This is a genomic window from Myxococcus sp. MH1, assembly GCF_059738865.1.
Window position 1 is genome coordinate 407,144 of sequence record NZ_AP026947.1, and the last position, 55,953, is coordinate 463,096.

Below are 55,953 nucleotides of genomic sequence, written 5' to 3' on the forward strand. Positions count from 1 at the left end.
GGCAGGCGGCGGGTGTCGCCGGGGAAGCCGAGGAACTCCATGGCGCCGCCGCCGCGCTGGGCGTTGCGACCCTGGAAGGTGGACTCGGTGTCGCCGCCGAAGGTGATGCGCGGCTTGAACTCGAACTGGCTGGGGTAGGTGTTGGTCTCGATGAGCAGCGTGCCGCCGCCGAAGGAGCCGGGCAGGTCGGCGGTGTAGCTCTTGACCACGTTGAGGTTGGCGAGCAGGGACGTGGGGAAGAGGTCCAGCGGGACGCTGGGCTCGTCGGGCTCGGGGCTGGGCAGGAGCGCGCCGTTGAGCAGGGTGGTGGTATAGCGGCCGCCCAGGCCGCGCAGGAGGACGTAGCGGCCATCGACGACGGTGGCGCTGACCACGCGCTTGACGGCGTCGGAGGCGCTGGAGTCGGGGGTGCGGGAGATCTCCTGGGCGCTGATGGCGTCGGAGACGGCGGCGGCCTTCTTGCGCTCCTGGAGCAGGGCGCCCTCGGCGCGGCGGTCCGCGCGGGCCTCGACGACGACCTCCTGCACGGCGCCCACGTCGGCGCTGAGCGCGACGTCCAGCTTGGTCGCCTTGCCCTGGGTGACGATGACGCCCGTGATTCGGCGGCCCTGGTACACGTCGTAGAAGACGCGCAGGTCGTACTTGCCGGGGGGGAGCGCGAGCCGGTAGTTGCCGTCCAGGTCCGTGAGCGCCTGCTTCTGCGCGCCCGTGACGACCTTCACGGTGGCCTCGATGAGGCCCTCCTGGTTCGTCTCGTCGACGACCTTGCCGTAGACGCCCGTGAAGCCCGCGGGAGGCTCGGAGGCTTCGGCCATCATCGCCTCGTCCTCGGCCGTCACGGCTTCGTCGGTCGCGATGCCCTCGGTCGGGACTTCCTCGGCGCCCGGCGTCTGCACGGTGGCGGGAGGCTGCGAGCCGTCCGGCTGCGCGGCGCTCGGAGTCTGCGCGCCATCGGGCTGCGTGGCACCCGGCGTCTGCACGGTGGCGGGAGCCTGCGCGCCATCAGGCTGCACGGTGGCGGGAGCCTGCGTGGCGCCCGGCTGCGAGCCATTCGGCCTCACCGTGCCGGGAGCTTGCATGGCGCCCGGCTGCGAGCCGTCCGGCTGTGCGGTGGAGCCCTGCTGCGAGCCATTCGGCTGCACGGCGGCGGGAGCCTGTGTGGCGCCCGGCTGCGCGGTGGCGGGAGCCTGCGTGGCACCAGACTGCGGCGTGTTCGGCGCGGGTGAGGGCGGAGGTGTCTGTGATTGCTTCGTTCCGTCGGGCGCGAGCGCCATGCCGGGCGCCGAGGGGCGCAGCTCCTCCGACGGGGGCGCGTTGGGGTCCGTCACGGGCGGGACGACCTGCGTCTCCGTCCCGGACGGCGTGCTTTCCCCGCCGGGGGTGGAAGGGGTTTGACCGAGGGCCGCCACGGCGGGAGCGACGGGCTCCTGGCCGTTCATCCGCGAGAACGCGGGGGTGGTGATGAGGGTGAGCGCCGCCACGAGGGCGCGCGAAAAGCTTGCGGGAGACAACACGACTCTCCTTGCCAACGGTCGCGCCGTAAACAACGCGATACGGATGGCATTGGAATGGATGGCTTGTGACGATTCAGGCGGCGGATCGCAAACTCGAGGTCACGACCCGCCGCCGCGCGGAAGACTCAGTCCGCGAGCTTGTCAGGCAGCACGCCCACGGTGAGATTGCCTCCCCGGGCGAGGTCCAGCACTTCCATGGCGGCGCCGTAGGGCACGTCGTCGCCCGCGTCGAAGAACACGATTTTGTCCGGGCGCGCGTTGAGCATGCGCTGGAGCCGGGTGACCACCTGGTCCCTCGGCACCTCTTCCCGGTTGATGCGCAGCACGCCCGCGCGGTCCACCGTGAGCACCACCGGCGGCAGCGCGTCCGGAGGCGGAGGCGTGGTGTCCTCCTTGTCCGGCTTGGCCGGCACCGTCATCCACATCTGCTTGGTCATCAGCGGCGTGACGACCATGAAGATGATGAGGAGGACGAGCACCACGTCCACCAGCGGCGTCACGTTCATCGAGGGGCGAAGGCCGCCCTTGGCTCCACCGAGGTCGAATGCCATGGCGTGCTCCTACGGGCCCTTCTTCTCGACGACCTGGAGGTTGATGCCCGGAAAGCCCATCTCCTGCATGCTCTTGAAGAGCCCGCGCACCTCGGAGTAGCGCACGCCGCGGTCCGCCTTGAGCACCACGGGCGAGTCCGGCTTCTCTTCGCGCAGCGCCTTGAGCTCCACCATGAGCGCGTCCTTCTTGAGCTCCTTGCGGTCCAGGTAGAAGAACCCGTTGGTGGCCAGGCTCACCGTGGTGGGCTCCAGCTCCTTGTTCTCCTTGTCCGGGTTCGTGGCGGCGGGCAGCTCCACGGACGCGCCCGACTCGATCTGCGGCGTCACCACCATGAAGATGATGAGGAGGACGAGCACCACGTCGACCAGCGGCGTGACGTTCATCTCCGGGGTGAGGCTGCTACGCCGGGCGGACATCGAGCCCCTCCCGGCGCGCCACCGTCTCCGGGCCCGTGGCCACGGCGCCGTTGTTGGCGCCCGGGCGCTTGTCCGTGGACATGTCCTCCAGGTGGTCCATCAGCTCGCTGCGCGCCGCATCCAGCGACAGCTGGAGCGAGTCCGCGCGCGTCGACAGGAAGTTGAACATCAGCACCGCGGGGATGGCGACGAGCAGGCCCAGCGCCGTGACGACGAGCGCCTCGGCGATACCCGCGGACACCGCGCCCAGGCCGCCGGAGCCCTCCTTGGCGATGCCGGAGAAGGCCTCGATGATGCCGACCACCGTGCCGAGCAGCCCGACGAACGGCGCCACCGAGCCCACCGTGGCGAGCACGGACATCCCGCGCCGCACGTCCGCGCTGACGCGCTCGTTGATGCGCACCAGCTCGCGGCGGGTGAGCTCCACCGGGCCCAGCTTGCCCGCGGGCAGCTTGGACTTGGCGAGGAAGGTCTTCATGCCACCGCCGAGCAGCATGGCCAGGTGGCTGCCCTTGGTGCCCTCCGCCTCCTTCACCAGCGCCTCGTGCTGCTGCTGCAGGAGGAGCTGGCCGGCGCGGGCGGCGAAGACGCGCGACCTGCTGCGCGAGCGGAAGAACACGAACAGACGCTCGAAGAACACCGCCAGGGACGCGACGGCGAAGAGCATCAGCGTCCAGGCGATGCCCAGGGCGAACACGCCCATGTGGTTGTAGATGTCCCGAAGATTGAAGTTCATGACGAGGTGCTCCTGGGGGGCAGGTGCGGGGTGAGACAGACGACCTACGACTTGAGACGGAAAGGAACCTTGAAGATGCGGAAGACCGCCGTGGGGCGGCCCTCGACGACGGCGGGCTTGAAGCGCCACGTGCGCACCGCGGACATCGCCGCGCTGGCGAACGGCTCGTCACCGCGCATGACCTTGAGCTGGGTGACGCGGCCATCCACCTCGACGACGCCCTTGAGGATGACCATGCCCTCCTGACCGCGTGAGCGCGCGTCGGAGGGGTATTCGGGGATGAGGTTGGACTCGAGCGGCTCGGGCGGCGTGGCCGACTCGGGCAGGTTGATGGGGGCCGCGCGGCCGCCACCTCCCGCGAGTCCCGTGCCCGTGCCCGTGCCACCCACCACGCCGCCGGGCACCAGCGCGCCCGTGCCTCCGACGGCGATGGGCGCGGCGGCCACGGTCTCCGTGGCGGCCTCGGGCGGCTTCTCGAGCGGCACCGCCTGCGGCGCGACGATGGCGGCGGGCGCGACGAGCGGGGCGGCGGGAGGGGGCGCCTTGGCCACGGCGGGCGGCGCGGCCTTGGGCGGCAGCTTGGCCTTGGGCGGCGGCGCGGGAGGCGGGGGCGGAGGCGGCTTCACCTCGACGACGGGAGGCGGGGGCGGACGGAAGACGACGTCCGTGCCCTTCTTCTCCTGGATGACCTCACGGACCTTGTCGGCGGCGGAGACCACCACGACGCCGATGAGCACGAAGACGGCGACGGACGCCGAAGTGGAGAGCGCGAACCTTCGCGCCGAGGCGACATCGGAGGCGCTGTCGAACGTTTCGAACATGGCTGACGCGCATATAGCGACGCCATGTTTCAGGGGTGTCCGGACCCCGTGACACTTTCAGGCCAGGAAGATGACGGAAGCGTCACGACGCCCGCATGCCACGCAGGGTGCGCGGCAGACGGGCGAGAGTGTCACCGGGCGTCATGGCCGACAGCGAGCCCTGCTTGCGCACCTGCCACAGCGTGGCGATCAGCAACGCGGTGTAGATGAGGGCGAAGGGGCGCATCAGCATCACATGATGCGACCAGTCGAACCCCAGGCCCTTGTCGGAGAACACGGTGCCGATGAAGGCGATCACCGCGACCAGGGTGAGGTTGCCGCGCGCGCGCCCCTCGGTGGCCGCGCGCACCAGGGGCCACGCGAGCACGTAGTTGGCCCGCCACGCCAAAGGTGACAGGAGCGTCACGCCCAGGCAGCACAGGGCCAACAGGTCCGCGGGACCGGGCCGGGCCCACGCCACGCCCACCAGGAACACGGTGAGGGCGACCAGCTGCGCCAGGGTGATGGTGGCGCCGGGGGGCGTCTCGAGCGAGCCCGGGTAGAACAGGGAGATGAACAGCGTGGGCAGGCCCTGCGCGTTGGTGCTGAGCACCCAGGGCGGCGTGGTGCGCGCGAGCGTCTCGCTCCACAGCTGGAACTGGGCGAGCGTGCCGTCCCAGCCATAGCGCGCCAGGGTGGGCAGGCAGAGGAGCGCGCCGAACACGGCGGTGGCGCCGATGACCTTCCAGTGCCGGCGCCACAGGAAGAACAGGCCGATGAGGGCCGCGGGGGGCTTGAGCAGGAAGGCCACGGCGAAGGCCGCGCCGGGGCGCCACACCTGTCCGCGCTCGGCGCCCAGGGCCGAGACGACGACGAGCAGGAGCATGACGACGTCGACCTGGCCGTAGAACAGCTCGAAGGTGAAGGCGGGGAGCAGGGCGATGGTGGCGAGCGGGGGCCCCCAGGACCAGGGGGGCGCTTCGCCTGCGCCATGGGGGGCGCGGCGGGTGAGCCGGGCCACGGCGATGAGCGCGAGGATGGAGCCCACGTTCCACAGCGCCACGGCCATGCGCGAGGGCAGCAGGGAGAAGGGGATGAAGAGGGGCGCGGTGATGGGCGCGTACTTGAACGGCATGGTGCCGTCGGAGACGCGGTAGAGGTCAGTGCCCTCGATGAAGCGCTCGGCCGCGGTGAGGTAGACGCGGAAGTCCACGCCCCGGCGGGGGTGCTGGCCCACGGCGACGGCGGCGACGAGGAGCACGGCGAGCACCAGCCACCACAGCCAGCGGGCCCACCGGGTGGTGGTGTAGGTCGTCTGGCTGGAGGGCTCGCTGAGCGCACTCGCGGACTGGGACGAGGTCGTCACGGGGCCAGGCTCCGGGTCGGGTGGACGGGCCCATTCACGCGAGGTGAGGGCCATGGGCGGGGAAGGCCGTGGTGTCGGCACGGCCCCAGGGCATCGACGTTCATCGCGGGAATGAAGGGCGGGGGAGGTGTTCACCATTTCACGCCGGGGCCCTGCCCGGCAACGGCCTGTGCGTGGAGGAGGGGGCGGGCTCCACGGGCAGGGGGCCATCTCCGGCACGCGGTGTCCGGCGGTGTGGGCCTGGCGTGGAGGGAGGTGTTTCACTGACCTGGCGGCACATGAGCCTGGCCAGGGAGCGTGCGGGCGCTCGACGTCATGTCTCACGGGCGATGACGGCCCGCCCGCGCGGAGGGCGCGCGGGGGTGTTGTCTGGGATGGGTCGCCCGGACGCAAAGTCAGACATGCGTGCGGGCGACGACCGCCGTCGACACGCTACAGCCCGTACTCCTCGAGCAGCCGCAGCCACACCTCGCTCATGGTGGGGAACGACGGCACCGCGTGCCAGAGCGTGTCGAGCGACACCTCACCCGCGACGGCGATGGTGGCCGCGTGCAGCATCTCGCCCACCTCCGGGCCGGTGAAGGTCGCGCCCAGGACGACGCGCCGCTTCTCGTCCACCACCAGCTTCGCGGTGCCGCCCAGCTTCTCGCCGAGCAGCGACGTGCCCGACACCTTGCCCAAATCGTACTGCACCGTGCGCACGGGCAGCCCCTTCTCGCGGGCCTTCACCTCGGTGAGCCCCACGCTGGCCACCTGCGGGTGCGTGAAGATGACCTGCGGCGTGGCCTTCGTGTCGGCCCACGCGCTCGCCTTCTTCCCCGCGATGACGTCGCCCACCAGGCGCGCCTGGTACTTGCCCATGTGTGTCAGCAGATTTCGCCCGTTCACGTCTCCGCAGGCATAGAGCCACCCTCCCTCCACGCCCTTCGCGCGAAGCTGGTCGTCCACCTGCACCGTCTCGCCGGGCTTCAGCCCCACCGTCTCCAGCCCCAGCTCGTCCGTGCGGGGCACGCGGCCCATGCCCACCAGGAGCGCGTCCGCGCGGAGCTCCTCGCCCGTCGACAGCTTCACCGTCACCTCGCCCTGTCCCCCAGGCCGGCTCACGTTCGTGACGGTGGCCCCCTTCACCACCTTCACGCCGTCCTCGCGCAGCGCATGCTCCACCTGCTCGCCCACGAAGGGCTCGAAGCGGGACAGGAGCGCCTTGCCACGCTCCACCAGCGTCACCTCCGCGCCGAGCGAGCGCCATGCCTGCGCCAGCTCCGCCGCGACCACGCCGCCGCCCAGCACCAACAGTCGCTGGGGCACCTGCTTCGCCGCCGTGCCCTCGCGGTTGTCCCAGGGCCGCGCCTCCTTCAGCCCCGGGATGTCCGGGATGCGAGGCCGGCTGCCGGTGGCCAGCACCACCGCGCGCTTCGCCTCCAGCTCGCGCACGCCGCCGTCCTTCGCTTCCACGCGCACCTTGCGTGGGCCCGCGAGCTTGCCGTGGCCACGCACCACCTTCAGCTTCGCGCCCTCCGCCCACTTCACCTGCGAGTCGTCCTTGTAGTAGCCGACCATCGCGTCGCGGTGCTCGAGCACCGCGCTGGCCACCAGCGGACCCTTGAGGGTCTCCCGCACGCCGGGCACCTGCTTCGCCAGCCACAGCGCGTCTGCCGGACGCAGCAGCGCCTTGCTCGGGATGCAGGCCCAGTACGAGCACTCACCGCCGAGCAGCTCGTGCTCCACCAGGGCCACCGACAACCCGGCCGCGGCGGCTCGCGCTCCCGCGTTCTCGCCCGTGGGCCCACCACCAATCACCACCACATCGAAGACTTCCGCCATGTGTTCGCCCTCGCGCTCCTGCTGCGTAGGCAGCAAGGTGCGGGTGGGCCAATCCCACCGGGGGCTCCTCGTCGGATGGTGGAAAGAGGCGATGGCCACCACCGGACATCCGCGCGGCGCCCTTGGGAGTCCCGCGCCGTGCGCTGTCCGCCAGGAGACGACGGCCCCGCCCCGCGAGGATGTCGAGCACCGCTGTCAGGACGGCGGCCACGTCCTCGTCCGCGTCCGCCGTGGAACGCGGGCCGGCGATGAGCGCCTCCTCGCGTGAGACGTGAACCCAGTCAGGTCCGTGGCGGATGCGTCCGTGCGCGGCGGGAGGTGTGCCATGGGGACTGCGCTCAACGGTGTCTCGGGTCGCTTCGCGTCGTGCGCCTCCCTCGGAGACTGAGCCCCGCTTCCTCGTCGGCCCTCGCGGCCAGGTGGGACGAAGCAGGCCGGTTCCCGGACGGGACGGCAGGGCGTGAAGCCATTGTCACCGTGCAATCCGGCGACGTGACACGGGTGTGCTCGGGAGCGTGAGCCCCGACACCTCGTCGCGCGTGGCCCGGCTGGGAATCCTTTCGTCCACTCATGTCTTCTTCCAGGAACCGTCGTTCCCGCGCGCCGCGTCGGCGTGAGGGTGCTTCATCGTCGTCCTCCGAAATCCTCTCCGCGCATCACCTGCGCGTGCAGTCCTCGCTGTCCCATGAGGTGGCGCACCTCTTCCGCTCGGAGCTGTCGGACCCTTGCTTCGAGGGACTCCAGCTCGCGTCGTTCGAGCTGACACCGGACGGTCGCCTCATCCACATCGGCTACACCCTCACGCCCGAATCCGAGGCCAGTCCTCGTGAAGTGCAGGACGCGCTGGCCAGGACCCACGGCTATCTGCGCTCGCTGCTCGCCGAGCACCTGAATCTCAAGCGCATCCCACGGCTGCGCTTCACGTTCATCGGTGTCACGGAGCAGGGAGGTGCGCGATGAGCCCGCGCGTCCTCCCCGCCGAGCCCGGGGGCGTGCCCATCCTCGCGTGGACGCGCCGTCTGCCACCGGGCGCGGAGGAGCAGCTGCGCCTCATCGCGTCCCAGCCCTATGTCGTCGAGCACGTGGCCGCGATGCCGGACCTCCACGTCGCGCGGCGCATCGCGGTGGGCTCCGTGTTCGCCACCGGGCATCACATCGTGCCCGGCGCGCTCGGAGGAGACCTGGGCTGCGGCGTGCGCGCGTACCGCTTCGCGTATCCCGCCGCGCTGCTCGGTCGAGACCTGCTGGAGTCGCTGCTCACGCGTCTGTCCCGGGTCATCCCGGTGGGAGACGCCACGCACCGGGGCAGGGGGCTCGCGCTGCCCGTCGAGCTGGAGTCACCCCCGCTCTCCACCCAGCGACTGGGCCGCGAGTGGGCGCGACTGGCGCCCCGGCACCTGGGCACGCTCGGCGGAGGCAACCACTTCGTCGAGCTGGACCGGGACGCGGGCGGCGACCTGTGGTTGCTCCTGCACTCCGGCTCGCGGGGCGTGGGCGCCACCATCGCCGACCACCACCTCCGCGTCGCCACGGCGCTCGGGGAGGGCACGCTGCCGGGCCTGAGCCTGCACACCCCCGAGGGCGCCGCGTGCCTCGCGGACACCCAATGGGCGTGCCGCTTCGCCCGTGCCAACCGCGACGTGCTCGCCGCCCGCGCGCTGGAGGTGCTGTCCGACGTGCTCGGCATCACCCCCGACGCCGACGCCACCGTGGACGTCCACCACAACCACGTGGCCCCGGAGGAGCACTTCGGCCGCACGCTCTGGGTCCACCGCAAGGGCGCGGTGGGCCTGGAGGCCGGACAGCGAGGCCTCATCCCCGGCTCCATGGGCACCGCCTCCTATGTGGTGGAGGGCCTGGGCGAGCCCCGCTCGTTCCGCTCCTGCTCCCACGGCGCCGGACGTGTCCTCTCCCGGACGGAGGCGCGGGCCCGAATCCGTCCCGCCGCCCTGGAGCACGCCCTGCGCCGCGTGGTGCATGACGCCGGGAAGGCCGACTCCCTGGTGGAGGAGGCCCCCGCCGCCTACCGGGACATCGCCGAGGTGCTCGAGGACGAGGCCGACCTCGTCACCCCCGTGCGCCGGCTGACGCCCATCGCCGTCCTCAAGGGCTGAAACACCCCGGAACGGGGCCCGGTGGCAGGCCAGCGCCGGGCTCCGCCGATACACCCGGAGCGATGTATTCACTCCAGGTGGAATTCGGCGTCCGAGGACGGCTCTTTCCGGGGTTGATCCACCTCCGCGTCGAACCTGACGTCAGAGTGGGTTCCCGAGGCCGTCCAGATGCCGTAGAATCGGCCGCCAGAAGTACACGTGCGAACCTGCTGGGGCGTCGTCTAATGGCAGGACATCAGACTTTGACTCTGAGTATCAAGGTTCGAATCCTTGCGCCCCAGTCAATCCGCTCCGGGGGGACGCGGTAGCCAGCGCGTCCGTCCGCGTGCATGAAGGACGGTGGCCCGATGCCGCAGAAGACACTCCTGCTGGTCTCCGTGGGAAGCCAGACCGCTTCCCTGTTGAAAGACCTCCAGGACCCGTTGGCGACCCAGATGGGGACCGCCTCGGTGGTGTCGAAGGTCGTCCTGACCACGCCCGCCTACGCCTTCAACAAGGACCGGTCGCAGTACCACTGCAACGCCATCATGAAGCGGCTCACGCCGATGATGGAGCCGGGGCAGCAGCTGGTGCTGGGGGTGACGGACGTGGACCTGTTCGTGCCGGACTCGCCGTTCGTCTTCGGTGAGGCGGACCGGGAGTCGCGCACGGCGGTGGTGAGCGTGTTCCGGCTGCGCCAGGGCGCGGACGGGGAGCACCTGCGACGGCGCATCCAGGTGGAGGCCATCCACCAGGCTGGTCACCTGCTCGGGCTGTCCTACTGTGAGGACCCCCGGTGCGTGATGTTCTTCGCGCAGACGCCGCAGGACTGCGACCGCAAGCAGCTGTCGCTCTGCAACCAGTGTCGCAACGAGCTCAACAAGCTCAACCGGTGAGAGCGCGGCGCCCTGCGCCCGCCTGCCCGTGAATGCCGTCGGATGCGTTGACGTCCGACCCCGTGCGCCCTGTAGTGCGGGGCTGCGGGACCGGGCCGGCTGACGTGGAGCGACGACTGTGATGACGGGCATGCGGGTTTTCGTCGGGGGCGTGTTGGCGGTGGGGTTGTTGGGCGGGTGCGAGGCGCTCGACGACGCGGGTGGCGGTGGTGGCATCGGCGACGTCGACTTCCGCCGGGGCTTCGCCTTCGTGCGGGAGGACGACCGCAACGTCTACGTGGTGGATGACGCGGGGGACCCCAACAGTCCGCAGCGGCTGACGAGCGCGGGCGGGGCGTACTGGCCCTCCGTGTCGCGGGATGGCCGCAGCGTCGTCTTCGTGACGCGCGCCACCAACGGCGCCACCGCCCTGCAGACGGTGCCCACCACGGGCGGCACGGTGGCCACGCTGTTCGGCGCCAACGACCCGGCGTGCGCGCGCGGCTGCTCCAACTTCCGCACGCCCACCTTCAGCCCGGACGGCCGCAGCGTCGTCTTCGTCTTCTCCCCGGGCAACAGCTCGCTGACGTCGCTGGGCCGGGTGAACACCGACGGCAGCGGCTTCCAGGAGCTCACCCCCAACACCACCATCGCCTACGGGGCGCCGTCGTTCGTGCCCAACGGCAGTGCGCTGGTGGCGCCCGCGGGCAGCGGCCTGCAGCAGCTCAACCAGGTGGCGTACGTGCCGCTGACGGGCGGCTCCATCATCTACACCTCGTCCCTGGGGGACGTCGTCGCGGTGGCCAACCGCGTCGTGGTGTCGCCGGACGGCACGCAGGTGGCGCTGGATGGACGCGGGGGCTCGGGCAGCGTGCGCACCTACGTGACGTCGCTGTCGAACGGGCGGCTGGGCGCGCTGCGGCGCGTGACGAGCTACGGCGGCGCGAGCGCCCAGGAGACGTGGCCCATGTGGACGGGCGTAAGCCAGGTGGGCTTCCTCTTCGCCGACTCGGCGGGCAGCGACCCGGGCATCTACCGCGCCACGGTGGCCGCGGCGCCGTCCAACTCCGTCACGCTCGCGGTGCCCAGCGCCGCCGAGCCCTCGTACGGCCCCCTGTAGTCCCCAGGGCGGGTGGCATCCGCGCCCCCAAAGGCGCGATGCTCGCGAGCACGGAGGCTTCCAGATGTCCCTCTTCGACGCCGTGCTCGCCAACGACAGCAGGTCCCTGAGCGCCCAGCTCGCCGCGGGCGCCGACCCCAACCCCTTCGATGACGAGGGGCTCACGCCGCTGATGGTCGCGGCGCGCGAGGGCCACTCGGAGCTGGTGGCGCTGCTGCTGGAGGCGGGCGGGGACCCCATCCTCACCAACGCCCTGGGCGAGACGGCCCTCGTGCTGGCCGCCACCTACGGCAACACGGACAGCGTCCGCCTGCTGTGGGACTCCGGCTCCCAGGCCGACCAGGACATGGCCCGCGCGCACCTGGCCACCGGGCGGACGGGCACCACGGCGCCCACCCAACCCGAGGGGTTTCGTCACAAGCTCGCGTCGGCCAGCGCGTACGTGGCCGGCAAGCTGGGCGATGACGGCCCCACCGCGCGGCTGGAGCGGGCGCTGCGTTCGCAAAAGCAACGCAAGCCCTGAGCGCGCGTCGGCGCGGCGACAGTCGCGCCGTTCACCAGAGGCCACGCGCGCCCGGACGCTGTCACCGACCCCGCCCGCGGGACATACGGTGGTCTGGAAGTGTGAAGCGAGACCCCGCGCGTCGGGTCCTCTATGGAGCGGCCACATGGAGACCCCTGAACCGAAGCTCGTCCAGGGCGGGACGGTCCACGGACTGTTCCAGATTGCGCTGAAGGACCGCCTCTCCGCCGCCGGCTGGGAGGCGCTGCGCGAGGCGGGCCTGGACCTGTCCAAGCCCCTGCTGCCCACCTATCCGCTGTCGCAGTGGCTGCGCTGGCAGCGCATCGTGCTCGCGGATGTGTGGCCGGACCTCCCGGAGGGCGAGGCGTGGCGCCAGCTGGGCCACACCGTGATGCAGGGGCTGCTGGGCACGGTGTTGGGGCGGATGCTCGGCGTGGGGGTGCGCGCGCTGGGGCCCCAGTTCGTGCTGTTCCAGCTCAACCGCGGCTTTCGCGGCGCGGACAACTACGTGACGTCCCAGGTGAAGGCGAGCGCACCGGGGCGCGTGGAGCTGTGGCTCAGCGACATCAACGAGCGGCCCACCTACTACGCGGGCGTGCTGGAGTCGGTGCTCACGCTCTCCGGCGCGCGAGGTCCCCGCGTCGCCATCCTCCACCGCGAGGGCCCCTCCTGCACGTACCTGCTGGAGTGGGAGCCCTGAGCCGTCCGTGGGGCGCTTGAAACGACGAAGGCCCGGGGCTCCTTGAAGGAAGCCTCCGGGCCCTCGCTCGAAGCGGTTGCGGCGCTACTCCGGCTTGGCGCTCAGCGTGGCGCCAGGGGTGACACCGCCGGCCGGGCCACCGCGCGTCTCCATGGCGTCGGCGACCAGCTCGGTGATGTCCTTGACCTTGATGTTCTCCTCGCGGCCGGTGTCGTTGACCGCGTCGCCGAGCATGGTGGAGCAGAAGGGACACGCGACGGCGACGATGCCCGTGCCGCCCTTCTCCTTGTAGTCACCCACCTGGCCGGGCTTCTTCTTGTCCGCGGCGTCCGGGAACGGCGTCGTGGGGTCCTCCGCGTGCTTAAGCGTCAGCGCCGCCTCGTTCAACCGGTTGTGGTTGATGCGCGTGCCGATGTGCTCCTCCATCCACATGCGGCCGCCACCGGCGCCGCAGCAGAAGCCCTCGCGCTTGCTGCGCTGCATCTCCACCACTTCCAGGCCGGGGATGGCCTTGAGCACTTCGCGGGGCGCGTCGTACACGCCGTTGTGCCGGCCCAGGTAGCAGGGGTCGTGGTAGGTGAGCTTCGTGTTCATCACCGCGGAGAGCTTGATGCGCTTCTCACGCAACAGCTCGTTGATGAGCTCCGTGTGGTTGATGACGCGGTACTCGCCGCCGAACTCCGGGTACTCGTTCTTGATGGTGTTGAAGCAGTGCGGGCACTGGGTGATGACCGCCTTGACGCCCATCGAGTTCCACGACTCGACGTTCGTCTTCGCCATCGTCTGGTACAGGTACTCGTTGCCCATGCGGCGCGCGGAGTCGCCGTTGCACATCTCCTGCTTGGACAGCGTGGCGAAGCTCACGCCCGCCTCCCGCATGATTTTGACCAGCGAGCGGCTGACCTTCTTCTGCTTGTCATCGTAGCTGCCCGCGCAGCCCACGAAGAACAGGTACTCGTACGGGCCGCCGTCGTCACCCCACGTGGGCAGCGCCAAATCCTCGGCCCACTCGTCGCGCCGGTCCTGGCCCAGGCCCCAGGGGTTGCCCTGGCGCTCGATGCCCTCGAACACGCGCTGGATTTCGGGCGGGAAGTCCGCCTTCACCTGCACCTGGTAGCGGCGCATGTCGATGAGGCGCGGCACGTTCTCGATGAAGACCGGACACGCCTGCTCGCACCAGCCGCAGCTGGTACAGGCCCACACCGTCTCCGACTTGAGCGCGCTGCCGACGATCTCCGGCAGGGCCTCCTTCACGTGGTTGGGGCCGTAGCCCTCCTCCACCCACTGCTCGTGGTCCCAGAGCCAGTGCTTCAGGTCCTGGTTGACGGCCTTGTGCGTGAGCGGCTTGCCCGTGATGTACGTGGGGCAGTGCGTCTGGCAGCGGCCGCACTCGGTGCAGGAGTACAGGTCCAGGCCCTGCTTCCACGTCAGGTCCGTCACCGTCGCCGCGCCGAACTCCTCCTTCTCGAGGTTGGGCGTGGACAGCTTCCCGGTGGAGTGCGTGCGCTGGAAGAAGACGTTGGGCAGGCCGGTGATGATGTGGAAGTGCTTGCCGATGGGCAGGAAGTTCAGGAACGCCAGGACGATGACCAGGTGGATCCAGAACCCCGCCACGCCCAGCACGTGCGCCGCGGTGGCGCCCAGCGGCATCATCAAGAGGCCCGTCAGGCTGGTGAACGGCTCCCACCACACCAGCGCGGACGGGGCCGCGGGCACCTGCGTGGCGCCCACCGGCACCTGCGCCGCGGCGTTCGCGGCCACCATGTGGCTGCCGCCGAACAGGAACTCGGACACCATCAGCCCGGAGATGAAGCCCAGGATGAGGTACGCCTCCCAGGACTGGGACATGCGGTCCGGCTTCACCTTCCAGCGCGTCCACACGTAGTAGCCGCAGCCCACCAGCGCGAGCGCCGCCACCACGTCCTTCACCAGCAGGTAGACGCGGTAGAGCATCCCCAGCCCGGCGTTCTCCAGCCAGAACGGGTGGCTCAAGTCGGTGAACAGCTCCAGCGCGCCCGTGGAGAAGCCCATCGCGAACATCATCAGGGTGCGCACCTGCAGCACCAGGAACGCCGCGAAGATGAGCACGTGCATCAACCCGGGCGTGAACTCCTCCGGGTCCACCATGCGCCGCTGCCCGAGTCCGAAGAACACGAGCCGCTTGATGCGCAACGGGATGTTGTCGAGCCGCCCCTCCTTCTTCATCGCGAGCAGCACGCCCACGCGACCGGACATGGTCATCACGAAGATGGGGATGGCAATGGCGAGCAAAAGGCCGGTGATGATGGGGCTCATTGGGACTCGGGGGACCTCTCAGGGGATGTTGCGGTAGGCCCGTTGCCGCGATGCGGCAAAACTTGAGTGCCCGTCAACCCTAACAGGGGTGATTCTCGAATCAAGCATCGAGCGGGCGCCGTGTCCGGGACTGAAGCACGGCGCGGTGCCCTGGGCGAGCAAGCTGGCTCGCTACACCGATTTACCAACACCCGCACTCAGCGCTCACCCGCTTGAAAACGGCCGAGTGTTGACAGGTGTGTGCTTCCATCCGGCCAGGGTCGGCCCTACCTTGTACGATGGCTCCCTAGACTGTCCGCCACCGGATTTTGCCCCAACCCGCTGGATTTGTTGGGTTCGTGGCTGGAGGGCAGGCAGGGGAGCAGCGGAGCGAGGCAGGGCCCGAAACTTTGACGTCCCAAGGGCTTTACAACGCGAAGCGACATGGTCACCATGGTTAGTAAATCGGTCAACGAGTCGTAGCCGGGTACCGCATGGGGCGGGCCCACGAGGACCGAAAAGAGGGCGTCCGTGGGGAGGCGAGCCGGAAGGCCGTTCACCCTCGTCGAGCGGAGCGCCCGTGGAGGAGCCGGACATGGTTCACGATGACACCACGTACATGGACGATGAGGGGCTGCCGTATGTGGACCTCGCGGAAGATGGCGAGTGCGAGAGCGTGACGCCCGTGGATGGCTCCGCAGGTGGCCGCAGGTGGGGCTACGCCGAGGAGTCGTGGGGTGGCTGGAACGCGGCGGAGTGACACGCGGCCCCCGCGGCTCGTGGACGCGCGGGGGCATTGCTGAGACGTCGGTCGGCTCGCGCGGTGGCCCCTTGCTGGTGGCTCCCGGGCCGGTGGGATTTCCCGGACAAGACTCGAATCGCGACGGCGTGTGTCGTGCTCCGCGTGGGGTGCGGACGGCCCCTCTTGCGTCCGGGGTGTGACTGCCGACATCCTCGACGGGCTGGCCTCACCCCCGCGAGGCGCCCCCTGAAGGTCCATGAGACTTCCGGCCTTGGCGGGCGCCGTCTGCCTGGGACGGTTCGCGGGCGGGACGGGTCGTGGGCTCGCACGGGAGCGCGGATGAAGCAGACGGCCTTGGCAGTGGAGCGGGACGCGGAGCACGGCCGGGAAGTGCTGCTGCTCGTCACGCTGGAGGCGGACGTCGACGCGCCTCGCGCCCCCGTGGCGGTGAACCTGGTGTTGGATCGCAGCGCCTCCATGCGCGGCATCCCCCTGCTCGCGGCGGTGCAGGCGGCGCAGGCGCTGGTGGAGCGCGCCAGCCCCCGTGACTACCTGGGCCTGCTCACCTTCGACGCGGAGCCGGAGCAGGTGCTGCCCGTGCGCGCGATGGACGCGCCCGCGAAGGCGGCGCTGCTCAAGGCGCTCTCCCGCCTGGAGTCCGGCGAGGGCACCGCGCTGCACGAGGCCGTGGAGCGGGGCGCGGACGCCGTGCGCCGCGTGCTCGTCCCCGGCGCGCGGCCCCAGGTGCTGATGCTCACCGACGGTGAGCCGTCCGTCGGCGTGTCGAACCTCGCCGAGTTCAAGACGCTGGGCGCCCGCGTCGTCGAGTCCGGCGTCGTCCTCCACGCGCTGGGCCTGGGGCGCCACTACCTGCCCGACATCCTGGAGGCGCTCACCAGTCCGTCCGGCACGGGCTTCGTGCACGTGGACGACCCGGAGGGCCTGCCCGACGCGGTGGGCTCGTTGTCCGCGGAGCTGTTCGGCGAGGTGGGCTCGGACGCGCGCGTGTACGTGCTGCCCTCGGGCTTCCTGGAGCTGCGCTGCCGGCACCGCTATCCCGCGCGGGTGGAGGGGGACGCGATGAGCGCGTCCTTGGGCGCGGTGTCCCAGTCCTTCCCGCGCCGCGTGCTCTTCGCGGGACGTCCGGTGTCCACCGACTGGAGCCTGGGTGTGACGACGTCCTTCGTGGAGGGCAGCGACACGCGCCGGGGGCCCGTGTCCGTCACGCGCGTGGATACCGACAGCGACCCGGGCCGCTTCGTGCGCGCGGTGTCCGCGGAGCTGGAGCTGGTCGCCGCCGAGGCCGCCGCCTGGAAGTCGCTGGGACGCAAGCAGCAGTCCGCCGCGGAGCAGGCGCTGGAGTCCGCGGACCTGGCCCTCTACAAGCTCGCGCGGCTGGGCGCGCCCGAGGTGCCCCCGCAGCGCCACCTGGAGCGGCTGGCGGACCTGCGCCGCATCGTCGAGCGTCGCGCGGCCCAGCCCCAGGCGCTGGTGATGCGCCGCGCGCACTCGGAGGCGTCCCGCATCACCCTGAGCCGCATCGGTCCGGCGCTGCCCCTGCCCGCCCTGGCGCCCTGGAAGTCGGAGGATTGAGGCTCGGCCGCCTGCCCCTCCCGGGTGGGCCGCCCCCGTGTTGGCGCTGGAATGTGTGCCTCGTTACCTCCCTGGACCACAGCCGGGCGCGGGGAATGTCCGCCCGCCTGGGAGGTTCTGGCACGGACGTGGTCCCCGCGCCGATGCTGGCGGGCCCGTCTCGGCTGGGTTAACGGGAGGCGCATGAAGCACTCGGTGTCCAAGAGGTTCGCCCTGGTGGGCGGTATCGGTCTGTGGCTGACGGCGGCGGTGGCGCACGCGGCGCTGCCTCCGTCCGCGGTGGCCACGGGCGCGCCCGACGAGGGCGACCCGCGCATCGAGGCGGCGCTGCTGGTGGACTCCACCCAGGTGAAGCCGGGCGACACCTTCCGCGTGGGCGTGCGCTTCCGGCTGGACCCGGGCTGGCATGTCTACTGGAAGAACCCGGGCGACTCCGGTCTGGAGACGGACATCGCGTGGGACACGCCCGGCTCCACCGTGGGCGCGCTCCAGTGGCCGTTCCCGAGCACCTTCCGTACCCCCGACGGCTTCATCACCACGCACGGCTACGAGGGGGAGGTGCTCCTGTTCGCGCAGGCGCGCGCCTCCGAGCAGGCCACCGGCTCGCTCAACCTGTCGGCCGCGGTGAACGCGCTGGTGTGCGAGGTGCACTGCATCCCCGCGGACCTGATGCTCACGCGCTCCATCCCGGTGGGGCCCGCGACGGTGGCGGACACCGAGGCCGCGCCCACGTTCGACGCGGCGAAGGCGCAGGTCCCCCGCCCGACGAAGGACACGGGGCACAGCGCGGTGCTCGCGCTGGACGCGAAGGAGCTCACCGCGGGCAAGGAGTTCACCGGCACCGTCACGCTGACGGGCGGCGCTGGCGTAGCCGCGACGGAGAAGGACTTCTTCGTCCCCGAGCGCAACCCCGGCGTGGACAAGGTCACCCTCACGCAGACGGCCCCGGGCCGCTATGCGTTGAAGGGCAAGGCGGAGCCGGACGCGCCCGAGGTCGAGCCGCGCCTCAAGGGCGTGCTGCGGCTGGGGACGAAGGCCACGGGCTATCAGGCGCTCGAGGTGGACCTGGCCCTGGCGCCCTTCGTGGCGGCGGCGCCGGGCTCCGCGCCGACGGCGGTGGCGAAGGCGCCCTCCATCAAGGACTCGCTCGCGGCGGTGAAGCCGGTGACGAGCGCCGCGCCGGCCGCGCCCCAGGAGGCGTCCATGGGGCTGGGCATGGCGCTGTTGTTCGCGTTCCTCGGCGGCGCGCTGCTCAACCTGATGCCGTGTGTGTTCCCGGTGCTGGCGCTCAAGGCCTACGGCTTCACGCGCATGGTGCGCCAGGAGCAGGGCCGGGTGGGCGCGCACGCGGCGGCGTACGCGGGCGGAATCATCGCCAGCATGCTGGTGCTCGCGGGCGCGGTGCTGGCGGTGCGCGCGGGCGGCGCGGGCGTGGGCTGGGGCTTCCAGTTCCAGGAGCCGCTCTTCGTCGCGGCGGTGAGCGCGGTGCTGGTGGCGTTCGCGCTCAACCTCTTCGGAGTCTTCAACGTGGGCCTGGACGGCACGGCGCTCGCGGGCAAGGTGGACCGGAGCCACGGGCTGATGCACAGCGCGGGCGAGGGTGTGCTCGCGGTGGTGCTGGCCACGCCCTGCTCGGCGCCGCTGCTGGGCACGGCGGTGGGCTTCGCCTTCGCGGCGGGGCCGCTGACGGTGCTCGCGGTGTTCACCGCGCTGGGCCTGGGGCTCGCGCTGCCGTTCTGCCTGCTGGTGCTGGTGCCGGGGCTCGCGCAGAAGCTGCCGAAGCCGGGCGCGTGGATGGAGCGCTTCAAGCAGGTGCTGGGCTTCGCGCTGCTGGGCACCACGGTGTGGCTGGTGTGGGTGATGGGCGGGCTGGCTGGTGTGGACGGCATGGCGCGGCTGCTCGCGTTCCTCGTGGCGGTGGGCCTGGGCACGTGGGTGTATGGCCAGTCGCAGCTGCAGGAGGGCGGCAAGCGCTGGGCGTCGCTGGGCATCGCGGCGGTGGTGCTGGTGGGCTCGGGCGTGGCGGCGCTGCGCTTCGACGAGGCGGCGGCTCCGGCGGCGAAGGCGTCCTCCACCGTGGCGATGGCGCAGCCGTGGAGCGATGAGGCGGTGGCCTCCGCACTGGCGGCGGGGCAGCCGGTGTTCATCGACTTCACCGCGGACTGGTGTCTCACCTGCAAGTTCAACGAGCGCACGGTGCTGTCGCGCGAGGAGGTCCGCGCCGCGTTCACCGAGCACCAGGTGGCCTTCTTCGTGGCGGACTGGACGCGGCGCGACGCGCGAATCACGGCGCGGCTGGCGGACCATGGGCGCGCCGGTGTCCCCATGTACCTGGTGCTGAGCCCGAGCGCGCCGGACAAGCCGGAGGTGCTGCCGGAGCTGCTCACGGTGGACTCGGTGGTGGACTCGGTGAAGCGCGCGTCGGCGTGCTCGCCGCGTCCGGACGGCTCGAAGGTGTTGTGCGCCGCGCAGCTCCCGCGGCCTTGAGGCATCCGAAGTCATCCGCAGTCATGTGATGCAGTCCCCAACCTGGAGGAACGCCATGAAGCAGGTCTTCACCGCGCTCGCGCTCGGCTCGCTGTTCGTGGGCATGCCCGCCCTCGCGGATGCCGAGGTCGGCAAGCCCGCTCCCGCCTTCACGCTGAAGGACGAGGCCGGCAAGGAGCACTCGCTGTCGAAGTACAAGGGCAAGGTGGTGGTGCTGGAGTGGACCAACCCCGAGTGCCCCTTCGTGAAGCGCCACTACGAGGCGGACACGATGACCAAGACGCTCAAGGGCTTCGACGCCCAGAAGGTCGTGTGGCTGGCGGTGGACTCCACGGCGCACAACACGCCGGAGAAGTCCGCGGCCTGGAAGAAGACGGAGGGCTTCGCCTACCCGGTGCTCCAGGACGCGAGCGGCGCCACGGGCAAGGCGTACGGCGCCAAGACAACGCCGCACATGTACATCATCGACACCGAGGGCGTGGTCCGCTACGCGGGCGCCATCGATGATGACCCGCGCGGCAAGAACGACAAGAAGGTCAACCACGTGCAGACCGCCGTGGACGCGGTGCTCAATGGCAAGCCCGTGCCCGCGGCCACCACCACGCCCTACGGCTGCTCGGTGAAGTACAAGAGCTGAAGACGCTGGCCACCTGTGGTCCCCAGGGTCCTCTTCCCTTCGCGGGAGGAGGACCTTCGTTTTTTCTGGGCCATGCCGTCGATGTCCCCTGCAAGCGGACTCGCGCGTCTCTTCCGTCCGGAGGGAGCGAACCCATGGTGAGACGCGGACGCCTGTCGAAGCGATGCCTCGTGGCGGTGATGTTCATCCTGTGCGGGGTGCCAGGCTCGGGATGTTCAGAGCCCCCGGAGACCGTGCGGGTGGCGGAGCCTCCGGAGTCGGACGTGGTGCTGGAGGGCGACGTGGTGGAGGTGCCCCGAGGCGCGCTGTCCGAGGCGCAGTCGAAGCTGCGCGGCGAGGTCGATGGCGTGGTGGGGAATGGCGAGCGGACGTTCTACCTGGCCATCCGCCGCAGCGAGCTGTCCCAGCGCTGGTTCTGGTCGGGGATGCTGAGACACTTCTTCCCGGACGGCGCCTACTGGGGCGTTCCCCACAACCTGCGGACGTACGTGGTGACGATGCGGGAGAAGAACGGGCGGCTGTTCTTCATGAATGCCAAGGACGGCCTGCTGTTCGGGGGCAACGAGAAGCTCGACTTCCCGTTGGAGTCGTATCCCATCGTCACGGACCATGCGCCGTTCAACCGGCTGTCGGGCTCGGAGCAGTACGTGCTCATCGACCCGGCGGCGGGAGGCGACAGCATCGGCATCGTCGGAGACCGGTGGTTCGGGGGCGCGACGTTCCGGATGGAGATGAGCTTCGCCCAGCGCTTCCGACGGGCATCGGACGGCGGCGCGATGTTCGAGCAGGTCTTCCTCGGGCACCTGTCCATCCCCGAGGACCGGACCGCGTACCTCGAGTACAACGACACGCGTTGGGTGGGGACGCTGTCGCTCGCGCTGCGCAAGTACCGTGAGGGGCCCGGCTACACGCGGACGCCTCCGCCGGAGCTCCCGTACTACTTCCTCAACTCGGGGCGACTGCTGCCCGCCTCGGGCGAGGTGGAGCAGGAGGCCCTCAAGTGGAACATCCACCCCGGGATGAAGCCCATCCGCTGGTACATGACGCCCAACCTGCTGGAGCTGAAGAAGGACCCACGCTACCGCGACCTGGACCTGGTGGGCGCGCTGAAGCGGGGCATCGAGGCGTGGAACGAGGTGTTCGGCTTCCCCGTCTTCGAGGCGGTCCTGGCGGACGCGTCCGTGGACTTCGGCGAGGACGACAAGAACTTCGCCATCTTCCACCCCGTCCTCGAGCCGGCCGGGGCCTGGGCCGACGTCGCGCCCAATCCGAACACGGGCGAGCTTCGCCGGGCGCACTTCGTGTTCAACGCGGGCCTGTTCCGTGACGCCGACCTCTTCTTCTCGGATGACCCGGCGCTCCTCTCCTCCAACACGCCCGTGGAGCGTCCGCCTCGTCCCAGGCTGTCCTGGGGAGGGGAGGCGCAGGAGCGCCTCTGTGAGCTCGATACGTCCCGGATGGGCGCGCGCGGCTCGCTCGCCGCGCTGACGGACCCGGACCGCGCCGCGCTGGCCTCGATGACGAAGAAGGAGAAGATGGAGCGCCACTTCACGCACATCGTGGTGCATGAGGTGGGGCACACGCTGGGGCTGCGGCACAACCTCAACGGCTCGCGGACGTACGACGGGACGCCGGCCACGCCTCGCTCGAGCTCGGTCATGGACCACCTGCACGAGCTCGACACCCTTCACATGGTGAAGCCCGGCTCGTTCGACGTGGCGGCCGTGCGTCATCTGTATGGGTTGTCCTCGGCGCTGCCCACGGACCTGTTCTGCACGTCGGGGCTGAGGGGACGCGCCCTCGCGGAGCCGGCGTGCGCGAGCCTGGACCGCTTCGACGACCCGCTGACGCGCTACCACACGCCGGTGATGCGCGAGCTGATGGCGGACGTGCTCGCGGGCACGCCTCAATCGTTCCCGTTCATCATCTCCCGCCAGACGGTCGAGGACTACGTGCGGGGAGGCACGGAGCAGGAGCAGGTCCGGGGCTATGACCTCCTCATGGAACAGGTCCGGCCGCCGCTCCAGGTGCCCTCCGGGCAGGGCGCCGCGTATGTGGCGCGAGCCAATGCGATGGCCCTGCGCATCCTGAGGGACCTCTACCTCCTGGAACTGGACCCCTACTACTCGCCGTTCCCGAACCCGCCGCCCAGCACGCCCGCCTATACCGAGGCCCTGTTCTCGGATGTGCGTGGCATCCTCCTCGACGTCGATGGGCACAGGCCCTTCTCGCTGCGTCGGGAGATGGTGGCGGTGCTCAAGGCGCACCAGACGCTCGCGGCCTATGGGCTGCTGCTGGAACTGCACGCCGAGCTGACCGCGCGGTTGCCGACGCTCAGCGGTGAGGCGCGATGGGGGACGCTGGAGCTGTTGGGGCGCATCGAGGCGGCGAACTCGCCCTACTTCCGCTGAGGTGGCTCCACCCGGCCCACGTCACGAGGCAACAGGAGCAGGGAGCACAGCGCTCCCGCTCCACACAGGCCCGCGGAGACCCAGAGCGCCTCGCGTGTTCCCTGGAGGAACGCGTCCCCTGTCTTGCTCGCGAGCCCACCGAGCAACGGCAACAGCGCCACCGCGAGCAGGCCCGCGATGCGCGCCACCGCGTTGTTCACGCCCGAGGCGATGCCCGCGTGTCGGTCCTCCACCGCGCCGAGCACCACCGCCGTCAGGGGCCCCACGGTGAGGCTCAATCCCAGGCCCAGCACGAGGACCCCTGGCAGCACCGTGTCCACGTAGCCACCGCCACGGTGCAGCCGCGTGAGCAGCGCCATGCCGAGGCCCGCGAGCAGCGGCCCCGCCGTCATCAACGGACGCGCGCCGATGCGTCCCGCGAGCCTTCCCACCAGCGGAGACAGCGTGAGCAACAGCACGGTGATGGGCAGCAGGGATGCGCCCGCGGCGAGCGCCGAGTAGCCCAGTTGTTGCTGCAGCGCGAGGATGAGCAGGAAGCTCACGCCGCCCAGCGCGAAGTACACCGCGAGCGTGGTGAGGTTGGCGCCGGAGAACGTCCGCGAGCGGAACAGCCCGAGTGGGAGCATCGGATGTCTCGCGCGTGCCTCGATGACGAGGAACGCGGCCAGGAGCGCCACGCCAGCCACGGCGGCGAGCACGGGCGCGAGGGACCAGCCTCGCGAGGGACCTTCGATGAGCGCGTAGATGACGCCGCCCAGTCCGAGCGCGGCGGTGATGGAGCCGGCGAGGTCCAGTCTTCGGGTGTCTCGCGTGGGCCGGTCATCCGGCACGTAGCGGAGGGCCGCCCAGACGGCGAGCACGGCGATGGGGATGTTGAGGAAGAACACCCAGCGCCAGGACGCGGCATCCACCAACCAGCCACCGAGCAGCGGACCCAGGGCCGTGGTGACACCCGAGAGCCCCGCCCACGCGGCCACCGCGCGCTGTCGGTCCGCCTCGGGAAAGGAGGTGCGCAGAAGCGCGAGGCTCGCGGGCACCAACAGCGCCGCGCCCAGGCCCTGCGCCGCGCGGAAGAGGGCGAGCATCCAGGCGTTGGGGGCCAGGCCGCACAGGACGGATGTGAGCGTGAAGGCCATGAGGCCGAGCACGAAGACGCGCCGCTGTCCCCACGCGTCACCGAGCGCGCCGCCCGTGAGCACGAGCGAGCCGAGCGTGAGCAGGTAGGCATCCACGGCCCACTGGAGGCCCGCGAGGCCCGTGTTCAGCTCGCGTCCGAGCGCGGGCAGCGCGACATTGACCGCCGTGGAGTCGAGGAAGGCCATGCCACTGCCGAGCACGCTGGCCAGCAGCACCCCGCGCCCGCGCGGACTGGCGTAGGCCACGGACGTGGTGTCGGAAGGCATACGCTTCAGCGTGGGACGTGCATCGTCATCGTGCCACGGCGGGCTTCGAGGAGCCGTGAGCCTGGCTGCCCGGATGCCCAGCACATGGTGGAGCGAAGGCCCCGTGCACACCCTGTCCGCGGACAACGTGTTTCGAATGGAGACGAGCGATGGCGACCGAGTGCAAGCACATCGAGCAGGCGGGCAACCCCGAGCCGCGGACCAACGGCTGCGAGGAGTGCCTGAAGATGAATGCCCAGTGGGTCCACCTCCGCCGCTGCCTGGAGTGCGGGCACGTGGGGTGCTGCGACTCGTCGCCGAACAAGCACGCGACGAAGCACTTCCATCAGACGAAGCACCCGGTGGTGCAGTCGTTCGAGCCGGGTGAGACGTGGGTGTGGTGCTTCGAGGACCGGCTCTTCCTGGACGACAGGCCCGAGCAGGAAGAGGGCTCTCGCGTCTAGGGCGTGTCGCGGTCCTCGCGGAAGAGGCTGGCGAAGCAGCCCACCAGCAGCATCGCCAGCAGCAGCGCCGCCAGGACGCCCGAGAGGTGGAGCCAGAGGCCGGTGATGAGCTGATGCGGAGAGGGGCTCATGGTGTCGGCCCGCCTTCGGGGGCTGTCGCCACGGGGAAGGTCAGCTCGATGTCCGCGTCGCCGCCGTCGCCGCCGAGGTCTCCATCGGCGCCGAGGCTGCGCAGCCGCACCTGTCCGTCGCGCACCGTGTACTCGTAGGCGTTGTGCCACGGGTCCATCGGCAGGGCCTGGAGCGACTGGTGCTCGACGAGCAGCCTGAGCCCTTCGGTCTCCGTGGGCAGTCGACGGTGCTGCTCCTGGTGGATGAGGAGTGCCCCCTGGATGGCGCTCAGGTCGATGGCCGCACGGTCGCGCCGTGAGGCCTCGGCGCAGACCTCCGATGCGACCACGAGCATCGCGAACAACACCAGCACGCCGAGCCCCGCGACCCATAGCAGCGCGAGGCCCGCCTGGCGGAGTGCTCGTGACAACGGGCGACGAGGGATGGATTCGGTCATCGCCGCCCGCGTTTCAAGCCACGTGCCGAGGTGGCCCTCCCCTCGCTCCGACCGACTCGCGTCCTTCGGTGTCTGTCATCCCGTCAAGGCCACGGGTCCGCACCGGCCGGAATGACAGCCGTGGCTCCGAGGCGCACAGGGCCCCGGAGCCACACTGTGCTCACGCGGCCACCGGCTCGATGCGTGGACGCGTGCGCGCCGCGACCGTCCTTCGCCGTCCCTTGCGCAGCACGTCCAGTGAGACTTCGTCATCGGTCGCCAGGGCCATCAGTCGCTGGAGGTCGTCCACGCTGCTCACCGGTCGTCGGTTGATGGCGAGCAGCAGGTCCTCCGGCTGGAGCCCCGCGTCATCCGCCGGTGTTCCACCCTGCACCTTGATGACCCGCACGGCCCGGGGCTGCCCCAGGTCTCTCACGTGCTCCGCGCCCAGGTTCACCGCCGCCGCCGCGATGCCCAGGAAGCGCCGCTCCACCTTGCCACGCTGGATGAGCAGACTGGCCACCCACGCCGCCGTGGTGGCGCTCACCGCGAAGCCGATGCCCTGTGCGTACGGCAGCACCAGCGTGTTGAGCCCGACCACCTCGCCCCGCGTGTTGATGAGCGGCCCGCCGGAGTTGCCCGGGTTGATGGCCGCGTCCGTCTGGAGCATGCCCTCCAGGATGACGCCGTCCGGCAGGGTGACGCTCCGGTTCACCGCGCTCACCACGCCGAGCGCCACCGACTGCTCCAACCGGAACGGATTTCCGATGGCCATCACCAGCTGGCCCACGCGCACCGTCTCCGGCGCGGCGAGCGGCAGTGTCGGGAAGTCCGTCCCCTCCGCTCGCACCACCGCCAGGTCCGTGGGCGCGTCGCCTCCCACCAGCGAGCCGCGCAGCTCCTCTCCGTTCGACAACTGCACCGTCAGCTTCCGCGAGCCGCGCATGACGACGTGGCGGTTGGTGAGCACGTAGCCATCCGGCGTGAGGAAGAGCCCCGTGCCATGGCCCCGCGCGTGCTCCACGCCCACCACCGCGGGCGAGGCGCGCGCGACGAGCGTCTCCAGGTCGTCCGAGAACTGTTGCAGGAGTTTCATCGTGTGCTCCTCGTCCTCACGAGCGCCGGCCCAGGGTGATGGGCACTTCCTTCACCTCGCCGGCTCGCAGCACGCGCGCCTGGATGGTGGTGTCCGTCTTCGCGTCGCCCAGATAGCCGAGCAGGTCCTCCACGCGGTGCAGTGACTGTCCATCCAGGCTCACCAGCACGTCGCCAATCAGCAGCCCGGCCTTCTGCGCGGGGCCCTCAGGGTCCACGGAGAGGAAGATGAGCCCTGCCTCCGTTCCGGCCGCCGCCCACTGGTGCTGCGGCAGCTTCACGGGATACGCGCCCACGCCCAGGTAGCTCCGGCGGATGCCGCCGTGCTCTCGCAGCGACGACGTCACCCGCGTCAGTGTCTCGTGCGGGATGACCACCGCGGACGTGCGAGAGAAGGCCGCGGAGAGCACTCCGATGAACTGTCCCGTCGCATCCACCAGCGCGCCCCCGGAGAAGCCGGGAGGCAGGTCCGCGTCCGTCTCGAGGTAGCGGTCCACGCGTCCGCCCGCGTGCGTGCGCCAGCCCTCGCCGTGCGCGCTCACCATGCCGAGCGTGGCCCTCGCCGTGCGCCCCGGCCGCGCCACGGTGACGACGAGGTGCCCCACCTTCACGCCGTCCAGCGGCGTGGGGGTGAGCGGATTGAGTCCGGTGGCGTCGACCTTCAGCAGCGCGACGTCGGTGCTGGCGTCCCGGCCGATGAGCTCGGCGGGGAGGGTGCGCCCGTCGCCCAGGCCGACCTGGAGGTGGCTGCCGTGCTCGGCGACCTGGCTGGTGGTGAGGATGAGCCCGTCGGCGCTCCAGACGATGCCGGTGGCGCAGCGACGACGGCGGGCGTCCACGCGGACGACGCTCCGCGCGGTGCGCTCCACCACGGAGGCGAGGGATTGGGAGAGGGAGGAGAGGTCGGTGGACATGGCGTGTTCCTTTCGAGGCGGAAGGTAAAAGCCTCGAAGGCGCGCCACATCGGCGGACCGGGCAGGGAGGGGACCTGCCTGTTCGGGGAGGTCACCCCTCCTTTCGGAGGAGTGAGACCCGGCGCCCTCACCTCAGGGAGAGGGAGCCGACACCGTCAGCCATCCGGAGTTCGTCTTCGCGGAGATCGGCGCGGGGACGCCGATGTGGATGGGCTCGAACTCCTCTTCGCCGGGGGTGAGCATGGGGGGCAGGTTCACCACGCCGCTGGTGGGGCTGACCACGTGGAGCGGGTACGTCAACCCACGAAAGGTGACCACGCTGTTCCTCACGAAGTTCTTTCCGTAGAGGAGGACGGTGGTGGGCTCGGACGAGCCCGCGGGGACGCTTGGGGGCTCCACGGTGGTCAGCTCGGGGGCGGGGAGGTTGAACCCGAGCCGCGGGGACCTGGCGCCATGCGGGTACTGGGGCGAGGCGGTCAGCGCTTCGAGATAGAGGCCCTCGCGCTCCTCGAGGAAGGAGGGAGGGAGGGTCGCCCGCAGCTCGGTGCTGCTCGTCACCTGGGTGGCGAGTGTCCGACGCGTCATCACCAGGAGGCTGCCCGTGCTGAAGTCCTCGCCACGCACGCGAACGGTGAGGGTGCCGTCCTCATGGTCCGTCACCGCGATTTCTTCCAGCGTGATGGGCGGGAGGGTCTCCTCCTTCGGAGCTGCCCCTGCGTCCGGAGGAGCGCTCTGGAGGCCCGTACCGCAAGCACAGAGCAGCCCGGTGAGTGTCGCCATCGTTCCCAGCCGCATCCGTGCTCCCTTCGCAGCCCGCGTCACGGCATCACCCCGGAGCCGTGCTTCTTGCGCAACGGCGCTCAGGGCGTCTCGGCCGACGGTGCCCGGGCGAGCTGCTCGAGGTGGAAGTCCGCCACGTCGTACGTGGGATGGTGGAAGGCGTGCGTGGCCAGGGCGGCCTCGAAGTGCTGTCGGGCCAGCGTGGGGTCGACGACGCCTGCCTTGCCTGGGAGTCGACCCGCGAGCGCGGCCTCGCCCAGGTAGTAGTGGAGCTGGATGCGACGCAGGCGTACGCCGTGGTCTGTCGCCTCCTCCTCGTCCGGGTTGGCGCCGAAGGTCGGGGCCTCGCCCGTGAGGTGGCGCGCCAGGGGGAGCGGCCAGTCCTCGCCGGGGTGCGTGGCGGTGAAGGACTTCAGCGCGGAGGCGTCCCGGGTGCCCGGCGCCGTGAGGTGGCGGAGCAGATGGGCCATGGCGTCCTCCGGGTTCTTCTCCACCAACGTGTCGAGCGCCGTGGTCGCGCGTGATGGGCCATCGGGCAATTCAGTGACTGCCGCGACGTAGATGCGGGTGGCGCCGATGGACGTGCCCTCGCGGGCGAGCGGCTCCAGGGTGTCCGCCGCGTCCTTCGCGCGGCCCAGGGCGAGCAGGGCGCGGCCGAGCAGCAGGCGGGACTCGAGGTCTCTCGGCATGCGCTCGACGATGGGCGCGAGCAGGTCCACCACCGGCTGGGGCTTGCCTTGCAGCAACAGTCCCCGGGCGAGCCCGACGCTGTAGAAGGCTTCCTTGATGTCGGAGCTCGGCGTGGCCGCGTGGTCCTCGCGCCAGGCGAGGACGCTGTCGAGCGCGGCCCGGTAGCCCTTCTCCGTCAGCGCGCCGTCACGCAGGAGCCGACCCAGCATGCCCCAGCGCCGCTGGATGATGTCCATGTTCCAGTCGACCCAGTCCTTGGTCTGCTTCACGACGAGCGCGTCCAGCACGGCGCGCGTGTTCGCCGGCTGGTCGAGCATCATCATCGGCAGCAGGGTCTCCTGGAGCACGGCCTGCGAGAGGCGCAGGGCGTCCAGTGACAGGGCCTCGGGTCGCTTCGCGTCGCCGGCGGCGTACTCCATGGGCCAGAACGACGAGGGCAGGGACAGCAGTGTCTCGAAGGCGCTCAGCTTCACCGTGAGCTTGCCCGCGTCCACCGTGGCGTCACCCCAGAGCAGCAGGTTCACCTTCGCCTCGCGGGCGAGCCCGGGCGCCTGTTCGAGCGAGGCCGGCACCGCCACGGTGGGGCGCACCACGTCGATGGGCGTGTTCCGGCTCAGCTCGGTCAGCGCGGTGAGGAGTCGTGCTTCCTGGGCTCGGGCCTCCTCGGCCGCCTCGGGGGTGGTGGGGCGCAGGGAGAGGAAGCCGACGACGTAGCGAGGCTCGCTCGGCTTGGACGCGGGGAGGGGCTTGGGCGACGTGGCGCAGGCGGTGACGAGGACCGCCAGCGTGAGGACTCGGAGCGGGGAGGGGAGGTTCATGTCGGGACGCAGGCGGCGGGATGGATGGCGAAGACCGGGGAAGGGCAGCGCCGACGCCTGCTCGGGGACTCATGCGCCGTGCTCGGAGCGCACGGTGTGAGGGACGGTAGCATGATGAGGACCACGGACCGTTCGCGAGGTGCGGGTCGTCCCCGTGGGCCGAGGAACAGCGCGTGGTCGACGGTGATGTGTCAGTCGCGCACGAGCAGCGCGCCTCCTGGACCGAAGCCGAGGGTGAGGCACAGGATGCGACGATGACTCGCGAGACGGGCATCGCCGCGCGCGGCCTCCGCCGCGAGCTCCGCGTCGTTGAGTACGAGCACCTCTCCGCTTCCTGGCAGTCGCGCCTCCGCCAGGATGTCGGCCACGAGCGTGGCGTGTCCCTCCCAGCCGTAGGTGCAGCCGCCCGGAACGAGTCCCTCATCGAGAGGACACGGGAGCGCGAGGCACAGTGCGTCCAGCGAGGCGTCTGGGGTCAGGGCGCGCAGCGCTCCCGCGAGGAAGCGCACCGCCGCGATGATGTGGTGCCCATCCTCGGGGCGAGGCATGCCGATGAAGAGTCGAGGGAGCAGCGTGGTGTCCCGCTCGAAGACCTGGAGGGTCTGGGGGCTCGCGCACTTGAGGCTCGTCTGGCCCACGTCGAGGCACAGCGCTTCGTGTGCGGAGCCTGAGGACGTCAGCAACCCGAGGCCCGCATGCACGGGTGCGAAGCGCGGGGACTCGGCGAGGACCACGGGACGGCCGAGCTTCGTCGTCGCGGCCGTGAGGGCCAGCTCGAAACCCTGGAGACACGCGAGTCCGCCACTGAGCCACACCGCGTCCACTGTGTGCTGATGGACCAGGGACTCCAGCGCGCTCGCGAGCGCGGGCATCAGGCGTGTCGCCAGCGCGTGCTCGGGGACTCCGGCGTTCCGGTCCGCCTCGACACGCGGCGTGCTGAGCAGCTCCCACAGTTCGTGGCCGAGCACCGGGAGGTTCCACACCTCCAGCGGAGTCACTCCGGGGGCGTGATATCGGCGTGGGCGCCAGCCTTGCTTCGGTGCGCTCATGCGACGAGGGCGGCGATGCGCTCGGCGGCTTCCTTCGCGCCGTCGCGCGCCTGGTAGGCCTTGGAGATGGCGGACACCTTCGCGCGCAGGGGCGTCCCCGCATCGAGGAGCTGACGGAGCGCGGCGCGGCACTCCTCCACGCTCAAGGTGTCGGGCGACAGCGCGAGGCCCGCGCCAGACTTCTGGAGGAAGTGGGCCTGGATGGGCTGGTCATTGCAGACAGGCAGCAGCAACAGGGGCACGCCCGCGGTGAGCGCTTCCATCACGGAGTTCGCGCCGCCGTGCGAGACGAAGGCGGAGGCGCGTGGGAGGAGCTGACGTTGAGGTGTGTAGGGCACCGCCACCACGTCACCGGGCAGCGAGCGTGCGAAGTCCGTGTCGGCCAGCTCTCCGGCGCTGAGGACCAGGGTGACGCCGAGGGGCGCGGCGGCCTCGGCGATGGTGCGGAACAACGTGGGCTGCCACGAAATCTGGCTGCCGAAGGACACGTACACCACGGGCCTCGTGCCCAATCGCTCCCAGGGGAAGTCCACCTCGTCGCCTCGGGGCTCGGGTGGAGTCGACGGACCGACCAGCTGTGTGGCTGGGGGCAGGCCCGCGTCGGGTCCCAGGAAGTCCTCGGTGGCGAAGATGATGTTGAGGCGCGGCGAGAGGCACTCGCAGTTGCGGAAGCGCGCGTCGAAGCCGTGCTGGGCGAAGAGCGCGGCGCGCTCGGACGCGAGGGCTCGCACGTTGCGGCGCAGCCCGTAGTCCTCCATGGGTTCGAGCAGGGAGAGCGCGGAGGAGACTCCGGCCCAGGGAATGCCTTCGCGATGCGCGGCGAGCACCGCCGCGTACTGCATTCCATCGAGGGCCATGACGTCCGGACGGAAGGCCCGGACGACGGCGCTCACGGGCTCGAGCAGCGTGGGCACCGCGTCCAGCAGCAGTCCGCGAATCCACCTCCCGAGCGTGGCTTCGTCGCGTACCAGTCGCGCCAGGGCCTCGCCTCCGGTCTCGATGCCGGGGGCTTCGTGCGCGGCGGCGGGAAGGTGGAGCACCTCCACGCCGAGCGTGGAGAGCTGGGGTGACGGCTCGGGGATGCAGAGCCATCCCACGGTGTGTCCCAGGCGGCGCAGCCACTGCGCGACGCCCATCATCGGGTTGATGTGGCCCTTCTCGGGGGAGGTGGCGATCAGGATTCGGGACATGGGCGGAGTCGCACGGCGTGCGCGTGGAGCATGGCGAGGGAGCACAGGCGCATCAACAGGCGGTCCACGACGCTCGCCTCCGGCGCCTCGGGTTCCAGGCGGATGTAGCGCTCCAGGAGCGAGAGCGGAGCCCCCGGGAGGATGACTCCGAGGGGCTCCATGTGCGCGGGGGACAGCCACTCACGATAGAGCTCGAGCCAGCGGGCTCGCACGGGGCTGGAGAGCGCGGTGTGTCCGTAGCGGGGCGTCTTGCGAGCGAGGCGGACTTCATCGGGGACGAGCCCACGGACCGCGTGACGGAAGAGCCACTTGCCCACACCCTCTCGCCGGAGTGAGGACTCGGGGAGCGCGAGCGCCACGTCCGCGCATCGCGTGTCGAGATAGGGCGTGTGCACGGTGATGCCGTGGGCCCGGGCACCGCGCAGCTCGGGGGGCAACACCAGCTCACGGAGGACCCAGGCCGCGTAACGGACCTCTTCGGAGGCGGAGGTTTCCGTGACGGACCAGGGTGCCGTCCCCAAGTTGTCCACAGCGCCGCGACGCCTCGTTCCCGTGTGTCGACCGTCTTCCTGGGCACGCGCCGGAGGCGGGGAGAACACGCGGGGACTGTCCTTCTGTGATTCGTCGTCGGTTCGGGGGTGGCGATGTTCTTCCACTCCGCCAGGCGGGGCCGCGCCAAGGCTGCTCATCTGTGACTTATCCACAGAGGCGCGAACGAGCCGTCGGTCCTCCGCTACGCTGGCCGCACCGGGCGCGGGCGCGCGCGAGGTGCCCGTCCGCAAGTTGTCCACAGAGGGGCGAAGCACCGTTTGAACGAGTCGTCGGTCCTCCTCGATGCGCGCCATGGCCGCCGCGAGCGCGCTGGGATTGCCCATCAGCACCTCGTCCGCGCCGGCGCCGCTCAGCATCACCGAGGCGCCGTGTCGTCGCGCCTCCGCGTAGAACGCGAAGCTCGCGATGGCTCGGGCGTTGAGGATGGGGCTCTCAGTGGCGAGGACGGCTTGCTCGAACAACTCGGGCAGCACGGCGTCCGGGATGGGCACGTCCACATGCTCCACTCCCGCGAGCCGGGCCACCGTGCGCGCGTTGCGGCGCTCCGTCTCATCGGCGAAGTGGACGTCCATGCTCCAGGCGCGAACCTGGCCCGGCGCGAGACGTGCCGCGAGCATGCACAGCACCGCGCTGTCCACGCCGCCGCTCAGGCTGACGTCCCGTGCCCCTTCACGCAGTCTCACTGCGACGGCGTCGGAGCATGCCGAAAGGAGCGTCCCGGCGAGCTCGTCGTCACCGTGAGCAACGGGAGGGGCCGGTCCGTCCTCTTGTTGGTGGGCCGTGCGATGCGCGCGGGCCTGTCCGTCATCCTGCCGGTGGGCCTCGCGATGCGTGGCGATGCGCGCGTGTCCCTCCTCAGGTCGGTGGGCCGCGTGATGCGTGGCGATGCGGGCCTGTCCGTCATCCTGCCGGTGGGCCTCGCGATGCGTGGCGATGCGCGCGTGTCCCTCCTCAGGTCGGTGGGCCGCGTGATGCGTGGCGATGCGCGCGTGTCCCTCCTCAGGTCGGTGGGCCGCGTGATGCGTGGCGATGCGCGCGTGTCCCTCCTCAGGTCGGTGGGCCGCGTGATGCGTGGCGATGCGGGCCTGTCCGTCATTCTGTCGCTGGGCCTCGCGATGCGTGGCGATGCTCGCGAGCCCTTCCTCAGGCTGGTGGGCCTCATGATGCGTGGCGACGCGAGCCTGTCCGTCCTCAGGGTGGGCCTCGCGATGCGTGGTGAACCGGGGTGGCCCCTCCCTTGTCGCGCGTTCATCGTCATCCCGTCGGAGAAGAACCCGATGAACGCGTGGCAGCGGCGGAGCCACACGGTGGACCCCCTCGAACAGGCTCTGGTGCGGCATGAGCGCGTGGTTCAGGAACGCAGCGACGGCGTCGGGGTCCAGCCCTCCTTCATCGCGCCGAGGCGCATCTTGGGTGCCCACCTCGGATTCCTGCCCTCCGAGCTCGTCACGAGGCTGACCCGTGGCGTCCGCACGCCGCCGTGCGAGCAACCTCCACACGGACGCCTCCGTGCTCTCGGACGTGGCCTGGTAGGAGGGCAGGATGGCGAGCGGGCCGCTCGGGTCGCCGGGGGACGCGGACACGCTGGGACTGTCGCAAGCCGCGGGGCTGGCCGGCAACCCCGCTATAGTCCCCTCCGTGCGTTACGAGCTGCACGACGGTCGAATCCTCACCTGGTCCCTGGAGACGCACGTCGTCACCCACTGCAACCTGCGCTGCGTGCAGTGCTGCCCCATGTCTCCGCACCTGCCCGCGTGGGCGGTGGACCCGGCCACCCTCGGCGCCGACCTCACCCGCCTCGCGCGAGTGCTCAAGCCCAGCGTCTTCAAGCTCACCGGCGGCGAGCCCTTCCTCCACCCCGACCTCGCAGGCGTCCTCGACGCCGCGCGCGCCTCCGGCATCTCCGAGCAGCTCTCCGTCACCACCAACGGCTTGCTCGCCCAGAGCGCACCGGACGCCGTCTACGAGCGCCTGGACCGGATGACCCTGTCCGTCTACTCCTCGGCCCCGCTCACGGACGCGTCCCTGGCCCGCATCACCGAGCGCTGCGAGCGTCACCGCGTCCACCTCACCGTGAAGCGCATCGACGCCTTCCAGCAAATCACCCCGGACGCACCCCTCGCGACCGACGCCGAGGTCCGCGAGGTCCACGCGCGCTGCTGGCTCAAGGTCCGCTGCCACCTGGTCCACCAGGGCCGCTTCTACTCGTGCACCCGTCCGCCCCACGTGGCCACCGTGCTCGGCCCCGCGTATCCGCAGATGCCCGCGCTCGGCGAGGTGGACGGCGTGCGCCTGGACTCCCCGGACCTGCTGGAGCGCATGCTCGGCCTGCTGGAGCGGGACACGCCCCTGGCCACCTGTCGCTACTGCCTGGGCGCCAGCGGCCCGTGGATGCCCCACGCGCAGCTTCCTCGCGCGAGGCCCACGGGCGCCCCGGCCTGAGAGCTACTTGCCCGACTTCGGCAGCGTGCTCTGCATCGTCGTCGGGTAGCGCGCGCCCACGGCGACCCCCGGAGGCGCGACGGCGTCGATGTCCTTCAAGTCCTTCTCCGAGAGCTTCACCGCGAGCGCCCCCAGGTTCTCGTCCAGGTACTTGCGGCGCTTGGTGCCCGGGATGGGGACCAGGTCCTGCCCCTGGGCCAGCACCCACGCGAGCGCGAGCTGCGCCGGTGAGCACCCCTTCTGCTTCGCCAGCGCCTCCACCTTCGTCACCAGCTCCAGGTTGCGCGTGAAGTTCTCCCCCTGGAAGCGCGGCGAGTTGCGGCGGTAGTCATCCGCGGCCAGGTCCTCGAAGCGCTTGAGCTGCCCCGTGAGGAAGCCGCGCCCCAGCGGGCTGTACGGCACGAAGCCGATGCCCAGCTCGCGGCACGCCTGCAGCACGCCGTCCTCCGGCTCGCGGCTCCACAGCGAGTACTCGCTCTGCAGCGCGGTGATGGGGTGCACCTTCGACGCGCGCCGCAGCGTGTCCGCGTCCACCTCCGACAGGCCCAGGTGCCGCACCTTGCCCTCGCGCACCAACTGCGCCATCGCGCCCACCGTGTCCTCGATGGGCGTCGTCGCGTCCAGGCGGTGCAGGTAGTACAGGTCGATGACCTCCACGCCCAGCCGGCGCAGGCTGGCCTCGCACGCCTGCTTCACGTACTCGGGCTTGCCGTTGATGCCGCGGGCCTGCGGATTGTTCGGGTCGCGGACGATTCCGAACTTGGTCGCCAGCACCACCTTCGCGCGGTGGGGCTTGAGCACCCGGCCCACCAGCTCCTCGTTGCTGCCGGAGCCGTACATGTCCGCGGTGTCGAAGAAGGTGACGCCCCTGTCCAGCGCGTGCAGCAGCGTGGCCTCCGACTCCGCGTCGTCCCGGCCCGCGTAGAAGTCCGACATCCCCATGCAGCCCAGGCCCAGGGCCGACACCTTCAGGCCCTGCTTGCCGAGTGTCCGTGTCTCCATGTCGACATCCCTCCCGCCAGCGCGGCGTCCCGTGAGTCCAAGGGGGCCTTTACTGCGGCTGGGACGCCGACACGTCAACAGGAACGACACGCTCCCGTGGCAGGTCCACGGTGAAGATGGAGCCTCGGCCCTGCTCGCTCTCCACGCGCACCCGTCCCCCCATGGCCTCCACCAGCGTCCGCGTGATGTAGAGCCCCAGGCCCAGGCCGCCGTAGTGCCGCTCCGACACGGCGCGCTCGAAGCGGCCGAACAGCCGGGGCAGGTGCTCGGGCGCGATGCCGATGCCCTGGTCGCGCACCTTGAGGCGCGCGCGGCTGGGGCCTTGTTCCAGACTCAACACGATGGGCTTGCCCGCGCCGTACTTCACCGCGTTGTCGATGAGGTTGGTGACCACCTGCTCCAGCCGCAGCCGGTCCCAGCGGCCCACGAGCCCCGCCTCGCCGCCCTCCACCTGGAGCGAGGAGCCGGACCTGGCCGCATGGGCCTCGTACCGTGACGCCACCTCGTGGATGAGCGCGCCCAGGTCCACGTCCTCCAGCTCCAGCGCCAGCCTGCCCGCGGCGATGCGCGACACGTCGAGCAAGTCGCCCACCAGCTCCGCCAGCTTCTTCACCTGCCGGGCCCCGGTGTCCACGTAGCCCTTCACCACGGCGTAGGGGATGTTGTCCGGGTGTCGCTCCAGCTCGCGCGAGAGCGCCTGGAGCTTGAGGCTCAGCGGCGTCAGCGGCGTCTTCAGCTCGTGGCTCGCGATGGAGAGGAACTCGTCGCGCAGGCGGATGGCCTCCTGGGCCTCGCGGTACAGTCGCGCGTTCTCCATGGAGAGCGCGGCGCGGTAGGCCAGCTCCAGCCCGAAGGCGAGGTCCGCCTGCGTGTAGCGACGGTTGGAGAACGAGGTGAAGAAGCTGAACACGCCCATGGTGTGGCCACGCACCACCAGCGGCACGGCGATGAACGAGCGCAGCCCCGTGGCCAGCATCACCCGGGCGTGGTTCTCGTTGTGCGCGCTGCGCTTGATGTGCGCGGGCGTCATCTCCTCCAGGAGGATGGCCTCGCCTCGCAGCAGCGCGGCGGTGGGCGGGTGGCGCGGGTTGCCCTCGGGCATGAGGTTGAAGTGGAGGACCTCCGCGGCGACGGGGGCGTCCTCGGGCCGGGCGTGGGCGACCTCCAGGCGGCGGAAGGTGCCGTCGGGCTGGGCCAGGTCCACGAAGCACCAGTCCGCGAGCGCGGGCACCACCAGCCGCGCCAGGTTGCGCATGGTGCCCTCGTAGTCGAGCGACGAGGCGAGCACGGTGCTGACCTCGGCGAGCACGCGGGTGCGGAACTCGGCCTGGCGCAGCTCGGTGGCCAGGGCCTCGGCGCGCTGGCGGGCGTGCACCAGGTCGGTGACGTCGAAGCCGAAGCCGGCGATGCCGTCCACCTGGCCCTGGGCATCGCGCGTGGGCTGGTAGACGAGGTTGTGGAAGGTCTCCTTCTCCATGCCGTCGGCCTGGAGGAAGCGCAGCGGGACGGCGCCGCTCACGAAGGGCTCCCCCGTGGCGTAGACGCGGTCCAGCACGTCGCGCGCGTCCTCCTCGCCCACCTTCACCACGCCCTCCTGGAAGGGCTTGCCCAGGGTGTCGCGGTTCTTGAGCATCGAGCTGTTGCGGGCGTTGGAGAAGTCGAAGTCGTGCGAGGCGCCGCGCAGGAAGAAGATCTGCGCGGGGGCCTGCATGAAGATGGTGTGCAGGCGTGTCCTGGCGGCCTCGGACGCGGCGCGGGCCTGGTGCTCGCGCTCGAGCAGGCTGGCGCGCTCCTCCAGCGCGCGGCTGAGCGACACGTTGAGCTTGGTGATGAAGATGGCGAGCAGGGCGAAGATGCCCAGGGCGAGCACGTCCGCGGAGCGCATCTGGAGGGTGAGCCGTGGCGGCAGGAAGAAGTGGTCCACGGCGATGAGCGACAGCGTCGTCACCAGGAGGGAGGGGCCCCAGCCGCCCCACCAGCCGGCGACCATGACGGCGCCGTAGAAGAAGAGGAAGGGGCTGTTGGACATCAGCGGCCACAGCTCCCGTTGGAGCAGCAGCGCGAAGCAGAAGAAGAGCAGCGCGACGCCGTAGCGGCCGAGCCAGGAGCGCTGCAGCCAGCTCCAGGCCTTCCTGGGGTCGGGAGACAGCGGGGCCAGGGCGCGCATGGCGCCGGACGGACGCGTGGGTTCCAGATGCGAGACGGGCGTGGGCAAGGCGAGAGGCCTCCTCACGACGGGGTGACACCGTGGGCGCTCGATGGGGAAGCGCTCGCGGTGAGAGGCAGGGCTCGCATGATGGTACGACTGGCGGGGTGTCCGCTCCCCTAGATGATGCAAGTGATTGAATGAACACGCTCGGTGCTCCGCCGAGGTGCCTCCCGTACGAACGTGTTCAATGGACGGCGGCATTCCAGTCGGACGGGGCGCCGTTGACCCGGAGTTGTCTGACGCTGGCGATGAAGACTTTCAGGTGTGTTGTTTGTGTATGGCGCGGCGGCGCATGAGTCAGAGAGGATTCATGGGGGCATCCAGCATGGCGCGCATCCGACGAAGGTCCAGGTCGTCTGTCCTGTCCATGCGCTGGAAGGAGTCCTGGGGCAGGGCGGCGCCCTGTTGGCGCTCCTTCAAGTCCTTCTTCGAGGGGCAGCAGTCGCCGCTCTTCTCCGGACCGGACGGCGCGAGGGCGCGCGAGGACGTCGACGCAAGGGCCGACGAGAGCTTCTGGAGCATGGCGTGTACCTCCAAGTGGGCGGTGTGTCCTCATTACGGCGGACCTGCGCACACGGTTACTTCACTTGGGGCGTTGGCGGCTCGCGGGGCCTGCGGCCCTGACACGGGGCGCAAATCCTGACGGTCGGCGCGAGGCGCTCGGACAGCGCTTCGGAGGCTGCTCACAAGACGCGGAAGGGCAGGGGCTTGAGGCCGGTGACCAGGGACTCGGCGCTCACGGCACGCACTTCAAGCCTCGGAGCCTCGCGCCAGCCGAGGTTGCGCAGGGCCGCGGCGAGGCGCTCGCACAGCGCGGGCACGTCCTGCTCTCGCGCGTCGGCCAGCTCCAGCTCGAAGCGCGTGCCCTCCACCTGCGTCAGCCGGAAGGCGCGCAGCGCGTGGTGCTTGAACACCCACGCCAGCGCCCACGCGTCCACCCGCCGACCCGTGGGCGTCGTGAAGTGACAGGCACCCCGTCCTCCGAAGCCCTCCAGCGTCCAGCCATGGAAGCCGCAGGCACACGCGTCGCGCCGCACCGAGCCCGAGTCCCCGGGGCGATAGCGCAACAGCGGCAACACGCTGGGCCGCAGCCGCGTCACCACGACCTCGTCCTTGCCCGGCTCCAGCCACACGTCCGGCGCGAGGACGTGGAAGCGCCCCACGCCCCGCAGGCACTCCCACGCCAGCGGGCCTGTCTCCGTGGAGGCGTAGTAGTTGAGCACCGGCGCCGGCACCCCGCGCGCCAGCGCCTCGCGCGTGTCCTCGGGCAGGTGCTGCGCCGACGTGAGCACCAGCGCGGGCGTGGGCACCTCGCGCTGCTCCGCCAACCAGCGCAGGCCCTCCGGGTCCGAGAAGAGGACCGTCGGCCGCACCCTGCACAGCCGCGCTCTCGCATCCTCCCGCAACACCGAGATTCGATGCAGCGCCCCCTCCTCGAGGATGCGCAGCCGCACCGAGTACTCCAGCCCTCCTGGCAGCGCGTCCAGCAACACCACCCGCGGACGCGGCGGCAACACCGCGCCCGCTCGCTCCAGCCAGAAGCGCAGCACCGCCCACATGTGCAGGCAGTCCAGCCTGTCCCGCACCACCTTCACCGGCTCCCCCGTGGAGCCGGAGCTGCGCACCACCACGCCCTCGTCCGCTGGCTCCAGCGGTCGCGGCACCTCGTCCCAGTGCCTGGCGAGCACCTCGCGCTCCAGCAGGGGGAAGTGCTCCAGGTCCGCGAGCGTCTGCAAATCCCCCGGATGCAACCCGGCCTCCCGCAGTCGTCGCGTGTAGTACGGCGAGGCGAGCAGCGTGTCCCGCAGCGCACCCAGGCGCGACTCCAATGCCGCGCGCGCCTCGGCTTCATCCTCGAGCGACGCGAAGTGCGACAGCTCGCGGGCGATTGCCTTCGCCCAGGGCACATGGGGCCGCTGAGAGGCGGTGTCCCGACGGATGTTCGCGCGAGGCGCCACGCGCGCGTCCGACGGGAGACCCAACGTCACTCGCGCCACCCTCGCGCGTCCGTCGCCCGCTGGGCCGCCTCCTGGAGTTCCTTCGCGCGCCGGTCCGCTTCCTTCTTCCTCGCCTGCTCCGCCCGCTCCATCTCCCGGAGCGCGGTGCGGTAGTCGAGCTGGTTGCGCCGCGCGGCGGACTCCTTCGGCGACTCGTCCTTCACCTGCCCGTCCACCGCGTGCACCCACTTGCGCAGGAACTCCTCCTGGCGGAACGCGTTCGAGCGAATCATCTCCGCCGTCAGCGGCTCCACCTCCAGGAAGAACCCGCGCAGGAGCCTCGGCGTGTCGACGTTCTTGCGCAGCGACGCCACCGTGTCCGCCCGCAGCGAGGACGACGTCAGCGCGTACGCGAGCATCACCACCTGCTCCCGGAAGAGCGCCCCCTGCTTCGAGCGCCGCTCCAGGTCCTCCCAGTCCGTACGCGACGGCGGCCTCAGGCCCGCGAGCCGGAACGTGTCGCAGACGATGGCCATCGCCAGGTCGTGCGGATACGGCGACACGATGGGCGCCGCGGTGAGCTGCTTCTGGATGTCCTTGACGTCGAAGACCATCACTTCTCCAGCAGGGCCTGGGACAGGGCCGCGGCGGCCTGGCCGAAGTCCGACAGCCATTTCACCACCACCAGGCGGAAGTTGCGCTCCTTCAACACCGGCCCGAGCACCTGCCGCGCGCGCAGGTCCTCCCCCAACGCGAGGAACGCCACGAGCAGCCGCGAGCGCCTCGTCGCGCGCACCAGCGCCTCCATCGCCCCCTTCGCCGTCACGTTCGCCAGGAAGTCGCTGTCGGAGATGATGACCCGCAGCGCGTCCGGGTCCTCCTCGGACAGCGCGCCCAGGATGTCGAAGGGGTACTGCGTCCCCCCGCCGATGTAGCCCAGGAGGAAGTCACGCGCCCGCTCCTCGTCGTACATCCACGGCGAGACGACGGGCGCGTGGTGCGAGTAGATGATGCCGCGCACCTTCGCCTTCTTGCGCAGCGCGGAGGCGGACAGCACCTGCGCGGCCAGCGTCATCGAGTTGAGCTGCTGCGCGGGGTCGGGCATGGAGCCGCTGGTGTCCAGGTAGAGCTCCACCGAGGGCACGCCGAGCTCGGACGGAGGCGGCACGTCGGCCTCCAGCTCGCGGCGCAGTGGCGACACCGCGGCCAGGTGTCCCTGCGTGAGCACCGTCAACGTCCAGTCGATGGCGGACGGGTCGTCGCCATGCTCCCAGGCCTGGGGTGTGGTGCGCAGGTACGGCTCCGGGCGGGACGGCGCGGACGGCAGCTTCACCAGGTGCTGGTCGACGAGCCGCCGGTAGTGCCGCGCGACGAGCGCCTGGCGCAGCTTCCCATCCCCCACGCCCGGCAGGTGGTGGGTGATGCGGCGAATCTGGTCCAGCAGGTCCGACTCCGTCGTGTCGGGCACCGCGTCGAGCCACCCGCGCTCCCGCGCCTCGTCGAGCACGTCCTCCCAGCGGCCTCCGCTCTGGAGCGCGGCGTCCCAGTCGTCCACGTCCGGCTGTGACACGTCATCGCCGAGCGGCAGGACGTAGGACAGCTCGTCGGGCTTGCCGAGGTAGCGGATGAAGGCGGCGCAGAAGTACAGGAACTGCAGCCGTGGGTTCGGCAGCGCGTAGAACGTCTGTGCGAACATCCGCGCCTCCGCGCGCAGGCCGGGGAACTGCGCCTCCATCGGCGCCATCGCCGCGGAGGGCACCAGGTCCCCGGGCGCGCGGCCCCACAGCTCCTCGTAGATGGCGAGGTAGAAGAAGAACAGCGGAGACGTCGGCGTGTCGCCGCGCGTGCGCTGGAAGCCCCGGTACACGCGGCACAGGTCCTCCGCGTGGGTGCGGCCCACCACCTCGTTCACCTGCAAATCATAGAAGAGGTTGGTGAGCGACTGCTTCAGCCCGGGGACCAGCCGCTGCTCCACGACGCGCAGCTCCGCGTCCCAGCCGAGCGTGTGGGGGAACCTCGCGTGGTGGCCGATTTCATGCGCGAGCACCGCCAACAGACTGTCCGCCGCGCCCATGGATTGGAGCAGCTGGAAGTGCACGAAGACCTGTCGCCTGGCGAGGTCGATGTACGCGAGCGGCTCGTTCGCATGGTCCGCGTCCGGCTGGAAGGGGACGTGGGGCTCCGGCGGGCTCAGCCGCACCTGCACGTCCCACAGCGCCAGCGCCTGACGCCAGCACTGCTCGATGTGCTCGGGCGTGAAGCGCGACGGGCTCATGCGGGCACGAGCACCAGCACGTGCTGCGACGTGTCCAGCGTGCCGGCGGCGCGCCAGTCGTTGGTGAGGGTGGCGTACCACGCGTCCACGCGCGGGTCGTTCCACGACACGGCGCCCAGGTGGGGCGTGTGCTGGTGCGTCACCTCGGGCGTCTCGCGGCAGCCCATGGCGCCGAGCGGAATCGGCGTGTCCGCGAGCAGCAGGCCCTGCGTCGCGGCCTCGCGTCCGGCCACCGCGTGACGGTGCCGGTCGTGCACGCACAGTACGGTGGGCGCGAGGAAGTGCATCGCGCCGGGGAGGAAGCGGCTGTCCTCGCGGGACAGGTCGACGAGGAAGGGCTGGGCCTTGTCGCCCAGCTTCGAGGCGGGAGGCTCCATCGCGAGCGCGGCCGTCTCGCGCAGGCGCTCCTCGATGCCCGCGAGCGAGCCGAGCCGCTGGCTCACGCGGTAGAAGATGCGCTGCACCCACGGCGGCGTGGACTCCAGGTTCTCGCCCACGTTCCAGAGCTGCGCGAGCACGCCGGCGCGCTCGGGGGCGGGGACGCCGGTGAGCAGGCGGGGCACCAGGTCGGACCACGCGAGGGTGAAGAAGTTCTGGCGTCCCGCGGTGGCGGGGTAGAGGTAGCCCAGGCCGATGGCCTCGGCGCCCAGGCGCAGGTAGGCGCGCAGCAGCTCCTCGGCTTCTTCCGGCGCGGTGCCGGACTGGGTGAGGGCGTCACCGAGCTTTCTGGCGGGGCCTTGAACCAGCTCGCGCCACAGGTCCGCGTCCCAGCGGACGTAGCGGGCGCGGGCGCTGGACTCAAGCTCGTCGGTGTAGCTGCTCACGGCCGACCTCCGCCGCCCGGGTTCTCCTTGAGCCACGTCGCGTAGTTCCGGTAGCGGCTGTACATGGACTTCAAGTGGATGAGGTCCTCGTAGATGGGGCCGGAGAGCTCCTGCTTGGTGAGCAGCTCGTTCATCAGCGCGGTGACGGCGGTGAGGCGCTTCTCGGTGGTGCGCAGGTCGATGCCGGACAGGCCCTTGTCCAGCTCCTCGCGCAGCACGCCCACCTTGCGGCGGATGGGCTCGTGTTTCTCGTGGTGCCCCATGGCCATGTCGAACATGTGGCGAATCCACGCGACGCGGTCCTGGAGGAGGAGCTTGTGGCCCTTCGCCTCGAAGAAGGCGCTGCGGGTGTTGGGGACCAGCTTCTCGTGCAGCACCCACGGGGCGATTTGACGGAAGTCCTCCAGCTCCACGACGGAGTGGCCGCGGAAGAAGGCGAGCGCCTTCGCGTAGTGGAGGATGGTCTGGTAGGCGCGCACGCTGACGCCGTTCTCGGTCTGCGTGCAGAGGTGTACCTTCTTGTCGAGCGGGCACTGCTCGTTGCACACGGCGGACACGGTCTGCCCGGCGAGCTTGAGGGTGTCCTTGTGCTTGAACTCGAAGCGGGGGGACGCCATGCGGCAGAAGTCGAGCTGGCCGAGGAAGAAGGCCACGCGCTCGAGGACGTCGCGGGGGACCTCGACCTCGAGGATGGAGGTGTAGGCGCGCTCCAGCTCGCCGGGGGTGAAGACGATGTCCTTGGGGAGCAGCTCCTCGGGGGACTTGTCGGCTTCGATGCGCTGGAGGAGGGTGTCGATGAAGTTCGAGTTGAAGGGGACGGCGCGCACGACGACGTCGAGGCGGTCCTTGAGGGCCTCGATGACCTGGAAGGTGCCGCCGCCCTGGTCGTCATTGGCGGTGAGGAACCAGGACGAGCGGCCCGCGTAGACGTACTGGTCCATCATCTCCGCGTAGCCCTCGGCCATGAGGGAGAGCAGGGCGGACTGGGTCTTGGTGGGGATGCGGTTGTACTCGTCGATGATCTTGACGCGTTGGGTGATCCACTTGCGCCAGCTGACCTTGACGGCGGAGAGGTCCTCCGCCTTGAGCATGTCGGAGGGGAGGGGGGCGCCGAGCAGGTCGGCGATGGAGAGTTGAGGGTGGCCGCGTTGGATGGAGCGGTGGATGTCCTCGCGAGACATGCCGGAGAGCAGGGCCATGAGGACGGCGGAGGTGGTCTTGCCGCGGCCGGGTCCGCCGATGAGGAGGGCTCGGCGGCAGGTGAAGAGGGTGAGCAGGGGGATGAGGACGAAGGAGCTGTAGCTCATGTCCTCGGGGAGGTGGAGCTCGTCCCCGGCGCTGCTCTTGAGAGAGGCGGAGCCGCCGAACTCGATGTCGTAGTAGGGGCAGATGACGGCGTTGTTGGTGATCCACCAGTACGCCTGCCGCATCTTGTCGTGGAGGCTGCCGCCGTCACGCTCGGAGAGGTGGACGTTGAGCCCCTTGTCCACCGACGCGCGCCCGGAGAGCAGGCGCGACACCCAATCCTGGTTCGCCATGCGGCGGGGAGCCTAGCATCGACGAGGCGATTGGCTCACAGCGTGACGAGGCCCATGCGCGCGGCGCGGACGACGGCCTCGGTGCGTCGCTGGACACCCAGCTTGGCGAGCACCGCGTTCACGTGGAACTTGGCTGTGTGCTCGCTGATGCCGAGTCGGTCCGCGATGGCCTTGTTCGACAGGCCCTCCGCCAGCAACGCGAGCACCTCGCGCTCTCTTGGCGTGAGGGCATCCGGTCCTTGAGCGCTCGTGCTCACGGAGGCCGTGGTCTTCGCGCTGGCCCGCAGCTCGGAGAGCCCCGGGTCGAACACCGCGAGCCCTCGCGCCACTGCGTACAGCGCCGCTGTGAGCGGGCCTGGGCTTACGTCGCGGAACAACAGTCCCTTGGCTCCCGCGCCGAGTGCCAGCTCGCCCGCTGCGTCGTCCGCGACCAGCGCGAGCACCGGCGCGCCCAGGTCTGGCGCGTCCAATCGCGCCTCTGTCTCGGCGAGGCGCAGACCGGTGTCCCAGAGGACCACGTCAGGCGCTTCGCCCCGCGTGGTCTCCAGCTCCACCTGCGTGCCCGAGGCCAACAGTTGCAGCTCGCTCCCCTGGTCCCCGAGCACTCGTGAGAGCGCACCTCGAGCGAGCGGGTCCTCCGCGACCAACGCGAGACGCAAGGGTGAGAGGGATGCATCCAACACGGAGCCTCTTCCATAACGAGGTGCCCCACGCGCCGCTCGCGTCGGAACCGTGAGTGCTCACGGCTGAACGCGAAGGCAGTGGATTCACAAAGCTGGAAGAGGTCGCGAGCGAAGCCCGTCCCGACCATGAAGAAGTTTGAAGAGACTCGGGCTACTTGTGCTTGGGCCGAGGAGGAGGTGCCCCCGTCCAGAGTGGCACCAGCTTCTCGCGGACCTCCGAGAGGAACGTGGACAGGCCCGTGCCGCGTCCTCGCTCCTCGAGTTGCTGAATCGTCGCCTGCATCATGCTGAGGTGTTCGCGATCGACGACTCCATGGGTCAGCAGCTTGAGCACACGCTTGGCGTCGCGCTTCGCGCCATCCTGCTGCGCGGTCAACTCCTCCGCACGGAGGCATGGGTCGAAGCCAAGCTCTTGGCGCAGTTCCTGATGACGAGCTTTCTCGTCATCGGTTTCGGGAGTGAAGCCCGCGAGAACCCAGCACTCCCGCTTGGTGTGCGCGATGCCGATGAGGATGGGACCCAGACTGCTGACTTCCGCGCGGGCCTGCTCCAGCCCCTTACGCCGCTGTGCCTCGTCGTTGTCGCTGTCTCGTACCAGTACGACCGCGTGGATGGGGGCGTCCCCGTGTCCCCGCAGCAACGCGAGTGCCCTGCGGGCAACGAAGGCATCGTGAGCGCCGGGTTCACCGTTGAAGTGGCCGTTGATGCGGATGTTGGCGGCCTTCGCTCGCGTGTGGACCTCCTTCCAGGGGAGGTAGCTCTCTCCACGCGTCTGCCCTCGCCACTCGCGAAGTTCCGCGAGTACTTCCGGCTCCATCCAATCGATGGACTCCCGCAGCATCCGGTCCACGAGAGTGGGCACCGTTCGATGGTCCCCCGGCCCCTCGCAGATGAGCACGATGGACGTCGGGCTGCTGCTCATCCTTCCTTCTTCTCCTGCACGTCCGCCACCCATCCCTCCCCCACGGTGCTCCAGAACTCTCCTGGGCGCATGACTTCCTTCCAGCGCTCGAACTCCGGATGCTGAGTCAGCTCTGCGAATCGGATGCCACCATCAGGCAGGACCGTGGAGAGGCGGACTTCTTTGGGGTCGAGGTGGTCGACCAGGTAGGGTGAATGGCTGGTCGCGATGATTTGCAGCTCCGGGTCTTGCTCCTGCAATTTGCGGAGCTGCGCCACGAGGTCCTTCTGGGCCTTGGGGTGAAGCCCTCGGTCGAGGTCGTCCAGGAGGATGAGCTTGGGGCGTGGGTTGCTGAAGAGGACGGTCAGTAGCCCGAGGACGAGCAGCGTGCCTTCACTTGCGCCTTGACTGGAGATGTTCGCGGCTCCGTTCAGATCAAAAAGGAGTCGATGCCCAGAGTAGGTGCGATGAATGGTTCTCGCGATGGCATCTTCGTCGATGCGGAGCGTCTCGACCTCCTGTCTCTTCACTTCCGCCAGAGAGAGTCGTACGCGCTTCACCTGCGGAATGACGTTGCGGAGTGCTTCGAGAAGTTCGGTGAATGTGTCAGGGCGATTCAGGGCCATTTGTGCGAGGACTGAAGCAAGCCCCGTCCCATCCGACTCGACTCGTGGCTCAAGGGACTCCGTGTATGACGCTTCTGCGAGCTTGCGCCCCTCAAGCCGCAAGAGCGCCCGTGCATTCCAATCGTCGAGAACTGGGGGCAGTCCAAGCAAATCGAGCGGTGCACTGCTCTGAATGGGACTGGTAGGCGGAGGGACATCGAATCGCATCCCGCCCCACCTGCCTCTGACTTCGGGCCTGAAGCCCCGAGAGCCGTTCTGCGCCGGTTCTGTCGGCATGAGATAAAGCTCGACGTGCCCAGGTTCGCCTCGCCAATGTCCGGATGCTTGGATGGATGTTGGTTCTGCCTCTGAACCCCGTTTGCGCAATCCGGGAGGCCCGCCATGGGTCTTCATAAGGTCGCCACGACGAGTTGATGGATGAGCGCATCCCATCAATACATCCAGGGACTGAAGTACGCTGGTCTTGCCAGAGGCGTTCGGACCCACGATGACGGTGAGGCGCTCCATGGCGAGCTTTGCCGACTCGATGCCTTTGAAGTTCTGAAGGGTCAGCTCGTGAATCATGGGTGCTCGCTCGGGCGCTTCACGTCGGGTGCCGGGAACTCTTCCAGCCCAGCAGAACGCAAATGGCGCGTTCGGTGTTCGGTTCTACTCCACCTCCACGTGTCGTCCCAGGAATGACGCGCCTGATACTGTCCACCAGGAGGAGCCCGCGGCCATGTCGAAGCGTCTCTATCCCCGCATCCTGCTGGCCGCCGCCCTGCTTGCCACGAGCGCCCACGCCGCCAGCCCGTTCCTCAAGCCCGGTGACGAAGTCGTCGACCACGTCCGTACGCGCTTCTACGACGCGAAGCGCGGCGAGGCCTGGGCCACGAAGCATCAGGGCTACGGCGCCGCGGCCACGAGCGCGGACGACTTCGCCCGGCGCACCCAGGCCGCCCTCTCCGAACTCAACGCCTCGCACACCGCCTTCTACCCGCGAGGTACCACCGGTCACGCCGACCTCTCCGCCATCTTCCAGCGCCACCTCAAGCTCCCCAAGGTCGAGGTCCCCAGCATCGGCGCCGACATCCAGGAGACCCCACAAGGCTTCTTCGCCCGCCACGTCTTCGCCCACGGCCCCGCCGCCAAGGCCGGCCTGCTGCGCGGAGACCGCCTCCTCTCCGTCGAAGGCAAACCCTTCACCTCCGTCGCCTCACTCACCCAACGCGTCAACAAGCCCACGCGCTTCACCATCGAGCGCACCCTCGGCGCCGAGCCCACCGTCCTCACCATCACCCCGCGCCTCGTGAACCCCAAGGCCGAGTGGCTCGACGCCCAGCACGCCAGCACCCGCGTCATCGACCACCAGGGCCGCCGCGTCGCCTACCAGCAGCTCTACTCGTGCGCCGGCCCCGAGCATCAACAGAAGCTCCAGGACGCCCTCTCCGACGACTTCGCCCAGGCGGACGCCGTCGTCATCGACTTCCGCGACGGCTGGGGCGGCTGCAGTCCCACCTTCCTCAACCTCTTCGACCGCGCCGTCCCTCGCTTCGTCGGCATCGGCCGAGACGGCCGCCGCAACCCGTGGTCCGCCACCTGGCGCAAGCCCGCCGTCCTCCTCGTCAACGGCAACTCCCGCAGCGGGAAGGAAGTCGTCGCCTTCACCATGAAGCGACTCGGGCTCGCCACCCTCGTGGGCCAGCACACCGCGGGCGCCGTGCTCGCCGGCACCCCACTGCGCCTGTCCACCGGTGACCTGCTCTACCTCGCCGTCGAGGCCGTCGAAGTCGAGGGCGTCCTGCTCGAGGGCGTCGGCGTCCCCGTGGACGTCGAGGTCCCCGACACTCTGCCCTACGCCTCCGGCAAGGACCCGCAGCTCGACAAGGCCCTCGACGTCGCCGCCACGGCAGCGCCGTCACCCTGATGCAACAGTCTCAGTGTCTCCACGTGCCATACAGGTACGCGAGCCCCGCGGCCAATGCCAGCAACATGCCCAACAGGCTCCACGTCACGATGGAGCACCCCGGTGACGCCTGGGAGATGACCGGCAGCTTCTGCGTCTTCAGCTCGTCCACCAGCTGCGACAGCTGCCCCGTGTCATAGGCCACCGGCTCGCCCGTGCTCAGCTTGCGCCCGAGCTCCACCAGCTCCCGCTCCGAGAAGAACCGCTCCGACAACCACAGGCTGCGCGCCTGGAGCATCCGGTCCGTGCCGCCGCGCGCCGGGTCCAGACCGCACCCGTCGCAGACGTCGAACGCGCCCTCCTTCGTTTCGCCGCAACCCACACAGACGGCCAGACCCATGCGCCCATCCTAACGCGCGCGCGCCACCTCTTGGGTCAGCTCAATGTGACACCGTGCCCCATCGCCCCTTCATCCAGGTGCAACCGCGAGCCCTCGTACCGAATCCCGCTTCGGAACGGATGCCGCGCGATGAACAACGGCGTGTCCAGATCCGCGTACGTGAAGCCCCCCAGCCCCGCCGCCAGGTGCGCCGACGCGCTCATCGCCAGCACGCTCTCCACCATCCCTCCCACCATCAACTCCAACCCCGCCGCCCGCGCCAGGCTCCACATCGTCAGCGCCTCCACCACCCCGCACTTCATCGTCTTGATGTTGATGCCGTGCGCCGCCCCCTCGCGGATGAGCCGCAGCACGTCCTTCGCCGAGCGCGCCGACTCGTCCGCGCACACCCGCACCTTCGAGCGCCTCGCCACCTCCGCCATCCCCGCCACGTCGGACGCCGGCACCGGCTGCTCCAGCAACGCCAGCGGCACCCCCGCCCGCTCCAGCTCCTTCACGAACGCGAGCGCCTCCGCCACGTCGTAACCCCCGTTCGCATCCGCGAACAGCCGCGCCCGCGGCGCCACCTCGTGGATGGCCACCATCCGCGCCGCGTCCTGGTCCGGAGAGAGCGCGCCGACCTTCACCTTCAACGTGGTGATGCCGCGCTTCAGGATGGACCGCGCCGACTCGGCCGCGTGCGTGACGTCCCCCACCGTCACCGTCATGTCGATGTCCAGCACCGTCCCCGCGCCCCCCAGCATCACGTACAGCGGCACCCGGTGATGCCGCGCCAGCGCGTCCAGCACCGCCATCTCCACGCCTGCCCGCCCCGCCGGCGCCAGCGCCAGTCCATCCCCGAGCCACTCGGACAACGGCCGCCACGCGCGCACGTCCCGACCCATGAGTCCCGCACGCACCCCCTCCAGCGCCGCGAGCGTGCTCGCCTGCGTCTCCCCACTCACCGCGGGGAATGGCGCCGCCTCGCCCAGGCCCACCGTGCCGTCCGCGAGCGTCAGCTTCACCAACACGTTCTCGGCCGCGTGCTGCGCGCCCGTCGCGATGCCGAACGGCTCCGTCAACGGCAGGTCCAACGGCTCGAAGTGGACGGCGGTGATGAGGGTGGGCGTCATGTCCGGGAAGGCATCCTGGTCCGCTCCCTGGATAGAAGGGGACACGCGAGAGGTCGGCTCATCGTATTCAACCCGGTGCTCCGAGGTGTCAGGGAGGCGGATGTGGGTCTCACATCCTCGGCTTGTGCCTGCGAGCCTTTCATGGCGACATGCGGGGACTCCGGACGTTTCCAGGAATTGCGGCCCTGCTGAAGGGTTCCGGAGATTTGGCCTCCGGGTGGCGCGGATGCCCGGAGTGAGCGGGGCATGTCGGCGAAGGACACGAGACAGACAGTCCCGGCCCTGGGCGCGGACACGCTCTTGGAGGCGCTGGAAGAGGCGGAGCGCCATGACTCGGAAGGGTGCATGGTGCTGAGCGCCGTGCGCGACGCGTCCGGCGCCATCGTCGACTTCGAGTGGCTGTGGGCCAACCCCGCCGCCTCACGCGCGCTCGGGCACGGCACCGATTCGCTGCGCGGCAAGCGATTGGGCGACGTCTCGCCGGTGGCGGGCCTCGGCGGTCGGCTCGCCATCCTCAAGCAGGTGGTGGAGTCAGGGCGACCCGCCGCGGACAGCTTCCCGGAAGGTGATGCGTGGCTGCTCGGCACCGCGGTGCCGCTGCGCGACGGTGTGCTGTTGCGCCTGCGCGACGTCACCAGCGCGCTGCGGATGGAGGAGGGCCTTCGCGACACGCTGGATTGGGTGCGCGACGTGCTGGAGAGCACCCCCGAGGCGTTCTTCACCGTGGACGCCGAGTGGCGCATCACCTACGTGAACCGCCAGGCCGCTGAAATCACCGGGCGCACGCAGGAGCAGGTCTTCCGCAGGATTCTGTGGCAGGCGTGCCCGGAGCTGGTGGGCACGCTGTTCGAGCGTGAGCTGCGGCGAGTGGCGGCCGAGGGCTCGTCCACCATCTTCGAGGTGCGCACCTCGCCGGAGCGCTGGCACGAGGTGCACGCGTGGTGCTCGGGGCAGAACGTCTCCGTCTTCTCGCGAGACATCACCGGCAAGAAGCGCGCGGAGGCGGAGCGGGACGCGCTCCTGACGCGTGAGCACTCGGGGCGCCTGGAGGCCGAGGCCCTGGTGCGCGAGCGCACGCAGGAGCTGGTGGCCGCGCGCGAGCGACTGGTGCAGTCGGAGAAGCTGGCCATGGCGGGTCAGCTCGCCGAGGGCGTGGGGCACGAAATCAACAACCCGCTCTCCTACGTCAGCGGCAACCTCCAGTTCGCGCTGGAGCAGATGGAGACGGTGCTGCAGGGCCAGGTGCAGGGCGGTCCGCTGGCCGAGGCGCTGGATGCGCTGCGCGAGGCCCGCGAGGGCGCCGAGCGCATCCGCGTCATCGTGCGTGATTTGCAGACGTTCGCCCGCGCGGACGAGCCGCACCTGTCCCCGGTGGACGTGCACGCGGCGCTGGAGTTCGGGCTGGCCATGGCGATGCCGCACCTGCGCTACCGGGCGGAGGTGGTGCGGAGGTACTCGCAGGTGCCCACGGTGATGGCGCACGAGGCGCGGCTGGGGCAGGTGTTCCTGCACCTGCTGGTCAACGCCGCGCACGCGATTCCCGAGGGCGACTTCACCCGGCACCGCGTCACGCTGTCCACGTGGCTGGAGGGCCCGTGGGTGGTGGTGGAGGTGGCGGACACGGGCCACGGCATGACGCCCGAGGTCGCCGAGCGCGTCTTCGAGCCGTTCTTCACCACGCGCGCGGTGGGCGAGGGCAGCGGACTGGGCTTGTCCACCAGCCTGGGCATGGTGCGCAGCATGCGCGGCGAGCTGAGCGTGGACACCACGCCCGGCGCGGGGAGCATGTTCCGCGTGCGCCTGCCGGTGACGGCGGTGGTGGCGGACGCGGTGGCCCAGGGCGCGCCCAGGGACGTGCCGGAGCGCAAGCGGGTGCTGGTGGTGGACGACGAGCCTCAGCTCGCGTCGCTCCTGCGGCGGTTGTTGGGGCGGCACCACGAGGTGGTGGTGACGCACAGCGGCCGCGAGGCGCTGGCGCTGCTCGAGCGCGACGCGGACTTCGACCGCGTCTTCTGTGACTTGATGATGGCGGACCTGACGGGGATGGACCTGCACGCGGAGCTGACGGCGCGGGGGCCGGAGCTGCTGTCGCGCTTCGTCTTCATGACGGGCGGCGCCTTCACCGAGCGGGCGCGGGCGTTCCTCCAGTCGGTGCCGCTGCCGCGAATCGAGAAGCCGTTCGACCCGGGGACGCTCAGGGCGCTGGTGGAGGGCGCGCCCCCGCGCGACAGGGCCCTGGAGCCGCTGCCGCGCGTGGCGCGAAGAGGGTGACTACAGCTTCACTTCGTCGCGCTCGGGCCGGGTGATGTAGCCCGAGCCCGCGGCGACCAGCTTCTCCATCAGCTTGTCCATGCCGTTGGAGCGCGCGAAGGCCATCTCGTTCTTGGTGACGCCGACGAGCGTGAGCAGCTGCACCTTGCCGCTCTCCAGGGCGAAGTGGTCGGGGCGCGACGGGTCCCGGACGAAGACGAAGCCGCTGAGCTTGGAGTCTCCGCCGTCCAGCGTGCCCTCGACGGGGTAGCGGTGGTTGAGCGCGAACGCGCGCATGCACACGAGGTTGTAGGCCATCATGTCCAGCAGCCGGAACACGGGCCACTTGGCCTCCTCCGGCGTGTGGATGACCATCTCGTAGCCGATGCCGCTGGCGGCGTCGGGGGCGATCTCCTCACCGGGGGCGATGGTGAAGGGGTTGGACAGGCCACTGGTGACGTAGGTCCAGTAGGGGTAGTCGGGGCTGGGCTTGGCCACCCGCACGCCCATGGGGCCCCAGTTGGGGTCCGGTTCACCTTCTACCTGCGCGATTTCGCTCTCCATCCAGGCCTGGATGGCGTCCGTCTGGTCGAGCGTGAAGACGCCTTCGTCGATGGCGCCGAACAGCTTGGGGTACTCGACTTCATCGCGGTCCGCCCAGCAGTCCTCGTACCACTGGATGAAGTCTTCGTCCTTCTCCGGGGCTTTCATGACGCGTCTACTCTAGAGGGTCACCCCGGTTTCTCAACTTCCCCGTGAGGGGCTGGGCGCGCGCCTGGCTGGTGGGAGACAGCGGGCGGCCCCCCCGGAGGGGGCCCGGGAGGGGCTCGTCCTCGGGGCAAGGCCTCGGCGCGGGCCCAGCGGGGGGCCTGGAGGTGCCTGAACGGCGGCTCGGCACCCTTGGAGCCCCGCGAATCCGGCGGAAAGTCTCAGCCGACGAGGGTCAGGTGCCGCTGGCCTGCTTCAGGGGCCAGGGCTTGAGGCCGCAGATCTGCTCGGCCTCCTCCACCGCCATGTTCAGCCGCGCCCGCTCGCGCCGCACGTAGTCGCGCACCGCGCCGTCCAGCCTGCGGTCGAAGATGACGTGCGCGCTGTGCACCGCCGTGGGCTCGAAGCCTCGTGACACCTTGTGCTCACCGCCCGCGCCCGGCTCGAACACCTTGCGCCCCGCGCGGATGCAGTCGTCCACCGAGTGATACAGGCACACGTGGAAGTGCAGGAACGGGTGCTCCTCCGTGCTGCCCCAATAGCGGCCATAGAGCCGCTCCTTCGTCGCCAGGTTGAAGGCCCCCGCGATGACCCGGCCCTCGCGCACCGCCTCCACCATCTCCACCTGGTCCGGCATCGCCTTGAACACCCGCGAGAAGAACCCCGGCGTGAGCTGTATCTGCCCCCACGCGTGCCGCTCGCACGTGGCCGTGTAGAACTCATACGCGCGCTTCGCGTGCGCCGGGGTCAGCTCCGTGGTCCGCACCGTGCGCAGCAGGATTCCCTGCGTGGCCGCCGCCGCCCGCTCGCGCTTGAGCTGGTTTCGCCGCTTGGAGTCGAAGCGCGCGAGGTAGTCGTCGTACCCGCCGTACCCCGGGTTCTTCCAATGGAACTGGAGCGTCACCCGGCGCGCCAGCCCCTGCTCCTCCAGGAAGTCCGCCTCGTCGTCCGTCGGGTAGAGGAAGTGCACCGACGAGCACCCCGCCTCCTCGGCGCTCTCCACCGCCGCGGCGAGCAGCGCCTTGCGCATCGCGGGCACGTCCTCTCCCGAGGCCACCAGCAGGCGCGGCACCGTGGCCGGGGACAACGGCCCGCCGACGACGAGCTTCGGGTAGTACTCCACGCCGAGCCGGGCCGCCGCGTCCGCCCACCCGAAGTCGTAGATGTACTCGCCCATGCTGTGGAACTTGCGATACGCGGGCGCCGCGGCCACCAGCGTCTCGCCCCGCCACAGCGTCAGGTGATGCGGCGCCCACCCGGTCTCCTCGGTGGCGCTGCCGCTCTCCTCCATCGCCGCCAGCCACGCGTGCTTGATGAAGGGCGGTGCGTCCAGGCCGGTCAGCGCGTCCCAGTCAGCGGCCGGGACGTCTGTCACTGCGTCGAGGATACGGAGGCGGAGCGGGGTCTCTGTAGGCACGGGGAGCAGTTCTAACGCGTGCCCCGCGTTCGCGCCGCCCACCCGCCCGCTCGCCCGGCCTCCGGTGGAGGTAACGGCCGGAAACGACTCGCGCCGGGGGGACGGTCATCCCCTCGGCGCGACGTGTCCTTCGAAATCTGGAAGAGGCCTCAGGCCGCCCGGGCGGCGCCTGCCTCACGCGCCGCCTCGCGGGGCTCCGGCCACACCGCGCGCTGGGGCGTGGCGATGCGGATGACGCCCAGCTTCGCCAGCACGCGCATCACCTGCCACGTGGGGTCCACCTCGAACCTGCGCGCCGCGAAGTTCGGGCTGCTGCCGTACTTGTGGTGGTTGTTCTGGAACAGCTCACCCATGCACAGCACCTCCACCGGCAGCGTGTTGCGCGACTTGTCGCTGCTGTCGAAGTTCCGGTAGCCGTACTTGTGGCCGCACCAGTTCACGATGGCCCCGTGCACCGGCCCCATCAGGAAGTGCACCGGCAACAGCAGGAACTGCCAGGGCGACGTGGCGAACAGCACGTAGAACGAGGAATAGAACGCCACCCAGCCCAGCGTCGCCACCCACGAGTTGCGCAGCGTGTCGTCCACCAGCGGCCACTCGGGATAGCCCCCGAGGAAGCGCTTCTCCGTCTCACCCTTGCCCGACGCGAAGTCGTCGTAGCGCGTCTTCGTGTGCAGCATCATCCGGAACACGTCCGTGAAGAAGTGCGGCGAGTGCGGGTCCTTCTCCGTGTCCGAGAAGGCGTGGTGCTCGCGGTGAAGAATCGCGTAGGCCTTGGGCGACAGGTACGACGAGCCCTGCACCAGGTAGGTGAGCAGGTGCATCACCCGCTCCGTGCGCGGACCCATGGTGTACATGCGGTGCGCGGCGTACCGGTGCTGGAAGAAGCTCTGGAAGAACACGCAGAGCAGCCAGTGCGAGACGAAGAAGATGAGGACGGCCATGGCGCTTTTCCCGGTTCGGTGTCCAGGAGAGCCAACACCGCCCATGTCATGGCCACGTCATCCCGGGCCGGAAGATGCCTCCCGTGGACCCTCGGATGGCCCCCGGCTTCAGGCCCCCATCAGTCCAACGTGTGGCCCGCCGCGTTGACGCGGGGCGCAAGGGGCCCGGTTTCCGGTACGGAGCACTTCGCCTACACGTCACACGCAGGGAAGGGGAACACCCATGGAGCGGGCCGACATCGTCAAGCTGGACAAGCAGCACGTCTGGCACCCGTACACCGCCATGGAGGCGTACATCGCGGGGACGAACCCGCTGGTCATCGCGCGCTCGGAGGGGCCCTACCTCTTCGACGTCGACGGGCGGCGCTACCTGGACGCCAACGGCTCCTGGTGGGTGTCCACCCTGGGCCACCGTCACCCTCGGCTGGTGCGCACCCTCGTCGAGCAGGCGGGCCGGCTGCCCCATGTCTCGCTCGCCGGAATCACGCACGAGCCCGCCGCCGCGCTCGCCGCGGAGCTGGTCGCCATCGCCCCGGGCGCACAGCGCGCGGACCTCCCCTCGGGGGAGCGCCTGTCGCGCGTCTTCTACTCGGACAACGGGAGCACCGCGGTGGAGGTGGCCATCAAGATGGCCGCGCAGTACTGGGCGCAGAACG

At 70.3% G+C, this 55,953-nt stretch carries 50 protein-coding genes and 1 tRNA gene (2 of these 51 only partly in view); 17 read left to right on the forward strand and 34 right to left on the reverse strand.

All coding sequences use genetic code 11. The annotated features are described in order from the left end of the window. The 7 genes from AC6JA9_RS01620 to AC6JA9_RS01650 all read right to left on the reverse strand — a co-directional run. A protein-coding gene (locus AC6JA9_RS01620) for a TonB-dependent receptor domain-containing protein (RefSeq protein ID WP_497960614.1) crosses the window boundary here: on the reverse strand, window positions 1–1,274 show its start. It extends 1,891 nt beyond the left edge of the window; 1,274 of the gene's 3,165 nt are visible here — the first part of the coding sequence; the start codon lies at window positions 1,272–1,274; its stop codon lies beyond the left edge, outside the window. Between the two features lie 365 nt (window positions 1,275–1,639). Beyond that, window positions 1,640–2,065, reverse strand: coding sequence for an ExbD/TolR family protein (locus AC6JA9_RS01625; RefSeq protein ID WP_141324143.1), 426 nt, complete (start codon window positions 2,063–2,065; stop codon window positions 1,640–1,642). Window positions 2,066–2,074: 9 nt separating this feature from the next. Continuing rightward, a complete protein-coding gene (locus tag AC6JA9_RS01630; protein ID WP_141324144.1) occupies window positions 2,075–2,482 on the reverse strand; it encodes an ExbD/TolR family protein in 408 nt (135 codons plus the stop codon). Beyond that, the gene (locus AC6JA9_RS01635) at window positions 2,466–3,218 is read right to left on the reverse strand and encodes a MotA/TolQ/ExbB proton channel family protein (RefSeq protein WP_223782151.1); all 753 of its coding nucleotides are present in this window, start codon (window positions 3,216–3,218) and stop codon (window positions 2,466–2,468) included. The genes AC6JA9_RS01630 and AC6JA9_RS01635 overlap by 17 nt, the downstream gene beginning before the upstream one ends. A gap of 44 nt (window positions 3,219–3,262) precedes the next feature. Next, entirely contained in the window at window positions 3,263–4,039 is a 777-nt protein-coding gene (locus AC6JA9_RS01640) for an energy transducer TonB (RefSeq protein ID WP_305070718.1), read from the reverse strand. An 82-nt stretch (window positions 4,040–4,121) separates the two neighbouring features. After that, window positions 4,122–5,384: a glycosyltransferase family 87 protein gene (locus AC6JA9_RS01645; RefSeq protein WP_223751851.1), complete on the reverse strand. Its 1,263-nt coding sequence runs from the start codon at window positions 5,382–5,384 to the stop codon at window positions 4,122–4,124. Between the two features lie 432 nt (window positions 5,385–5,816). Then, window positions 5,817–7,208, reverse strand: a complete 1,392-nt coding sequence (locus AC6JA9_RS01650; RefSeq protein ID WP_223751850.1) for a dihydrolipoyl dehydrogenase family protein — start codon at window positions 7,206–7,208, stop codon at window positions 5,817–5,819. Window positions 7,209–7,778: 570 nt separating this feature from the next. Between AC6JA9_RS01650 and AC6JA9_RS01655 the strand changes: the two genes are divergently transcribed. From AC6JA9_RS01655 to AC6JA9_RS01685, 7 genes are all read left to right on the forward strand, one after another. Beyond that, complete coding sequence (locus tag AC6JA9_RS01655) at window positions 7,779–8,168, forward strand: ribosome-binding factor A (protein WP_223751849.1); 390 nt, start codon at window positions 7,779–7,781, stop codon at window positions 8,166–8,168. Further along, window positions 8,165–9,322 carry an RtcB family protein gene (locus AC6JA9_RS01660; RefSeq protein WP_426748468.1) on the forward strand — a complete coding sequence of 386 codons (1,158 nt, stop codon included), beginning with the start codon at window positions 8,165–8,167 and terminating at the stop codon, window positions 9,320–9,322. The genes AC6JA9_RS01655 and AC6JA9_RS01660 overlap by 4 nt, the downstream gene beginning before the upstream one ends. Window positions 9,323–9,532: 210 nt before the next feature. Further along, window positions 9,533–9,603 (forward strand) — tRNA-Gln (locus tag AC6JA9_RS01665). Between the two features lie 66 nt (window positions 9,604–9,669). After that, on the forward strand, window positions 9,670–10,197 hold the full coding sequence (locus AC6JA9_RS01670; RefSeq protein ID WP_046710478.1) for a non-proteolytic archaemetzincin-like protein: 528 nt from the start codon (window positions 9,670–9,672) through the stop codon (window positions 10,195–10,197). Window positions 10,198–10,318: 121 nt separating this feature from the next. Continuing rightward, window positions 10,319–11,296 (forward strand): TolB family protein, encoded by a 978-nt coding sequence (locus tag AC6JA9_RS01675; RefSeq protein WP_223751847.1) that lies wholly within the window; start codon window positions 10,319–10,321, stop codon window positions 11,294–11,296. A 64-nt stretch (window positions 11,297–11,360) separates the two neighbouring features. Further along, the gene (locus AC6JA9_RS01680) at window positions 11,361–11,819 is read left to right on the forward strand and encodes an ankyrin repeat domain-containing protein (RefSeq protein ID WP_223782154.1); all 459 of its coding nucleotides are present in this window, start codon (window positions 11,361–11,363) and stop codon (window positions 11,817–11,819) included. A 145-nt stretch (window positions 11,820–11,964) separates the two neighbouring features. After that, window positions 11,965–12,519 (forward strand): DUF2378 family protein, encoded by a 555-nt coding sequence (locus AC6JA9_RS01685; protein WP_497958988.1) that lies wholly within the window; start codon window positions 11,965–11,967, stop codon window positions 12,517–12,519. Between the two features lie 84 nt (window positions 12,520–12,603). Here AC6JA9_RS01685 and AC6JA9_RS01690 read toward each other — a convergent pair whose 3' ends face one another. Further along, a complete protein-coding gene (locus AC6JA9_RS01690) occupies window positions 12,604–14,814 on the reverse strand; it encodes a (Fe-S)-binding protein (RefSeq protein ID WP_473570946.1) in 2,211 nt (736 codons plus the stop codon). Window positions 14,815–15,388: 574 nt separating this feature from the next. Between AC6JA9_RS01690 and AC6JA9_RS01695 the strand changes: the two genes are divergently transcribed. The 5 genes from AC6JA9_RS01695 (at window position 15,389) to AC6JA9_RS01715 (ending at window position 22,663) form a co-directional block, all read left to right on the forward strand. Then, complete coding sequence (locus tag AC6JA9_RS01695; protein ID WP_170300443.1) at window positions 15,389–15,553, forward strand: hypothetical protein; 165 nt, start codon at window positions 15,389–15,391, stop codon at window positions 15,551–15,553. A 321-nt stretch (window positions 15,554–15,874) separates the two neighbouring features. Beyond that, complete coding sequence (locus AC6JA9_RS01700; protein WP_497958989.1) at window positions 15,875–17,128, forward strand: vWA domain-containing protein; 1,254 nt, start codon at window positions 15,875–15,877, stop codon at window positions 17,126–17,128. Between the two features lie 183 nt (window positions 17,129–17,311). Continuing rightward, the gene (locus AC6JA9_RS01705) at window positions 17,312–19,615 is read left to right on the forward strand and encodes a protein-disulfide reductase DsbD family protein (RefSeq protein WP_497958990.1); all 2,304 of its coding nucleotides are present in this window, start codon (window positions 17,312–17,314) and stop codon (window positions 19,613–19,615) included. Between the two features lie 55 nt (window positions 19,616–19,670). Next, the gene (locus AC6JA9_RS01710) at window positions 19,671–20,252 is read left to right on the forward strand and encodes a thioredoxin family protein (protein WP_223751842.1); all 582 of its coding nucleotides are present in this window, start codon (window positions 19,671–19,673) and stop codon (window positions 20,250–20,252) included. A 134-nt stretch (window positions 20,253–20,386) separates the two neighbouring features. Continuing rightward, on the forward strand, window positions 20,387–22,663 hold the full coding sequence (locus AC6JA9_RS01715; protein WP_497958991.1) for a zinc-dependent metalloprotease: 2,277 nt from the start codon (window positions 20,387–20,389) through the stop codon (window positions 22,661–22,663). On the opposite strand, the gene AC6JA9_RS01720 is transcribed toward AC6JA9_RS01715, so the two are convergent. Beyond that, window positions 22,651–24,066 (reverse strand): MFS transporter, encoded by a 1,416-nt coding sequence (locus AC6JA9_RS01720; protein ID WP_223782160.1) that lies wholly within the window; start codon window positions 24,064–24,066, stop codon window positions 22,651–22,653. The two genes, AC6JA9_RS01715 and AC6JA9_RS01720, sit on opposite strands and share 13 nt — an antisense overlap. Window positions 24,067–24,215: 149 nt before the next feature. Here AC6JA9_RS01720 and AC6JA9_RS01725 point away from each other — a divergent pair, with 149 nt between their 5' ends. Continuing rightward, entirely contained in the window at window positions 24,216–24,509 is a 294-nt protein-coding gene (locus AC6JA9_RS01725; protein ID WP_046710489.1) for a UBP-type zinc finger domain-containing protein, read from the forward strand. Here the strand turns inward: AC6JA9_RS01725 and AC6JA9_RS01730 are convergent. The 9 genes from AC6JA9_RS01730 to AC6JA9_RS01770 form a co-directional block, all read right to left on the reverse strand. Beyond that, window positions 24,506–24,640 (reverse strand): hypothetical protein, encoded by a 135-nt coding sequence (locus AC6JA9_RS01730; protein WP_255653851.1) that lies wholly within the window; start codon window positions 24,638–24,640, stop codon window positions 24,506–24,508. The two genes, AC6JA9_RS01725 and AC6JA9_RS01730, sit on opposite strands and share 4 nt — an antisense overlap. Beyond that, on the reverse strand, window positions 24,637–25,077 hold the full coding sequence (locus AC6JA9_RS01735) for a type II secretion system protein GspG (RefSeq protein ID WP_223751839.1): 441 nt from the start codon (window positions 25,075–25,077) through the stop codon (window positions 24,637–24,639). Before AC6JA9_RS01735 ends, AC6JA9_RS01730 begins: the two co-directional genes overlap by 4 nt. Before the next feature lie 160 nt (window positions 25,078–25,237). Then, a complete protein-coding gene (locus tag AC6JA9_RS01740) occupies window positions 25,238–26,152 on the reverse strand; it encodes a S1C family serine protease (RefSeq protein ID WP_223751838.1) in 915 nt (304 codons plus the stop codon). Window positions 26,153–26,168: 16 nt separating this feature from the next. Then, window positions 26,169–27,065 (reverse strand): S1C family serine protease, encoded by an 897-nt coding sequence (locus tag AC6JA9_RS01745; protein WP_223751837.1) that lies wholly within the window; start codon window positions 27,063–27,065, stop codon window positions 26,169–26,171. 132 nt (window positions 27,066–27,197) lie between these two features. Further along, window positions 27,198–27,860 carry a choice-of-anchor Z repeating domain-containing protein gene (locus tag AC6JA9_RS01750; RefSeq protein ID WP_497958992.1) on the reverse strand — a complete coding sequence of 221 codons (663 nt, stop codon included), beginning with the start codon at window positions 27,858–27,860 and terminating at the stop codon, window positions 27,198–27,200. Between the two features lie 65 nt (window positions 27,861–27,925). Continuing rightward, window positions 27,926–29,353, reverse strand: a complete 1,428-nt coding sequence (locus tag AC6JA9_RS01755; protein ID WP_497958993.1) for a hypothetical protein — start codon at window positions 29,351–29,353, stop codon at window positions 27,926–27,928. A 191-nt stretch (window positions 29,354–29,544) separates the two neighbouring features. Beyond that, complete coding sequence (locus AC6JA9_RS01760) at window positions 29,545–30,321, reverse strand: ROK family protein (protein WP_497958994.1); 777 nt, start codon at window positions 30,319–30,321, stop codon at window positions 29,545–29,547. A gap of 77 nt (window positions 30,322–30,398) precedes the next feature. Next, entirely contained in the window at window positions 30,399–31,592 is a 1,194-nt protein-coding gene (locus AC6JA9_RS01765) for a glycosyltransferase (protein ID WP_223782166.1), read from the reverse strand. Further along, window positions 31,577–33,484 carry an asparagine synthase-related protein gene (locus AC6JA9_RS01770; RefSeq protein WP_497960616.1) on the reverse strand — a complete coding sequence of 636 codons (1,908 nt, stop codon included), beginning with the start codon at window positions 33,482–33,484 and terminating at the stop codon, window positions 31,577–31,579. The genes AC6JA9_RS01765 and AC6JA9_RS01770 overlap by 16 nt, the downstream gene beginning before the upstream one ends. Window positions 33,485–33,782: 298 nt before the next feature. On the opposite strand from AC6JA9_RS01770, the gene AC6JA9_RS01775 reads away from it, so the two are divergent. Beyond that, on the forward strand, window positions 33,783–34,586 hold the full coding sequence (locus AC6JA9_RS01775; RefSeq protein WP_370641896.1) for a radical SAM protein: 804 nt from the start codon (window positions 33,783–33,785) through the stop codon (window positions 34,584–34,586). A gap of 3 nt (window positions 34,587–34,589) precedes the next feature. Here AC6JA9_RS01775 and AC6JA9_RS01780 read toward each other — a convergent pair whose 3' ends face one another. The 11 genes from AC6JA9_RS01780 to AC6JA9_RS01830 form a co-directional block, all read right to left on the reverse strand. After that, a complete protein-coding gene (locus AC6JA9_RS01780; RefSeq protein ID WP_223751483.1) occupies window positions 34,590–35,588 on the reverse strand; it encodes an aldo/keto reductase in 999 nt (332 codons plus the stop codon). Between the two features lie 49 nt (window positions 35,589–35,637). Beyond that, a complete protein-coding gene (locus tag AC6JA9_RS01785) occupies window positions 35,638–37,755 on the reverse strand; it encodes a sensor histidine kinase (protein WP_407940370.1) in 2,118 nt (705 codons plus the stop codon). A 339-nt stretch (window positions 37,756–38,094) separates the two neighbouring features. Further along, a complete protein-coding gene (locus AC6JA9_RS01790) occupies window positions 38,095–38,319 on the reverse strand; it encodes a hypothetical protein (RefSeq protein ID WP_267698451.1) in 225 nt (74 codons plus the stop codon). 161 nt (window positions 38,320–38,480) lie between these two features. Further along, on the reverse strand, window positions 38,481–39,785 hold the full coding sequence (locus AC6JA9_RS01795; protein ID WP_497958995.1) for a phenylacetate--CoA ligase family protein: 1,305 nt from the start codon (window positions 39,783–39,785) through the stop codon (window positions 38,481–38,483). Continuing rightward, complete coding sequence (locus tag AC6JA9_RS01800) at window positions 39,782–40,348, reverse strand: hypothetical protein (protein ID WP_473570955.1); 567 nt, start codon at window positions 40,346–40,348, stop codon at window positions 39,782–39,784. Before AC6JA9_RS01800 ends, AC6JA9_RS01795 begins: the two co-directional genes overlap by 4 nt. Next, window positions 40,348–42,009, reverse strand: coding sequence for a M48 family metalloprotease (locus AC6JA9_RS01805; protein WP_408888398.1), 1,662 nt, complete (start codon window positions 42,007–42,009; stop codon window positions 40,348–40,350). Before AC6JA9_RS01805 ends, AC6JA9_RS01800 begins: the two co-directional genes overlap by 1 nt. After that, on the reverse strand, window positions 42,006–42,833 hold the full coding sequence (locus AC6JA9_RS01810) for a hypothetical protein (RefSeq protein WP_223782173.1): 828 nt from the start codon (window positions 42,831–42,833) through the stop codon (window positions 42,006–42,008). Before AC6JA9_RS01810 ends, AC6JA9_RS01805 begins: the two co-directional genes overlap by 4 nt. Next, window positions 42,830–44,371 (reverse strand): AAA family ATPase, encoded by a 1,542-nt coding sequence (locus AC6JA9_RS01815; protein ID WP_223782174.1) that lies wholly within the window; start codon window positions 44,369–44,371, stop codon window positions 42,830–42,832. Before AC6JA9_RS01815 ends, AC6JA9_RS01810 begins: the two co-directional genes overlap by 4 nt. A 35-nt stretch (window positions 44,372–44,406) precedes the next feature. Then, window positions 44,407–45,054, reverse strand: a complete 648-nt coding sequence (locus AC6JA9_RS01820; RefSeq protein WP_497958996.1) for a LuxR C-terminal-related transcriptional regulator — start codon at window positions 45,052–45,054, stop codon at window positions 44,407–44,409. A 151-nt stretch (window positions 45,055–45,205) separates the two neighbouring features. Beyond that, window positions 45,206–45,976, reverse strand: coding sequence for a hypothetical protein (locus AC6JA9_RS01825; RefSeq protein ID WP_497958997.1), 771 nt, complete (start codon window positions 45,974–45,976; stop codon window positions 45,206–45,208). Then, window positions 45,973–47,145: an AAA family ATPase gene (locus tag AC6JA9_RS01830; protein WP_223751472.1), complete on the reverse strand. Its 1,173-nt coding sequence runs from the start codon at window positions 47,143–47,145 to the stop codon at window positions 45,973–45,975. The genes AC6JA9_RS01825 and AC6JA9_RS01830 overlap by 4 nt, the downstream gene beginning before the upstream one ends. A 154-nt stretch (window positions 47,146–47,299) precedes the next feature. Here AC6JA9_RS01830 and AC6JA9_RS01835 point away from each other — a divergent pair, with 154 nt between their 5' ends. Then, on the forward strand, window positions 47,300–48,487 hold the full coding sequence (locus AC6JA9_RS01835) for a S41 family peptidase (protein WP_223782177.1): 1,188 nt from the start codon (window positions 47,300–47,302) through the stop codon (window positions 48,485–48,487). A 10-nt stretch (window positions 48,488–48,497) separates the two neighbouring features. On the opposite strand, the gene AC6JA9_RS01840 is transcribed toward AC6JA9_RS01835, so the two are convergent. Together AC6JA9_RS01840 and AC6JA9_RS01845 are read right to left on the reverse strand one after the other, a co-directional pair. Further along, window positions 48,498–48,866, reverse strand: a complete 369-nt coding sequence (locus AC6JA9_RS01840; RefSeq protein ID WP_141328413.1) for a hypothetical protein — start codon at window positions 48,864–48,866, stop codon at window positions 48,498–48,500. A 35-nt stretch (window positions 48,867–48,901) separates the two neighbouring features. Then, window positions 48,902–49,978 carry a dipeptide epimerase gene (locus tag AC6JA9_RS01845; protein ID WP_497958998.1) on the reverse strand — a complete coding sequence of 359 codons (1,077 nt, stop codon included), beginning with the start codon at window positions 49,976–49,978 and terminating at the stop codon, window positions 48,902–48,904. 246 nt (window positions 49,979–50,224) lie between these two features. Between AC6JA9_RS01845 and AC6JA9_RS01850 the strand changes: the two genes are divergently transcribed. Further along, a complete protein-coding gene (locus AC6JA9_RS01850; RefSeq protein ID WP_497958999.1) occupies window positions 50,225–52,249 on the forward strand; it encodes a PAS domain-containing sensor histidine kinase in 2,025 nt (674 codons plus the stop codon). Here AC6JA9_RS01850 and AC6JA9_RS01855 read toward each other — a convergent pair whose 3' ends face one another. The 3 genes from AC6JA9_RS01855 to AC6JA9_RS01865 form a co-directional block, all read right to left on the reverse strand. Beyond that, a complete protein-coding gene (locus AC6JA9_RS01855; protein ID WP_223751468.1) occupies window positions 52,250–52,939 on the reverse strand; it encodes a suppressor of fused domain protein in 690 nt (229 codons plus the stop codon). Window positions 52,940–53,171: 232 nt separating this feature from the next. Next, the gene (locus AC6JA9_RS01860) at window positions 53,172–54,353 is read right to left on the reverse strand and encodes a GNAT family N-acetyltransferase (protein WP_483576752.1); all 1,182 of its coding nucleotides are present in this window, start codon (window positions 54,351–54,353) and stop codon (window positions 53,172–53,174) included. 149 nt (window positions 54,354–54,502) lie between these two features. Further along, window positions 54,503–55,297, reverse strand: a complete 795-nt coding sequence (locus AC6JA9_RS01865) for an acyl-CoA desaturase (protein WP_223751466.1) — start codon at window positions 55,295–55,297, stop codon at window positions 54,503–54,505. A 223-nt stretch (window positions 55,298–55,520) separates the two neighbouring features. Here AC6JA9_RS01865 and bioA point away from each other — a divergent pair, with 223 nt between their 5' ends. Further along, window positions 55,521–55,953 carry the 5' end (the start) of an adenosylmethionine--8-amino-7-oxononanoate transaminase gene (bioA, locus tag AC6JA9_RS01870; RefSeq protein ID WP_483576755.1) on the forward strand. Its footprint extends 899 nt past the window's final position, so 433 of the gene's 1,332 nt are visible here — the first part of the coding sequence; it begins with the start codon at window positions 55,521–55,523; its stop codon lies beyond the right edge, outside the window.

What these genes read in the sequence shown, in the direction of transcription:
- AC6JA9_RS01625 (WP_141324143.1), bottom strand. Translation starts at nt 2,065, where the DNA reads ATGGCATTCGACCTCGGTGGAGCCAAGGGCGGCCTTCGCCCCTCGATG.
- AC6JA9_RS01630 (WP_141324144.1), bottom strand. Translation starts at nt 2,482, where the DNA reads ATGTCCGCCCGGCGTAGCAGCCTCACCCCGGAGATGAACGTCACGCCG.
- AC6JA9_RS01635 (WP_223782151.1), bottom strand. Translation starts at nt 3,218, where the DNA reads ATGAACTTCAATCTTCGGGACATCTACAACCACATGGGCGTGTTCGCC.
- AC6JA9_RS01640 (WP_305070718.1), bottom strand. Translation starts at nt 4,039, where the DNA reads ATGTTCGAAACGTTCGACAGCGCCTCCGATGTCGCCTCGGCGCGAAGG.
- AC6JA9_RS01650 (WP_223751850.1), bottom strand. Translation starts at nt 7,208, where the DNA reads ATGGCGGAAGTCTTCGATGTGGTGGTGATTGGTGGTGGGCCCACGGGC.
- AC6JA9_RS01655 (WP_223751849.1), top strand. Translation starts at nt 7,779, where the DNA reads ATGTCTTCTTCCAGGAACCGTCGTTCCCGCGCGCCGCGTCGGCGTGAG.
- AC6JA9_RS01660 (WP_426748468.1), top strand. Translation starts at nt 8,165, where the DNA reads ATGAGCCCGCGCGTCCTCCCCGCCGAGCCCGGGGGCGTGCCCATCCTC.
- AC6JA9_RS01670 (WP_046710478.1), top strand. Translation starts at nt 9,670, where the DNA reads ATGCCGCAGAAGACACTCCTGCTGGTCTCCGTGGGAAGCCAGACCGCT.
- AC6JA9_RS01675 (WP_223751847.1), top strand. Translation starts at nt 10,319, where the DNA reads ATGACGGGCATGCGGGTTTTCGTCGGGGGCGTGTTGGCGGTGGGGTTG.
- AC6JA9_RS01680 (WP_223782154.1), top strand. Translation starts at nt 11,361, where the DNA reads ATGTCCCTCTTCGACGCCGTGCTCGCCAACGACAGCAGGTCCCTGAGC.
- AC6JA9_RS01685 (WP_497958988.1), top strand. Translation starts at nt 11,965, where the DNA reads ATGGAGACCCCTGAACCGAAGCTCGTCCAGGGCGGGACGGTCCACGGA.
- AC6JA9_RS01690 (WP_473570946.1), bottom strand. Translation starts at nt 14,814, where the DNA reads ATGAGCCCCATCATCACCGGCCTTTTGCTCGCCATTGCCATCCCCATC.
- AC6JA9_RS01695 (WP_170300443.1), top strand. Translation starts at nt 15,389, where the DNA reads ATGGTTCACGATGACACCACGTACATGGACGATGAGGGGCTGCCGTAT.
- AC6JA9_RS01700 (WP_497958989.1), top strand. Translation starts at nt 15,875, where the DNA reads ATGAAGCAGACGGCCTTGGCAGTGGAGCGGGACGCGGAGCACGGCCGG.
- AC6JA9_RS01705 (WP_497958990.1), top strand. Translation starts at nt 17,312, where the DNA reads ATGAAGCACTCGGTGTCCAAGAGGTTCGCCCTGGTGGGCGGTATCGGT.
- AC6JA9_RS01710 (WP_223751842.1), top strand. Translation starts at nt 19,671, where the DNA reads ATGAAGCAGGTCTTCACCGCGCTCGCGCTCGGCTCGCTGTTCGTGGGC.
- AC6JA9_RS01715 (WP_497958991.1), top strand. Translation starts at nt 20,387, where the DNA reads ATGGTGAGACGCGGACGCCTGTCGAAGCGATGCCTCGTGGCGGTGATG.
- AC6JA9_RS01720 (WP_223782160.1), bottom strand. Translation starts at nt 24,066, where the DNA reads ATGCCTTCCGACACCACGTCCGTGGCCTACGCCAGTCCGCGCGGGCGC.
- AC6JA9_RS01725 (WP_046710489.1), top strand. Translation starts at nt 24,216, where the DNA reads ATGGCGACCGAGTGCAAGCACATCGAGCAGGCGGGCAACCCCGAGCCG.
- AC6JA9_RS01730 (WP_255653851.1), bottom strand. Translation starts at nt 24,640, where the DNA reads ATGAGCCCCTCTCCGCATCAGCTCATCACCGGCCTCTGGCTCCACCTC.
- AC6JA9_RS01735 (WP_223751839.1), bottom strand. Translation starts at nt 25,077, where the DNA reads ATGACCGAATCCATCCCTCGTCGCCCGTTGTCACGAGCACTCCGCCAG.
- AC6JA9_RS01740 (WP_223751838.1), bottom strand. Translation starts at nt 26,152, where the DNA reads ATGAAACTCCTGCAACAGTTCTCGGACGACCTGGAGACGCTCGTCGCG.
- AC6JA9_RS01745 (WP_223751837.1), bottom strand. Translation starts at nt 27,065, where the DNA reads ATGTCCACCGACCTCTCCTCCCTCTCCCAATCCCTCGCCTCCGTGGTG.
- AC6JA9_RS01750 (WP_497958992.1), bottom strand. Translation starts at nt 27,860, where the DNA reads ATGCGGCTGGGAACGATGGCGACACTCACCGGGCTGCTCTGTGCTTGC.
- AC6JA9_RS01755 (WP_497958993.1), bottom strand. Translation starts at nt 29,353, where the DNA reads ATGAACCTCCCCTCCCCGCTCCGAGTCCTCACGCTGGCGGTCCTCGTC.
- AC6JA9_RS01765 (WP_223782166.1), bottom strand. Translation starts at nt 31,592, where the DNA reads ATGTCCCGAATCCTGATCGCCACCTCCCCCGAGAAGGGCCACATCAAC.
- AC6JA9_RS01770 (WP_497960616.1), bottom strand. Translation starts at nt 33,484, where the DNA reads ATGCCGCACCAGAGCCTGTTCGAGGGGGTCCACCGTGTGGCTCCGCCG.
- AC6JA9_RS01780 (WP_223751483.1), bottom strand. Translation starts at nt 35,588, where the DNA reads ATGGAGACACGGACACTCGGCAAGCAGGGCCTGAAGGTGTCGGCCCTG.
- AC6JA9_RS01785 (WP_407940370.1), bottom strand. Translation starts at nt 37,755, where the DNA reads ATGCGCGCCCTGGCCCCGCTGTCTCCCGACCCCAGGAAGGCCTGGAGC.
- AC6JA9_RS01790 (WP_267698451.1), bottom strand. Translation starts at nt 38,319, where the DNA reads ATGCTCCAGAAGCTCTCGTCGGCCCTTGCGTCGACGTCCTCGCGCGCC.
- AC6JA9_RS01800 (WP_473570955.1), bottom strand. Translation starts at nt 40,348, where the DNA reads ATGGTCTTCGACGTCAAGGACATCCAGAAGCAGCTCACCGCGGCGCCC.
- AC6JA9_RS01805 (WP_408888398.1), bottom strand. Translation starts at nt 42,009, where the DNA reads ATGAGCCCGTCGCGCTTCACGCCCGAGCACATCGAGCAGTGCTGGCGT.
- AC6JA9_RS01815 (WP_223782174.1), bottom strand. Translation starts at nt 44,371, where the DNA reads ATGGCGAACCAGGATTGGGTGTCGCGCCTGCTCTCCGGGCGCGCGTCG.
- AC6JA9_RS01825 (WP_497958997.1), bottom strand. Translation starts at nt 45,976, where the DNA reads ATGAGCAGCAGCCCGACGTCCATCGTGCTCATCTGCGAGGGGCCGGGG.
- AC6JA9_RS01830 (WP_223751472.1), bottom strand. Translation starts at nt 47,145, where the DNA reads ATGATTCACGAGCTGACCCTTCAGAACTTCAAAGGCATCGAGTCGGCA.
- AC6JA9_RS01835 (WP_223782177.1), top strand. Translation starts at nt 47,300, where the DNA reads ATGTCGAAGCGTCTCTATCCCCGCATCCTGCTGGCCGCCGCCCTGCTT.
- AC6JA9_RS01840 (WP_141328413.1), bottom strand. Translation starts at nt 48,866, where the DNA reads ATGGGTCTGGCCGTCTGTGTGGGTTGCGGCGAAACGAAGGAGGGCGCG.
- AC6JA9_RS01845 (WP_497958998.1), bottom strand. Translation starts at nt 49,978, where the DNA reads ATGACGCCCACCCTCATCACCGCCGTCCACTTCGAGCCGTTGGACCTG.
- AC6JA9_RS01850 (WP_497958999.1), top strand. Translation starts at nt 50,225, where the DNA reads ATGTCGGCGAAGGACACGAGACAGACAGTCCCGGCCCTGGGCGCGGAC.
- AC6JA9_RS01855 (WP_223751468.1), bottom strand. Translation starts at nt 52,939, where the DNA reads ATGAAAGCCCCGGAGAAGGACGAAGACTTCATCCAGTGGTACGAGGAC.
- AC6JA9_RS01865 (WP_223751466.1), bottom strand. Translation starts at nt 55,297, where the DNA reads ATGGCCGTCCTCATCTTCTTCGTCTCGCACTGGCTGCTCTGCGTGTTC.